We start from the raw sequence: 57,671 nt of genomic DNA on the forward strand, positions 1-57,671 counted from the left end.
AACTGCAACCAGGGGATATTATTGGCATTGCTACTACTATTCCTGGTCTAGATGTCACCCACACTGGCTTAGTGTATCGTACTGCTGATGGGAATATCGGTTTTATTCATGCATCACCTGCCGGTAGAGTCACCATTGCCCGTGATTTACAACGGTATGCCAGACATGTTAGACATTCCCTTGGGATTGTAGTCGCTCGACCCGTTGATCCAGCAATTCCAAGCACTAGCAATATCCTCCAGTGACAGGGGTCAAGAGTGCCAGGACTTACCTAGTAAATCTAGATGTGGTGTGAGTTAATAAAGCACCCTACTACCTATAGGTTTCGATGCCCATTTTTGCGTAAGTCCTGGCGAATACACTCTCAGTCGTGATTACTGGTAGGAATGCCTTGCTGCTACCGATTGGGTCAAGCTCTTTGTGTTCTAGATTCAAGCTATGGTCTGTTTATTGAGCGGGAACCCTAACATCTCTCGTTGTTGCAAATAGAGTTGAGCCACTCGCCTTGCTAGATTGCGAATTCTACCGATATAACGAGTTCGCTCAGTCACTGAAATCACACCCCTAGCGTCCAGTAAGTTGAAAGTGTGAGAACACTTCAGAACGTAGTCTAGTGTAGGCATAACAAGTCCTCGCTGGGTTAGTTGTTCTGCCTCTTGCTCGTAAAGACCAAATAGCGTGAACAGTAAATCTGGGTTAGAGGATTCAAAATTATAAGTACATTGTTCAACTTCTCCCTGAAGGTGAACATCTCCATAGCTAATTTGGTCATTCCACTGGATTTTAGTAAAAGCCTCTACTTCCTGGAGATACATAGCTAATCGTTCCAAACCATAGGTGATCTCAATGGGTACAGGACGACAATCAATGCCACCACACTGTTGGAAGTAGGTAAATTGAGTAATTTCCATGCCATCTAACCAGACTTCCCAGCCAACTCCCCAAGCCCCTAGGGTAGGAGATTCCCAATTGTCTTCAACAAAGCGAATGTCATGGTCTTCAGGGCAAATACCTAAAGCTTTGAGGGAATCTAGGTAAATATCTTGAATATTATTCAGTGACGGCTTGATCAGTACTTGGTATTGGTAGTAGTGCTGGTAGCGATTCGGGTTTTCGCCGTAGCGTCCATCGGTAGGTCTTCGGCATGGTTCAACATAAGCAACTGACCAGGGTTCTGGACCAATAGCTCTCAAGAATGTATGAGGACTCATCGTCCCTGCTCCTTTCTCGGTATCGTAGGACTGGGCAATCAAGCAACCATGTTTTGCCCAGAATTGATTCAATGTTGCAATCACTGATTGAAAATTCACTGACACCTCCAGTGTTTGGTAACGGTAACTTATGGCCAAGACATTTCTTGATGCAAAGGGCGAGTGGGGAGGGGCTGTGTGGGTCACGCCGTGATTCTCCTTTCTCCTTTGGAGACGCTGCACGAACAGAGACACTAAGTAAACGCACCTTGTAAGCCCCGTGGAAACCAGGCCAGTTGCTAATGGGTTAAACCCTGTAATAAAGCCATTTTCTCCCCAAGACCACCCTGCATACCTATTTATTCTGGCGCAAATGCCTTGTCAGAGCTAGGTTAGTAAGTTGTTCAACAATGGATTTCATGGTGCCAGTGCAAAGGGCTCTTCACTAATCTTGCCTCTGATGAATCCTGGACAATTACCGTAAATCCAGGTGAATTTCCCATTTCACTCGCGAGCATCGCAGCAGTCCCAATCCGCACTTACAGGCAGGATCGACAGACACGCCCGTCACCAGGTATGTATCTAAGATATACAAGAATTCCCAAAATAATGCTGCCGACTCCCGACTCCCGAACCAAATCTAAAGAAGCTACCCCTGTGACCTGAGAGCTTCCCCCTCTTCCCCTGGTCAGACCTCCGAAATGGATTCAAAAAAAAATTTAAAAATTCTAAAACCCTTGCCATACCTATGCTTCAAGGATTTATCAAGAAAAAAGTTTCGGTTTTAGGTTGACAAACGCTTTTTTACCCTGTAAATTAGTAAATGGCGATGAGGAAAGCCAAGCGCACCGCACCGCCCCGAACCAAGAAAAATCTATAGTTTGAGAGCCAATATACGGTCGCTACTCGTCAAGAAATTTTCAGGTTAATCTGACCTAATTATAGGACAGATTGGCCAAAACTAAAACCTAAAATTCCGAACTGGTTCGAAGTTAACAGTTATTATTACTGTTTACTAAGAGTCAGGGAAAGAAAAAAAACAACTTGAGTACCATGGAGAGTTTGATCCTGGCTCAGGATGAACGCTGGCGGTATGCTTAACACATGCAAGTCGAACGCCCCTTCGGGGGAGTGGCGGACGGGTGAGTAACGCGTGAGAATCTGCCTTCGGGNCTATTTGCCGAAATCTGGGAAGATAGTCCATCTCTGTCTAAACTGCGCAAAGACTTGGAAAGGCAGATTGCGATAGTTGTTGACAAGGTCAAGTGGGAACAAGCAGACATGGAGCTGCTCAAACAACACCACGATAATCTTAAGTCTATAGACTCCCAACTTGCTGCTGCCGTCAATGCTCAAATTATCGCCTTAGAACGACAGCACTGGTTTCTGATTGGGTTTAAGATTTGGCTAATCCATCTCAGTGGCTGGTTGTTTGTGATCATCATTTATCCTCGTTCTTCCCAAGTCCAAGCTCTAATCTGGGACTGGAAATTCCGCACCATTGTGGGCTTAGGCTATATCAGCGTGGCTCTGACCTGGATTCCCTGGTTGCGCTACCGATTACTGGCTCCCTTCCGGGAGGTGCTGGTGGCCGATGCTAGCTTAGATAGCTTCGATCCCCAGGCTTACTTTCCCAACTCTTACGTTAAAATTAGACGAGCCACCCATACCCAACCGATTCAAACCGCCATTGCCCAACTCCAGTCTCCCATCGTTCTGGAAGGGGAATCGGGACTGGGCAAATCCATGTTTCTCCGGAATTTAGTCAAAACCTCTGGGCGGCTGTCGGTGTATCTGCCTGCCAGCCAATGTGCCGGTGGTGTGGTGGAAGGGATTCAAGCTAAATTGCCCATCGCTGCCCATGACCCATTATTCCTACAAAGCCTGATTAACTACAATACCCTAGATATCTGCATTGACGGACTCAATGAAGTCAGCCCAGACACCAGGGCTACTATTAATACCTTTGTGGAGCATCACGTCCATGGGCATATTATCCTCACTACCCAACCCTTGGAATGGACACCCCCAGCCACGGCTAAAACCTACGTGCTGCAACCCCTGAAGCGCCAGCAAATCGCTGAGTTCCTCACCTCTCGTCAAGGGATTTTGCCGGAGGATGCCCCGGTATCCGGTGTGGCCTACGAGCAAGCCTGTGACGACTATCTGGCCAGCCAACTCCACCAAAACCAATCAAAACAGGAGTTAGCGGCAGTACATCGGTTTCTGTCCAATCCCATGGATTTGACCTTGGTGGCGCAACTGTTGGCCCAGGGCAAAGACCCGGATTTGCTCAACTTGCAACAGCAGCAGTATGAGATCATGGCAGAGGACTATCAACAGATTCACCTTTATCCGTTTCCCCTGGCTGAATTTGCTGAAACCGTTTACCAGATGCGCCTCCATGATCAAATTACCATCCCAGAAAACCACTGCTTGGATGAGTTGCAGTGCATGGAACGCTATAAAATGGTATTGACTCGTCAGCAGAAGGATGGGTTTGGTCGTACCCATCGAGAATGGTACTTTCGCCACGATAAAATCCAGGAATACTTTATCGTCCAGACCTTCCTCAAAACCGAGAATCGAGAACGTCAGCACGAGCATCTGACTGACCCCCGATTTCGCGGTGTCTACCTGCTGCTGGCCACCCTGTTGGAAGTTGACAAAGCTCTAGTATTACGGGAAGTTCTGATTCAATCGGCTGCCGAAACCAAAGACCATGTCGTCAGTGACCAGTTCATCCAGCGGTTTAATTCTCGGCAAGAGCTCACCCAAACCACCAACAAGGATGGCGTGCTTGCCCTTTACCAGAAGCATTACCAAGACCTGATCGAAATTGCTAGACTACAAGCAAGCCGACTTATCACTGTTGAAAACAACGCCATGAGTGACTCAACGTCAGACTCCAATCACTCCAATTATCACTCCAAGTATCAGTTTCAATACGATCAATCTCAGTATCAAAATAGCTTTGTCGATACCGCTCAAAGTGGCAGTCAACAAGAATTTAAACCGATTCAAAATAATAATTATGCCCCGGAGCAAAAGCAAACTCTAAGTGAAGCCGCAGCCGAAATTCAACAATTATTAAAACAATTAGAGCAAAGTAATCCCAACGCCACGGATTTAGAAAAGACAGCCTTTGTAAATATCGCCATTCCAGCAAGTACTAAACAACGGTTGCTTAGTGCCTTAGAAAGTGGTGGCAAAGAAGCCCTTAGAGAATTATTAGATAATCCCTATGTGAATGTGGGCATGGCGATTGTGGAAGGATGGCAGAATCCATAGTAGGGAGTAGGGAATATGTAAGCATTCAGCAGTGAGCGGTCAGCGGTCAGCTTATTTTATTCAAAAGCTGAATGCTGAATGCTGAATGCTGATAGCTGAATGCTGATAGCTGATAGCTAATAGCTGAATGCTTACAAATAGTCTAATGCCGAGAGGATATGGCCAAACTTTTGATTTAGAGTATCTATAGTTTCAGGTTTAAGATTATTTCTGAAATCTCCAGGAGTGATTTTACGTATGTGAGTATTGGGCTTGGCATTTTTGGGATCTACTTGATCAGATAATTGCTTAGACAAGCCGTTTATATCTTCTGAAGAAAGTTGAAACGGTTGAACAAACGAGGTGAACCAACTATCAAAGTTATCTACCATATCTTCATACTTGAGTAGATTAACACCAGGATGACCAATGAAGTGATTTAGATATTTTTCATATCTCTCAAAGTAATCATCACTGAAGGAAATCACAAACTTGTCTATTCCCCAAGAAAGCCACTCGTCTCGAATCGATTTCTTTATGCCTCCGTGAGTTTTTGTCCAAGAAAAGAACATTGAATTCAGACCATCTCTGGGATCTCGTAGGTGTAGGTTTACAAAACAGCTATCTAAGTCTATCTCTAGGGGACGACGTATAGGGCCAATACACCCTGTATCTATATAATTAAAGTCAGCAAGAGCTGACTGGCAACAATTTACTTTAAAGTCTTGAAAATATAATAAACTATCACTTAACTCTTTATTATTGGGAGAATAGTATTTCAGTTGAGCCAAAGCACAAGCTTCTAAAGTTATTCTGTGCAATAACATTGAACCTGCTTTATGTACTGTAAAAACAGCTATTTTGGTGACTGGTTTCATAATATAATTTAAGTATAGCGGTTTTTAATTAGGTGAGGTACATTTTTTTATGGAACAGGGAATCGGGAATCGGGAATCGGGAATCGGGAATCGGGAATCGGGAAGAAGGTAAAAATTTTTTGTACCTCATTAGGCTAAAAACCGCTAGATTAATTAAATCATAATCTCGGCTATATATTGCATAATTCTGGATGTTGTAGACTGCCAACACCATTGTGGGTGCATCTCAATGCATCCACAAACACTCTTCGGCAATAGAAGTATAATATCATGTTATGACATTACCCTTAATATAGCGGTTTTCAATTAGGTGAGGTACAAATTCTTGGGTTTTAGGGAGCAGGTAAGAGGCAAGAGGCAAGAGGCAAGAGGCAATAGGCAATAGTCCCCATCTCCCCATCTCCCCATCTCCCCATCTCCCCATCTCCCCCTCATCAGGGTAGGTTTTTTACAAAGACCTCAGGTGTGGGGTGTGGGGGATAAGACAATGTACTTAATTTGTCGTTCAAAATCATCGCTTCTTCAGGTGCGACCCGTGGCGAATTTAATTCGCCAAGGTCAAGCGCACCTAAGTTGTTTTCCTTTTCCTCTCCCTCTGGGTCGCCCCATGTTTTACCCTAATTTAAAAAACCTACCCCTGTGAGCCACCCTCCCCACACTTCCCACACTTCCCACACTTCCCACCCTCCCGACTCCCTACTCCCGATTCCCTACTCCCCACTCCCAATCAAACTCAGAAGATAACCTCCACTACCAAGTCGTCATAGTCTAAGTCACCACCACCAAAGGTATCCTCGAAGCTAAACTGATTGTCCCCTAGTAAGCGGACGTGATCAAATTGATCAGGGTTAGCAGGCAAGAAACTAAAGTAGGCATTCAGACCGGAACCCTGCTGATTCGTTGGATTCTGAGTCAGGAACTCCTCAACAGTGCCATTAGCAATTAGGAACGGAGCTAACAGTACCCCACCGGATAGCCCACTGGCTAAATCTACCTGATTGGAGACTGCAAGCTCTGCATAACCGGCATCACCGGGGTTGAGATTACCAATTTTACCACTAGCATCATCAACCTGATAAAAGCCAAAGCTATTCTCAAACACTGCTTGACTACTAACCACAAACTCAGGTGTTACTGTTCCAGTCACATCGGTTAAATCCAACAGCTCCACTTGCCCTTGAATCTGGGGACTCCCTATCCCTACAGTAGGAGTTAAAGCCGAAGCGTCTTGAACCGTTACCACTAAATCATCAAAGTCTTGGTCATCAGCATCTTCAAAGTTTAACGTCAAGACACCGTCGCTATTGGTCTCGGTTTGGATATGGTCTAAACCATCGCTATTGAAAGCAGCATCACCGAAGAATACAGAAACATTTTCTCCTGCTAGCACGGCCTCTCTGGTGCTATTTTGTACTAGGTAAAATCCTAATTGATCCCCTACATCAAAATTATTAATTAGACGACTAGTTTGACCACTATCTTCCGGATTTAGCAGCACAGAGAAAATAGTCTGAGCATTAGATAGAGCCGCTTCCACATAGCCTTCCTGACCAGGAGCAATACCATTAACTGTACCTTGGTCATTATCCGTGACAAACACCCCAATTTCATTGACATTAGTAGCGTTTCGACTAATAAAGGTGAATAGGAGTTGAGCGTTGCCAGTGGTGTCACTAGTGATAGTAAAAGTATTGTTAGGGTTCTGAGTCAGAGTCGAAGGAACAAAGGTAGGGATCGAGTTAACAGTAATATCAACAGTCGCTGTATCAAGGCCGCCGTTGCCATCAGATACCTGATCGATCAAGCTATCATTCCCACTGAAATCTGGATCAGGAGTATCAGTAATAACGTCATCATTAGTATTATCCAAGGTACCGTTATTGTTAACCACAGCAGTACCATCTGGTGCATCATTTACAGGAGTAACAGTAATGTTAACGGTAGCGGTGTCAGCAGGGTTAACCCCATCGTTTAACTGATAAGTAAAACTATCCGGTCCATTGTAGTCGGGATTCGGAGTGTAAGTAATAACGTCATCGGTTAGATCATCAGGAGTACCATTGTCATCTACTACTGCACTACCATTACTGGGATCACTAATAACCGTTAGAGTGCTATCTCCCTCAGTATCGGTGTCATTATCTAAGACGTTAATGTTAACGGTTGTATCTTCAGTAGTCGTGGCCGTATCATCTACAGCTATCGGGAGTTCGTTGGTCAGGTTGAATTCAATATAGTCAAATCGGATGAATTCATCACCATCAGCGGTACCTTTAACCTCGATCAGGTCTCCATTACGGATAAACGTGCTAGAGCTAATCTGCAAAGGGACGAAAGTGGAGGCTTCGGGGATACCGCTAGCAGTAGAGGCAGGATTATTAAGAGTGATTGTGGGAAAGACGGTACTGCCAATCCTGACATCGATTGTGCTTTCTCCATCTATTTCGTCAAAGATGCCAATGATTACTTCATAGCTACCAGTGGGCTGATTAAAGCTTGTGCTAGCAGTACCAGGGGGGAAAGCAGTATTATTAACAGCATCAAATAGACTGATTAGTGCGCCCCCGGAGGCATCAGGATTAGGAGTAGTTACAAAGTTAGTTATACTAGATAAATTTTCGGCTTCAATTCTCGTCATAGTGTTGTAGTCTCCAACCTTTATCTGTGTTTCAAGCTCTGGTAATTTTATTTGGTAATTTTATTTTGGCAGCAAGTAATACCCTAGCAAGTTTATATCCACTCAATCCCCAGGATATGGATACCCTTTACAGAAGACATCTCCAAAAATTAACCTCAAACCCTTGCAATGCCTGGGTCAAAACCGAGTTTCTGGAGATGTCTAGAGTCATGGGAAAGAGTATAATACTATGCTAAACCTTCACAAAAGCACCGATTATTACAGCTAATCAAAAATCTGATAAATCGGCCGCTGTATTAGTTACATGGTTTTGATTTTCCGTGTTTCAAAACCTATCTAAATTCCGTAGATGCTCCACCAAAATTCTTTTGCTGACATAGTCTCATAACTATACTATAGTCTTCCCCCAAGAGCTTGAGTTTTTGCGGTCAAACAATTCCTTTATTCATTCATGACATGAATTGGATATTATGTCACCATGGAATGTAGTAATTTTATCAAAACTTTATCCTATTGTTACGGATATGAGAATTGGTCAATATTTTCGATGACTAGAGAATAATTAATGCGATCGCTCTTAGCGGAAGCTTCGCTTCATCGCGCTGCAGGTAGGGAATAGGAAACAGGGAATAGGGAACTTCTGATCAGGGAAAGAGAGGGAGGTGTGGGAAGTGTGGGGAGATGGGGAGATGGGGAGATGGGGAGATGGGGAGATGGGGATTGATATCAGCAACTGGCTGCCCAAAACGGCGCTGCATTCTTTCGTCCCTTGAATTTGTAAACACCATTACACGCATTTTTAATAATTATACGGGTATAAACAATACCCAAAATCTACTTTATATATACTTTATATAACTATTATGATTTTTTTTATAGCGTTTCTCATAGTCATGATGTACAGAGTTTTTTTCCTATTCCCTATTCCCGATTCCCTATTCCCTATTACCTATTACCTATTCCCGATTCCCTATTCCCTATTCCCGATTCCCTATTACCTATTCCCGATTCCCGATTCCCGATTCCCGATTCCCGATTCCCGATTCCCGATTCCCTATTCCCAGAGCCGCTGTTACCTATTCCCAGAGCCGCTGTTACCTGTTACCGAAAATCCCAAAATTATGTACCTCACCTAATTAAAAAATGCTAGATATCACAACATACATATAACTATCCATAAAATAACTAATATAAAAATATTGAGTTTATCTTTCATCGAAAACTAATCCATTAGGTAATCGAACCATAGGTTTTATTATAAACATGGCTTAGGCAGTAATTATACTGGTAAGGTGCCTTAATAACGTAACCTACTACTTATGGCATTTGGAGTGATAGCCTTTAGAGTGATAGGGTTTCGAGTCCAGTTTTGGGTAAGTCCTAAGCAAAAATGATTATTTTATAAATCTTGAACTTTTATAAATCTTGAAAATTGATAGCTATATAGCCTTTATATTTGAGTTGTGAACATACTCCCAAAGGCCAAGAGGCAAGAGGCAAGAGGCATCCATGCTAGAGGGGAAACAGCTCCGGAGTTTTATTGTCCAATAAAAAAAAGACCATACAGGTTTACATCTCATTTGTAAACGCTATATAACGTCTCTACATGTAAGCAATCAGCTAACGCACCAAGGGCTTTAGCTGATTGCCCTTGGCTAAATACTTAGGTAATTGAAATTACGTATTTAAACATAACTTTGCCAACTGGGATCAGTTACTGGCTCAAGCCTCTCCAGGCGATCGAACCCATTAGCATTCATCAGCCAGACACTATTTTGTCCATCGTCGAGATTGCGCCAGAGGATATCATCGACACCATTATCATCGATGTCGAGGGTACCATGGATTACCTCCTGACCACTACTGATTGGTGAGGAGATCAACACTGATTCAATGTACTGAGTCCCTTCCATCCTCCAATAGTAAATAGTTTGCTCTTGAGTATTGCGCCAGATAATATCCCCATCACCATCTCCATCCAAGTCTCCCGCTGCCCTCATTTCCCAAATACTAGTGACTGGTTCCGATTGAATGAACACCTCCTGAGCCACAGTAGTGCCATTCATGAGCCAGACTTTATTTTCCCCAGTGGAAGTATTGCGCCAGAGAATATCCTCTTGATTATCACTGTTAAAATCTTCGGTGCCACGAATTTCCCAGTCCAGGTCTGGAGTTGGGGTGATGGACACTGCATTCTGAAACACCGATCCTGCCATCAACCAGATGCCAGTTTCACCAGTAGAGGTATTACGCCAGAGAAGATCCTGTTGTTGATCAGCGTTGAAATCCCCTGCACCCTGCATTTGCCAAGGACTGTCCGCTGCTTCTGTTGGTGAATGAATTGTTACGGCTTGAGCTAAGTCGAGACCATCCATCAGCCAAGCACCATTGACTCCGGTCTCGTCATTACGCCAGAAAATAGTCACACTCTCGCTGATAGTGGATTGGTCATTGTCGGTAATGGTGAAAGTGGCACTGGGAGTCTCACCTAATTGATAGTCGGGACTATTCTCAAGGGTAATAATGACAGTTTCTTCCCCTTCTGCTATACCATCGGCAATTGGGGTAAGCTTGAGATCTACTGACTCCTGACCTTCTGGAATAGTAACGGTACCAGTTAGGATGGGCTTGTAATCTGAGGGGCTAGCGGTGCCACTGACCGTGTAAGTTACCTCTAGGCTTTGACTAATGTCTCCGGTACGGGTGATGGTAATACCACCACTTTTTGGCACAGTTTCGGCTAATGTGCCATCAGTAGGGGTAATGGTAAGTTCAGGAAAAGTAATAACTGGGCCAGCTTCCACTGCTGGTGTTATTTCAATAACGTCGATCCGCGCTAGTTCATCGGTTTGATTCCCCAAACTATCCGCCACGGCAGAGATTTCAATCTGATCCCCTGGAGTCAGTGCTACGTCTTCAAAGATGGGATTAGGATTGGATAAACCATCAAATATAGAACCAGTCAACCCGATATAATTACCAGAATTGGGTGTGTCTATGGGTGGATTGCCCTTTTCTCCTGGGTTTTTATTGAAAATATATCTACTAATTGGGATACTGTTGACACGAAGTGTCAGGGTAGCTCTGCCATCTGATTCATCAAAATGGGCAATATTAAAATTATAGTTACCAGCAGGACCGTCAGCTTCTGTCCAGGTTAAACGAATGAATGCTGGTTCACTAGTATTGGTTTTGGGAATCTCGATAGCTTGGCCACCGGAAGCAATGTCACTATCAAAAACTATGTAGTTCTCTAGACTCAGCCTAGTTGTGTCTTCTGCCTCAAATGTTGGCATAATTACTATTATCCTCTCCTTTTTAGGGAATAGGGAACAGGGAATAGGGAATAGTAGGAAAGAGCTCCGAGTAGTTTTTGGTGTTATGATAAATCCCTATTGGAGTACATGAAATATTTTCAAAAGTTATATAATAACGATTGCTAGATTGGATATGAAACTTTTTTAAATCGAAATATTTTTAACTTTTACTTAACTAAATAATGGCTGATTATTGGATAATAGCTAAAAGTATGTATTCCTACTCGCTATAGTATAGCAAGGGAAGTATAGTTTAGGACATCGTCTTTTAGTTGAAAGGGACTTCGGAGCAGGGAGCAGAAGATGTCTTAAGCTTTACTTCGACTGCTATAATGGGAATTTTTTTATCAATTACCATTACTATAGATGACATAATTATGATTCGATGTCACTAAAAAATCACTTACTTCATCAAATCTTTACAGTTTTTTTTCCGGATTAATTTCTAGTCTTCACGTTTATACAGCGGTTTGCAATTCAAGGTACAAACTTCTCGGTTTTTAGGGACTTCGGAGCAGGGAGCAGGGACTGAGGCCGTGGGCCACGCGGGGCGCGTTCGGAAGAGGGAAGAGGGAAGAGGGAAGAGGGAAGAGGGGAAAAAATCCTGTGTACCTGATAGTTATGCAAACCGCCGTATCTCTGGTTTACATCTCTATTTGTTGGTGAGAAGCGACGGAAAACGGCCAACAGACAGAGTTCAGGGAGGGAGGAATAAAATAGAGACTTTGGGGCAGTATTCAATCGGGTTTGTGATCAATCCCAGGGTACCGGAATTGATATCATCAGGTGATGTAAGCTATCAGCTGATACGCGACACGCTGATAGCTGAGGTTGTTTACTTGAGGTCTGATCAACAGACGTTTGTTGTGGGCTTCTTAAAGGATAATGTGCTACTTCTGAGTAATGGGCTGCTGGACACAGTTGAGCATACGCAGAGTAGCAGCAGCGGCATAGTTCCGGCGTGCTTGAGAATCGGGCAAGAAAGCGTTACCCCTTTCGTTGAGGGGAGATGCCACTTGGCAGTAGGCAGACATTTCAGAAATCAGAGCAACAGCCCAGTGACCTTCGGTGTCGGAAAATTGTGTGACTGACTCAGTAGAAACGAGTACCCCTGGCTGCCCTTGCAGGCTTTTGGCAAATTCAGCAGCTTTTTTTTGTACTGCCATCAATTCGGCGCGAGTTACGGACTTATTTGGTCGGAAGGTGCCATCAGGATAGCCACTAACAATGTTGTTGTCCCTCGCCCATTGAATTTTGGCAGCACTCCAGCGCCCAGCCTCAACATCCCGATAGGGCCGTCCTGATGCTTGAGTGGGGACAGTAATAGTAGCACCTGGCAGTTTACCTAAGCCTTCAATCACCATAGACACGAGTTGTTCTCTGGTGAGAAACCCTTGGGGTCTGAAGGTATTGTCCTGAAATCCAGCAATAAATCCCATTGCTACAGCTTTTTCAATTTCTGAGCCATAGACATCATTAGCAATATCCCGAAATTTAGAGGTTTCCCGTGGCGGAAGTGGGGGAAGCTTGGATGGATCAGTACTTCCTGTGTTACCTAGGGGTGTATTAGTAGCAAGGTAGACGTGACCTAGCTCTTTGCCATTGAACATTCTCTTGGCAAATTCCCAACCGGGCTGGAGAAAAATTTTCATAAAGCCCTGGCTAATACCACCAGTTCTGCCGATGATTACTTCAGGAGCTTTACGATCAAGGCGGTGCTTACCCACTAGCAACAGTTCACCATTACGCTCAACAATGCTGAGGATGTAATCGAGTCCTAAGTCTTCACCCGCCATGCGCATGGAATAGCCATTGCTATCAGTACTACGTCCGCAAATGCCAGTAAAGTCAAAGTTCAACAGCAGTGGGTCTACGATCACTGGGTTAGTACCACTCTCGCTCCAACAGGCTCGCTTGTTGGATTTTTGCTCTATGATCAGCAGTTGATGGGAATTTGCACCAAAGGGTTGAGCTACAGCAATAAACTTGCCTTGTTCAACTTGTTTTTGCTCGAAGGTAGCGGCGGAGGTCTGGTTGCCAAGACTGATTGTTGAGAAGGCAGTGGCTAGGGCAACGGTGGCGAAGGTGGCTAGTTTTTGTGGTAATTTTTGTCTTAAAGAATTTTTCATCGAATTTTCGCGCCTCCTTTTAGTAGTTGACAAGTAAGCCCGTGGAGCGTTTGAGTAATCGGACTTTCCGGGCTGAGAATTGTCCGATTCTTTTCCAGTTGCTATTGCTCACTGAAACTTGTGTTGCCGTATCGCCACTGATCCACCCTCGGTAGGTCTGACCCGCTTTTACAGCTTCCACGTAGTCGCCTTTACGGAAACCGTGGCGAGTGGTGGTTCCTCCGTACTTTCGGCGTTTACCGCCCTTGGAAAATTGGAGTAGGTGGAGTTGACGACGGCTAATTGGCGGTCGGGAAACCACGGCGAAAGGTGCAAGGGTGACCACAGCCACGGTGGGGGTCACGACTTTACCGTTGCGGTAGTACTGGGTCTTGACCTTTCGGAAGGGGAAGGATGCCAAGGCTATACCGTCGTTGGCGTGAGTCTCAGCCGTCTGACGACTCTTATCGGTCTTGTCTTTGGTTAACCCCAACCCTTTTCGTGCCATTGAGGTCTCCCATCCCATCTTTTGGGTGACGGGGACCGTGAATGTTGCCTCAAGGCGTTGGATGGATTGGTATTGCCCCACCATCACTGGAGAGAAAGCTTTTGTCCCTTTGGCTTTGACCACTTCATAGACGATCTGGCTAATGGGATAAAGCTCGAATAACTCACTGACCACACGAAACTCTAAATCACGGTTGGCTTTGATGGATGGGGGAAGCTTTTTGGCTAGCCGATTCTCAAAGCGCTTCTGTCTGTGAGCGCGTTGGTCGTAGGGAATTTTGTGGTTAATCCGACGGCTACGGCGAGTTCGCCGCATCATGCCTCGGGTATCGATCCGGTCTCTGACCTTGGGATAGGGTAGTACCAGATGACCCGTCCAGAGGGTGGCTTGGGCTGACTGGACAGCCAAGCCAGTGAACATTTTGCCGGGGTCAATCCCCACAGCAATCGACTGAGTTTCCTCCCCTGATGGTTCAGCTACTAGTTGAATCGCAAAGATGTCGAGGGCGTTAGGGTAGATGATGGCTTTACCTTCTTTAACCCAACGTCTCGCTCTAGAGGCTTTTGTCGGCATTAAGGGTTGTCCATTTGGTGAAATTACTGGGACTCGTAACATGGAGATAATCCTCACGAGTAAAGTGTTTGGGGGTTACCCGTCCCTTCGGTCACCTCATTCAAGATGTCCTTTCAGCAAGCGACTGACAACACAGTCTTACAGTGGTACGGACTGGGGAAGTATCCGTACGTGCGTACCAGAATGAGGCTCGATGACCTAGTCAAACCTGGGAGAGTTAGTTGTCTCTCCAAGCCCCAACCTGGCCGTAGGCCACGCTACGCGAACAACGCAGTAGGTTGGGGTTATTGACACTACTTACCTGTGTATTTCAGCATCTGTACTGAGCTTTTAGGATTTGTCAATTTTAAGACAACTGCTTCAAGCTATAATGATTAACTTTCAGATTAAATGTTTCTGGTTCTAATGGTTTAAGTTTTATTTTTGATTAATAAAATTTGAGCAAAAGTAGCTAAGGACACTAATATCAGTGTGAAGCTGGCGAAACTATCACAAGGTTTTCGAGCCTGAGGGTTATCTCTAAGCATGATGGGATCAAGGCTGAAAATCCGTCGGAGGTCGCTAGAATGTTATTTAATATTGCTGGTGTAGGGACTGGGTTAGGAATTCTAACCCTATTGGTATTTGGGCTGTTGCAATGGTTGCACATCAGTACTGGTCATTTCCTGGATTGGGTGATTGGTGTGGCTAGCTTTTGGTGGCTGTTGGTGATTGTGACAGTGCCATGGAATGTCCACTTGGAAGCTAGGGAAGTTTTAGCAGAGGGGTCGGCTTCCAGGGAAAATGAGATTGCGGTTGACCCGAAGCAATTAGACTATGTGAAAATGATAGCTAAGCGATCGCTAACCGTAGCAATCGCCCTTCACGTGTTATCTGCTGTGGGTCTTTACATGCTTGCTGCTACTGGGATTAGTGCTGTGGGCTACGTCAGTTCGGGAGCAGCTTTGCTTTTAACTGCTTTGCGTCCAGCGGTACGTTTTTACCAGTATTTAGCAGCTCGATTAAGGATGATCCGGCAAGAGTTTACCTATCCTCGCCGAGATGTAATGGAACTACAGAATCGTTTTGAAGCTCTCGAAAGAAGTGTCAAAGGTCTACAAGAGCAACTAGACCCACAAGAACCTTACTCTTGGGTGGCAACCCATCAGCGTTACTGGGAAGAGACTCGTAAAGGCTTAGCCCAACTTGAAGCATCCATGGCACAACTGGAAGCTAATAACAATGCGGAACACCAACGTTTAGCTCGGGATTCTGAAAATGCGATCGCACAATTAACTACAGATAGTCAATTTCTGGATAATGTCCGAGAAATTATTCGGTTTTTCAAGACAGCTTAGCAGTTATAGCGCTACGGGCAGGGAATCGGGAATCGGGAATCGGTAATCGGGAATCGGGATTAAACCAAGTTAGATGCTTCATATAAACGCCTGACAACGGCGATAATTCGCTTACCGTAATCTAAATCAGCTGACCAGCGTCCACTGAGCTGCCCAACTAAGGGAGCAATCCCTCGGGTAACGAAGCGAAACCGGGGATCGACCAAGGGTTGGACTAGGGGTTCCTGACTGGCGTAGGCTTTCAAGTGTTGGATATGGGCACGTACTCCAATTCTAGCGCTAGGAAAAGTCGCTTCTTCATCACTAGTCACTGCTCCCAAACCACCAAAATTATTCTGCTCAGGTCTAAGGCGATCGCTAAAGCGTAGGAAGTTAGTTTCTACACAAGCTTGGGAAAAGGCAATGTCATAGTTGACTCCCTCTACGGAGGCTTCTTCTCGATAGAGCCTAGGTAGGTCAGGAAACTCAGTCAGGGCGTTCTGATTATTGTTTTTAAGAAATATCTGTAACTGGACTTCGGAGGTGCTACCATGACCCATGATCCGGTCAATCAGACCTGGACAGATTTTCTGGGAAATTGAGCGCAAAATCACAGTGCGGGTGGCAGTATCCCAACCGACAAAGATGTCATAATCCCTTAGTTCAATGGCCTTAACATAAACGACTCCCCGATATTGCACACGACGGACATTCTCGGCGGTGGTCAAATCCACTCCTAGGCGATCGGCTAGGTCAATGGGAATGTAAGAATTGCTATTGATTAGAACACCTCGATCATCGTAAGTCTGATTATTGATTTTAATATCAATGATGGGATAAACGGGATTGAATTCATCGGGTGGTTGTTCACCAGAAATCAAACTACTCCATTGGGCAAGTCCATCAGCTATGCCTCTGGCCATGTCACGACGTCGATTCTGGAGCAGAGCACGGTCTTGGGGATTAGTCAAAAAGCCAACTTCGAGCAGTAGGGAGGGAAGGATAACATCACGGCAAAAGGCAAGACGGCCAACACCTGAGTCCGTATCAGGCTTTGCTCCTCGATTCGGCAGTTCAGGAAGGCGTGTGATCAAATAGCGCAGCATTAGTTCAGCATGCTTCTTGCGCTCAGTGTTATTGAAAATGTAGAAGGCAGAGGCACCTCGGATGTTAGGATTGGAAAAGGCGTCAGCATGAATCTCTAACGCTACATCACCAAAACGAGCACGGTCATTAATCCATTGAATTGTCTGCTTTAAACTCAATTCATCAGGAACAGATAATACTTCAAACCGACGCGATCGCAATTCTGGCACCACCAGATCTCGCAGCCGAATCATTTCTTCGGCTTCCGTTGTCCCACCGGCAATCGCCCCTGGGTCACGACCACCACGTTCCATGCCACCGTGACCTGCTGAAATAAATATACGTCCCATGTCTTGCTTTTTGCCCTTAGCCCTTAATTGAGCACTTGCTCTCTCCAGGATAAGGATTTAGTTTCCCTATGGCTAGGGGAAGTTGGACTGGACAAATCATCCCACCAATAGGCAATAGCAAGCAATAACCACAGCAAAATGGATGGATGAATAATAGTAAGCATTCAGGCATCAGCGTGTCGCGTATCAGCTATTAGCCAAAAGCCTGTGGGCACAGTGATTGATGCTTTTGAATAAAATAAGCTGACGGCTGACAGCTGACGGCTGAGTGCTTACGAATAATAAACAATGAATAGTATGATTGCTTAGCTTGAGCAACACCCGGAAAATCATAGCTTTTAGCAAACTATATATCAATGGCGAATCAAACCTTTGGACTAGACAACCAGCTTTACGACTACTTGAAATGTGTTTCTGTAAGAGAGCCAGAAGTTTTGACCCAGCTTAGGCTGGAAACAGCACAGCATTCTATGGCTAGGATGCAAATAGCTCCTGAACAGGGGCAGTTTATGGCCTTACTCGTGCAGTTGATGGGAGCCAAGAAAACTCTAGAGGTGGGGGTATTTACAGGCTATAGTGCTTTAGCTGTAGCCTTAGCTTTGCCACCAGAGGGCCTGGTGGTTGCTTGTGATATCAGTGAGGAGTATACTGCGATCGCACGTCGCTACTGGCAACAAGCTGGAGTAGCTGACAAAATTGACCTGCGAATTGCGCCAGCACTGGACACTCTGGATAGGTTGCTGAAAGAGGGACAGGCAGGTACATTTGATTTTGCCTTCATTGATGCCGATAAACGGAACTACGAAAACTATTACGAGCAGGCACTGAAACTGGTGCGTAATGGTGGACTAATTGCTGTGGATAATGTTTTATGGTCGGGGCGAGTAGCGGATCCTGAGGTAGTCGATAACATAACTAAGGCAATTCGAGCATTTAATCAAAAGCTCTATCAAGACCAACGGGTAAACCTTAGTTTGGTACCAATTGCTGATGGATTGACCCTAGCACTAAAGAATTGACACTCCCCGTCCTGTAAGAACGGGGATTCTTGGATCAACGACTCGTCTTGCGTGGGCCAGGTCGTAACCAGGAACAGTAGAGGACAAATCTCCCCGAGCGTTTAGATCATTTCATATCCAGGTTCCGGTGTGCCGGAGACGAAACCTTAGAAGAGTGGAGCCTTAATCATAAAGTTTTAACCCTTTTATGCATAGCCGACTAACCTTAAAGGCTCCACTCTTCTTACGGTAACTTCTAACCCCACCGTACCTTTTTTTTATATTAGATAGATAGGTACTTTTTTTATCTAAATTTTTCATAGACGTTTAAGTCGTTAGACCAAATTACGCAATATGTATCTGATACATATTTTTTACGTTGTCTACTTATTGTTAGATAGTATCTATCTAGTCTTCTACTTTATTGTTTATATTTTTCTTATAGCACACCTATCACAAATTGTCAAGATAAAGTTTAAAGAAAAGCCGTCCTATAAGGACGGGGCTTTAAACCCAAAATTTTTGGTAAGAAGCTATCAGCGTGTCGCGTATCAGCTATCAGTTATCAGTTATCAGCGTGTCGCGTATCAGCTAATGCGCTAGGCGCAGGCTAGTTGAGGTGCTTTTTAATCAAACAGGTAAGCATTGGTTTAATCTTAGTTACTTCAGCTGACCGCTGACCGCTGACCGCTGACCGCTGATGCTTAAGCTTCCTTGATGAGATCATCAAAACAGTGAGGGCAACAAATACCTTTGATATATTTAGGGGAATTGAGATCAGCTTGGGAAATTGGATTTCCACAACCGTAGCACATATGGTGGGTTCCAGCTTCCAAGCTGTGCTTGAGAGCAATCCGTTGATCGAAGACAAAGCACTCCCCCTCCCATAAACTTTCGTCTTCTGGGACTTGTTCTAAATACTTGAGAATGCCACCTTTGAGATGATAGACCTGTTTAAAACCCTGACTCAACATAAAGGATGAGGCTTTTTCACAGCGAATACCCCCTGTACAAAACAGGGCTACTTTTTTGTCTTTGGTGGAATCGAGGTGGTGGCGAACATAATCAGGGAATTGTCGGAATGAGTCAGTATGGGGATTTTGGGCACCTTTGAAGGTTCCGATATTTACTTCATAGGTATTGCGAGTGTCAATCAGGACTACGTCTGGATCTGAAATTAGAGCATTCCAGTCTTGGGGATTAACATAAGTACCTACCTTCTGATTGGGGTCAACCTCTGGCAAACCGATGGTGACAATTTCTTTCTTTAACCGGACTTTGAGGCGGTTGAATGGGGGGGAGTCAGTGTAGGATTCTTTATGCTCTAGGTCGGCCAGACGGGGATCGGAACGGAGAAAGGCTAGGACTGAATCAATGGCTTGACGGGAGCCTGCGATTGTGCTATTTATGCCTTCTGCTGCGAGGAGAATCGTTCCTGTGATGCCTTGAGCTTGACAATGGGCTAGTAAGGAGGGTCGTTTATCGGCAAAGTCTGGCAATCTGACAAATTTGTAAAATGTTGCAACTACCTGGGTCATGATCCGGTTAAGGGGTGAAAAGAGTGCTGAGTTTTGAGTCCTGAGTCGTAAAGTGCCTCACTATTTACTATATTGGCGTATGGTAAGACCCCGCACTAACCTGCTATGGTCAGATTACTGTTGTGGTTTACTGTTGCGGTCACTGGTGATAGCCCATCACCCGATTACTCTATGACCTGATTACCTGAACTGACAGTTGTAAATGGTGCTTTGATCTGAATGGATGGCAGAAATGCTCGATTGCGATTGCGCTACGCCCACGCTACGCGATCGCTAAATCTAAAATCTTGATTGGATCAGGGTTTTAGCCATTACCCCCCTGACAATCATGCCAGATAAATCGTGCTATGGGAAAATTTTTTGGCTATCTTGCTTGACTTTCCACTTGGATGTTGTATAATAACAAAAGTGCGATTGATAAACTAAGCTTGATTTAGCTTAAGTTGTATTTACCTGGGGGTATAGCTCAGTTGGTAGAGCGCCTGCTTTGCAAGCAGGATGTCAGCGGTTCGAGTCCGCTTACCTCCACTAAATGTATCTATTGGTAGATTGGTGGCTAGGGTAGGCTTTAGAGTAGAAACAAAATAAAGGCTAATGGCTGATAGCTGATAGCTGATAGCTGATAGCTTAATGCTTACCATAACTAATCACTAATTACCACTAACTCTGATTCCATTGAGAAATTGATTTCTAAAAAATAGACGATATAGTTCGCAACTAGCTGTGGCTCGATTCCCGCGAATTTTGATCAAACCCAAGCTTTCCAATTTATAGGCAGTGAGCGCTTCTAATTCCACACTTTCTGTCGCCATGACTACTTCCTTAAAGGCAGCGACTAGGTCAGGATGGGGTAACAAAGCGGCTAGATAGTAACGCAAATAGTTACTATAAATTCCAGTTTGAGTTGGGGCTTCCTCTAGTAATTGTTCTAAGCTAACATCCTGTTTGGTGAGATGATACAGGGCAAGACGAATTAAACTAGGACAACGACCTACCATAGTCACTAAAGGATCAAGACGTTTCACAGCTTCGTCACCTTTTGCCCAATCCAAACCATGACGCTGGGCTAACTCTAGCACTTGCTCATTGGTAAATTCTGGGAGTTTAATGGCTAGGCCAACATTAAAGGGAGACTGATTAAGTTTTAGTGGCACATATACATCTGTAGCATGAGCTATCACCCATCTTACGTTTTGCCAAATTTCCAGTTCCCTAGCATCCTCATACCAAGAGCGTAGCAAAGACAGAAAATCCCTAGAAAGTTCTGGATACTCAAAAATTTGATTGACTTCATCTAAAGCAATAACGATTGGCCTATCGACTTGCTCTAGCAAATAGTCTTCAAAGTAAGTGGTGCAACTGACCTTAGAGCCAATCTCAGAATCCCAATAGTGATCGAGTTGGAGGGATAAACCCAATTGCCGACTGACGTTGGCACAAAACCAACGTAAGAACTTATCTAGGTTGGTGAAAACTTGGGAATCAGCTCGGTGTAAACTTAAAGTAACAGTACGAAAGCCCTGTTTTTTAGCATAAGCTACAATCCTTCGCACTAGGGAAGTCTTTCCTTTCTGTCTGGGGCCTTTAATATGAATCAGGCTACCTGGTTTCCTAACTTCTGCGTAGGTGAGTGCTTCAATAGGAGGACGTTCGATGTATAAATTGGAGTTTAGTGGTACCGGACCACTGGGAAAGTCTAGCTCTGGTACCAGAGCAGGGTATAGGGAATTCCCGAAGCTGGTTTTGATCCTGTCGTGATAGCTATAAATCCCTAGAGAGGATAGCTGAGCTCGGGAGTACCGCCTCAAAACTGAGCGGACATTACTTTTGGTAACTTTTTGTTTGAGAGCCACAGAGAGACGTTGCCAAAGTTTGAATCCTACATCTCTAATGTAACTATGCTCATACCCGCAGCTTTCCGCAATCTCAGCGTAAGTCTTCCCTTCCCAAACTTCACAGAAGACGGTCTCTTGAAGGTTACTGAAGGAGTAATCGGGCAAAATTGTGTCCAAAACAGCTAGGGCTTCGTCTGCCATCATTGACTAGGTTGAAAGCCAACACACCAAACACTAGCTTTACTTTGACATAGAATTGCCAAAATTTCCGTGCAATCAAGCAATTTTTTCCAATTTTTTACGACTCTGACCAGCAGATGGCCCACTCCAATCTAGGTCAAATTCCCGATTTTTTCAGGCAGACAATTTCGATAGGTCTTCTTTAAAATCAACTCAACGTTCTTTAAGTCTGGTATCCCAAGACGATTGAGTGATGAAAAAACAAGTTTTCGGAGCAGTTTCAGCCCTAGCATTCGCCGCATCTGTGCTGCCTATGGCCATTCCTAGTCTGGTACCAGTGGCTCAGGCTCAAGCCGGTTTTGTGCCGAATGCTCCCTATGTTGCCAGCGCTGGAATTGCTGGAGCTGCAGGGGATAGGCATTTTATTACCGTTGGTGTGGCTGTGTTTCCAATAAATGCTGTTGTGATTGAATGTACCAATCTCGCTGGTGTTCGTAAAGCAACGGTTACTAATCAGTTTGGTGAGAGAGTGGCAGCAACCACAGCAGTTTCTAAGAGTCCTGAAGGTGGTACCGCTCTGACGGTTACCTTGAATGAACCTGTTAAACCAGGCAATGTGCTGCGCATTGTGATGGATGGGGTAGAACAAAATCGAGAAGGGGGAGCGATGCTTTATCGAGTGTCTGCTCTGACCGAAAATATATCCTATCCCTTTCCTGTGGGTACGGCAATGTTGCTGGAGCCGGTCTTGAATGACTAGAGTCAATAGGGTTGTTCGCGTAGCGTGGCCAATAGGCCAAGGTTGAAGGTTGAAGGTTGAAGGTTGTTTGGTTGAAAGTTGAAGGTTTTTTTGTTAAAGGTTGTTTGGTTAGACCTTGCACCATTAGTATTTTTATGATATTGCTTGCGTCAATTATTCTGACCTATTCCCTGTTCCTTTAACCCAAGTTCCTTGATCCAAAGTCCCCGAATTTCTGTGTCTTTCGATATCTGACCCAAGTACTTGAGGATGTTGTCAAAGGAGTTGAGATTTAGTCGTTAAATTATTGACAATACTAGACAAACTTCTACATACTTGTCTAGTATTATGCATTACAGACCTCACCAATTTGCCAAAATCGCTGGTGTCTCGGTTAGAACCCTTCAACGATGGGATGCATCGGGAAAATTGGTTGCAGACAGGACACTAGGAAACCACCGAGTTTACACCCAGAAACATATCAACGAATTGAAAGGGTTGTTACCCGATTATATGAAACGGTCTATTGTCGTTTACTGCCGGGTATCATCTCCTTCTCAAAGACCAGACCTGGAAAACCAAGTTAAAGCTATGGATACCTTCTGTAATGCCTCTGGTCTCAAAATCGATCAAGTCATCCCAGAAATTGGTGGGAGTATGAACTTCAAACGTAAGAAATTCCTCAATCTACTATTCCGTATGCTTTCCGGGCAGGTCTCTACCATCATCGTCGCTCACAAAGACCGATTATGTAGGTTTGCGTTTGACCTGATTCTTCAGTTAGCCAAGTACTCCGATGGCGAGATGATCGTGACCAACAATGAATTCCTTAGTCCCCAGCAGGAGATGCTGGAAGACCTCATGGCTATCATCCACTGCTTCTGTTGTCGGCTGTACGGTTTGCGTCGGTATCTCCAAGCGATTCAAGAAAAAATCAACAAAAACCTTGATAGTCCCGACGATTGTGCGAAAGTAGAAATGGAAGTACAAGTTTAGGTCGAAACTCCCATGTTTGGAATCAAGCGCGAACTCAAAGTCAACAACTCCGAAGCCAACTGGCTATCTCAATGTGCGGGGTTCTCTCGGTTCGTTTATAACTACGGACTGGGAATTATGAAATCATCATGGGAGTTTGAAGACATCAGAGCTTCCGATTCCAAGAGGTTGAACACAATTAAGAAGGTGTTCACCAATGTGACTAAGAAGAATCCTGATTTTGCTTGGTGCAATAAGTATCCAGCTCGGATTTACCAAAATGCGTTTCGGAATCTAGCTAAAGCCTTTAGTTGGTGGCGTGACCCAAAGATTAAAGCTCAAATGCCTACATTCAAGAAGAAACGCCATCAGTGCAGTTTTACCGTTGATGATTCAAACGGAAAACGGCTGGTAAAAGCTGGGAAGACCATCAACATCCCAACAATGGGGACGTTCAGATTAAAGGAGGCTATTCCTTACGATTGCATTTCCCAAACATTTACCATTTCAAGAGAAGCAGATAACTGGTTCGTATCGTTCTTTGTCGATGCTTGCCCAATGCCAGCGATGAAACACACTCAGCAAAAAGTCGGAATTGACCTAGGTGTTAAGTGTTTTGCGACTTTGTCCGATCGCACCAAGATTGAAATGCCCAAATCGATCAAGAAAGCGAAAATCAAGCAATCGTTGCTACAGTGGCGCAATCGTAAAAAGGTGTTAGGCAACGGTCAGACCAAGACCCAACCCAGTCAGAATGCTCAGAAATACTATCAAAGACTGAGGAAGCAACACAAACACATTGGGAACATCAGAGAGGACTTTTTGCAAAAGGAAACCACCAGGTTAGCGCAGACCTATCAAGAAATCAAGATTGAGGACTTGAACCTGTCTGGGATGCTGGCTAATCACAAGTTAGCTGAAGCCATCGCCTTACTGGGATTCTATCGGTTCTCAGAGTTGCTGACCTACAAGCAAGAATTCCACGGGTTCAAACTAACCCTGGTAGACAGGTGGTTTCCCAGTTCAAAAACATGCCACAAGTGTGACCACATACAGGATATGCCGTTGAGGGAACGAGTTTATGTGTGTGGCAGTTGTGGAAACATTGAAGACCGGGATTTGAACGCAGCGATTAACATAGAGCGTTGGGAACCCGGTAACAGAACACTGTCGATGGCAATCGATCAAACGCCTGTGGACTAGAAGTAGCCGACTACCTAGGATGAAACAGGAATTGAACATCAGACCAAATGTCTAGGTTTGTGTAAGATTCATGATGCAGTTAAGCTAGCATCAACCACATGGACAACTTAAAGGAGAAGTTTTATATGGTAAGCGAAGGTAATCTGATCGATGCAGCTTGGCAAGCGCTGGAAGATTCGATTATCGATTATCAAGGTCATCCCGTGGGCACAGTAGCGTCGAAAGACTCGGATATGGAAGCCCTGAATTATGACCAGTGCTTTACGCGGGATTTCGCGGTGTCGGCTATGGCATTGCTGATGAGGGGCAAAGGAGAAATTGTGCGCAATTTCCTGATCGAAACCCTAGGGCTTCAAAGCCGTGAAAAGCATATGGATTGCTTTAAGGCGGGTCTTGGATTGATGCCAGCTAGCTTTAAAGTGATACATAAGAAGGAACAGGAGTATTTAGGGGCGGATTTTGGGGAACATGCGATCGCACGAGTTGCTCCAGTAGATTCTGGCTTGTGGTGGCTGCTGGTGTTAAGGGCTTATGTTAAGGCAACTGGTGATCAAGCCCTTGCCCACCAGACAAGGTTCCAACGGGGAATCAAATTAGTTCTAGATCTGTGTCTGACTAAGCGATTTGATCTGTTTCCCACGATGTTGGTTCCCGATGGTGCCTTCATGATTGACCGACGCATGGGAGTTGATGGCTATCCGTTGGATATTCAAGCCCTATTCTACACTGCCTTGCAGGCGGCCAGTGAGTTGTTGTTGCCAGAGGATGATTATGTTCCTGTGGTCAAGGAGCGCTTGGGTCATCTAACTTATCATATTCGGAATTACTATTGGTTGAATTTAGACCGCCTCAAGGAAATCTATCGCTACAATGTGGAAGAGTTCGGTGAATCGGCAATCAATAAGTTTAATATCTATGCTGATACTATTCCTGATTGGCTAATGCAATGGTTGCCAGATTCAGGGGGATATTTTGTTGGTAACCTTGGACCAGGACGGATGGATTTTCGCTTTTTTGCCCAAGGTAATTTAATGGCAATTATTACGTCCCTAGCTACTGAAGAACAATCCCAAGCCATTATGAACTTGATCGAGCAACAGTGGCAGGATTTAGTGGGAGAAATGCCCATGAAAGTTTGTTTTCCGGCTTTGGAAGGTCGCGATTGGCAAATTATCACAGGTTGTGATCCCAAAAATACTCCTTGGTCTTACCATAATGGGGGGAGTTGGCCCTTCTTGTTGTGGGAATTGGCAGCAGCAGCACAAAAAACTGGGAAATCTGAACTGGCCCGTCAAGCATTAACAATTGCTTCCCAATGCCTGCTTCAGGATAACTGGCCAGAGTACTATGATGGTAAAGATGGTCGCCTGATTGGCAAGAAAGCTAGGAAATTTCAAACCTGGACAATTGCTGGCTTTTTAGCAGCACAACAGTTGATAGATAATCCGGATCATCTTAACTTAGTCAGTTTTGAGGACACTGCTGTGATGATTTGCTCTATGGATATTGCGGAAATTGTTGCCATGAACAAATAACTTTAAATTAATTTAAACTAATTTAAATTCACTTAAACTAAGTTAAAATTGGTACTTACCAAGTACCAATTTTAACTTAGAGGTTGTCTGAGAAGTCTCATTTGCTACATCCAAGCCCCCGTTGGTCCCCCAATTTTGGGGGACTTTTAGAAGCAAATTGACTCTTGTTCCCCCCAAAGTTGGGGGGCTAGGGGGGCAAAATTCAGTATCAAAAAACTTGGGAGATATCCTCTTAACAATTCCCAAAATTACCAAGGTAAGCATTCAGCGGTCAGCGGTCAGCGGTCAGCCTTGGCCAAAAGGCCACGCTACGCGAATGGTTCACGCTACTTGAGGGTAAGCATTCAGCGGTCAGCGGTCAGCCGTGGGCTTTTGGCCCACGCTGCGCGAACAGCTTTCCGTAAAAGAGATTAAGCGAATGCTTACCAGTTGTCTTGATGCAATAGCGAGTGGGGTTTTCCCCGAAGACCTTGGTGCATCACTTATTCAAAAGTTCCGTAGCTTGCCCATAGCCCATAAGCTGATACGCGACACGCTGATAGCTGAATGCTTACACTTGAGGTGCCGTCAGCTTATTTTATTCAAAATCACCATTAGTAGCGTACGCTATGGGCATAAACTTTTCCCGTAGCGTGGCCACAAGCCTTTACTTCTAGCTGATAGCTGATACGCGACACGCTGATAGCTGAATGCTTACTTACCAAGTACCAATGACCAATGACTAATGAGTAATGACTTGGGACGAGAAATTTGCGGTAATCTACCCACAGGAGAATCACGGGAATGGCTAGTTACCAATGGAATTGGAGGCTACGCATCAGGGACGATAGCTGGTCTAGTTACCCGACGTTATCATGGATTGCTGATTGCTGCTCTCAAGCTCCCCTTGAATCGTAATCGTGGATTAAGCGATCGCGAAGATCATCTCCATGTCGCAACCTTTGAGACCCAACTTAAAGTTGGGGAATCCCTGACTCTGGTGGTCAGCACTGAAGAACATCCTGAACTTGATGGCAACACAGCCTTAGACGCTCATTATCAATACCAGCAGCAGTTAATCAACCGTTGGGATGCTGCCCACAATCTCAAAACTACCCCCAGTTGGATCCGGCAATTAGTATGGGCGGCTGACCAATTTATTGTCAACCGCCCTTTAGCAGATGCACCTGATGATAAAACGATTATCGCAGGCTACCCTTGGTTTGGGGATTGGGGGCCAGATACCATGATTAGTTTGCCAGGATTGACCAAAAAAAATGGGTTTCAAGCCCCGTCCTTCCTTCGACGGCTTTTAAGTAGAGTGTGATAGAATAAACATGTAGCCTAGTACAGGCAGGAAAAGTCGGTACTGCCAATTTAAAAACAACGAGCGTTTTGCGATACTAGTACACGAGGAGCGAAAAACCTCGCCAAAACCCATGGGTCTTAACAGACACCGAAAACCAGTAAAGTACAAATTTAAAGTATATAACGTACCGTGGGGCACACGGGAACGGGCAATCCCAACGCTTAGGGAGACAAGCCCACTGGGGTTAGTTAAATTAGGCTCAATATTTGGTTCTTCTGGACGAATATTTGGCTTAAGTAAGGCATTTCAGGATAACTAATTTTAAGGCATGTCGTAGAACTAAGAATCCCCGCTCTTATAGGGCGGGGAGTGTCAAAAGAATGCTGTCAATCCTAGCAAAGTCGGCACAAAAGTGGCTCCTCATTACCGATTTACTATTGGTGCTGGGGAGACTCGGGTGATTAAGCTGTGGCTGAGTGATGCTCCCAATATCCCCCAACCCTTTGGCAGTGAGTTTTCACGGATTATTGCCACCCGTCGCTCAGAAGCGGATCAGTTTTACCATGCGATCGCACCACCCGGAATTAATGATGATCAGCGTAATATTCAGCGTCAAGCCTTCGCAGGACTGTTGTGGAGTAAACAGTATTATTACTACAACGTAGAAACCTGGCTCAAGGGTGACCCCAATCAACCGCCACCTCCACCAGAACGTCTCAAAGTCAGGAATCAGCAATGGAATCATCTCAACAATGCAGATATTATTTCGATGCCCGATAAATGGGAATATCCCTGGTTTGCAGCCTGGGATTTGGCATTCCACTGCATCCCCTTAGCAATGATTGATCCAGATTTTGCTAAGAATCAACTTGACTTAATGACGCGGGAGTGGTATATGCATCCCAATGGGCAAATTCCCGCCTATGAATGGAACTTTTCAGATGTTAATCCTCCCGTGCATGGGTGGGCAACCTGGCAAGTTTATAAGCTGGAAAAACAGTTCCATGGCACAGGCGATCGCCAGTTTTTAGAACGGGTCTTTCAAAAACTTCTGCTGAACTTTACTTGGTGGGTTAACCGCAAAGATTTCGACGGCAACAATGTATTTGAAGGGGGATTTTTAGGCTTAGACAATATTGGAGTATTTGACCGTAGTTCAGATCTTCCAAACGGCTGAATGCTTACCTATTACCTATTACCCAAAAAACCTTCGACTATAAAACTACCGCGCACCACTGGACATGATATGATTCATTGAAACTTTGCTATTGTCAACGTCTATGTCAAGTTTCATTGCTAAAACAACAGATTGGTTGAATCGGATTCCAGGGCGTGGTTACTTATTGATCGCTATCCTGATTTTTGCAGCAGCGAATTCGGTCATTCGTAAGCTCACTGACCTGGGTGCAGATAATTTAATTGATGGTAGAAATCCTATTTCCTTCTGTAATGTGTTGTTTGTTGGCAATCTCTGCGCGTTGCTAGCGTTGATTGCTATTTATGGACGACAGTGGAATTTTCGAGCCCTCAGACAACTCTCTGGAACAGATTGGTTAGGGTTACTAGGTGTTGCAGTTTTGTCAGGAGCACTGGCACCATCTCTGATATTTATCGCTCTTGAGCGCACTGCTGTTAATAATGTAGTGCTGATTGGACGCATTGAGCCTCCTCTTGCTTTGGCTTTGTCGGTTTTACTTCTCAAAGAACGGGTAAATCGTTGGGTGATAGCTGGTGCGATTATTTCATTTATTGGTGTAATCCTGACTATTGTGCTTCAGCCTCCCCAGGAAAACATGATTAATATGGGTGGAGGCTTTAGGATTGGTGTCGGTGAATTGATGGCAGCAGCAGGAGCGATCGCATTAGCAATTTCTACCATTATTAGTAAAGTCAAGCTGCGCCAAATCCCTCTGGGAATCTTTACCGTGTTCAGAACTGCTACAGGTACGGTCATTTTCTTGGTTGCGGTGATTAAGTTATTTGGAGTAGGTCATTTTATGGATGCTTTATCACCATTTGTCTGGCAATGGATGCTGCTCTATGGGGCTGTGATTGTAGTAGGAGGTCAACTCTGTTGGTTTAAGGGTTTGAAGACTACTACTGCATCCGATGTTTCTCTGGCGAGTTCCTTTAGTCCGGTAGCGGGCATTTTAGCAGCTTACTTGATTCTATCAGAAGTACCAACAATAGCTCAGTATATTGGTGGTGCTGTAATTATTGGCGGCATTGTCCTGAATCAAATTGGTATTTCTCGCAAACTTCCTAAAACTGATACTATCATTGTGGCAGAATCGATGAAAGAAATGGAATTTGGGTTTAAAGGAGTATGAATGTAAGCATTCAGCTAATGCTTACCTAGTAACATAAGGATGTTACTAGTTCTAGAGATGTCAGTATGGAGATGTTAGCCAAATTTGCTGAAAGAGTTACCGAGCGCTTGATGGCTGGGATATTAACGTTTCCTGATGGTCAAGCTTGGGTAATTGTAGTTATCTTAATCGTGATTTATGGTTTAATTGCTTTACCGATTGGTTTCCGGAACGGCTTTCTAAAACTAGATCAGAACTTACTTACTATTGATAATCCCCCATTATCTCCTTTATTCAGGAAAACTGATGTAAGTGCTGTTAATGTCAAAACCTCTTGGTATTTAGTGGGAAAGATTATGATAACTGCTCTGTTTACCCCAGCAATACTTGAAGAAATATTTTTCCGGGTTTTATTATTACCTCATCCCTCAGAAAACCCTTCCTTAATTTCACTATCCGCTTGGTCTACAGTCAGTTTAGTCATTTTTGTTATCTATCATCCACTGAATGCTATCACCTTCTATCCGGCGGCAATGGAAACATTTTTTAAACCTATTTTTCTATTCCTAGCTACACTTTTGGGAATTATTTGTACTATTGCTTATCTTCAAAGTGGCTCCATCTGGACAGCTGTAGTCATTCACTGGTTGTTTGTTGTGATCTGGCTGATTGGCTTGGGTGGCAAAAGCAGACTTTTGTAACTTAAGCATTCAGCTATCAGCATTCAGCTATCAGCTATCAGCATTCAGCTATCAGCATTCAGCTATCAGCATTCAGCTATCAGCATTCAGCTATCAGCATTCAGCTATCAGCATTCAGCTATCAGCTATCAGCTATCAGCTATCAGCTATCAGTACTTTTCATAACTATCAGGTACACAGAATTTTTTTCCTATTCCCTGTTCCCTGTTCCCTGTTCCCTGTTCCCTTTGGTATAGCACTGACACACTCAGGATTTAGATAAATTCCATGAACACTGAACTATTTGCGATTATTGCTCTATTTATCCTCGGCTTTGGTTTAATTTCTGGGCGCATTGAGAAAAGTGTGATTACGCCACCGATGGCTTTTGTGATATTTGGAGTTTTATTGAGTCCGCAATTGTTGGGTTTATTGAATCTGGAGGTAGAGCATGAGCTTGTTCGGATAATTGCTGAATTTACGTTGATTCTGGTTTTGTTCACTGATGCTTCTCGGATTAATCTTAAACTGTTGCGTCGAGACTACAATTTACCGGTACGTCTGTTAGGTATTGGTCTACCGCTGACAATTATCCTAGGAACAATTTTGGCAGTACTGTTGCTTGGAGGTAGCTTAGAATTCTGGGAAGCAGCAGGGTTGGCAACAATTCTGGCTCCCACTGATGCTGCTTTAGGACAAGCGGTGGTCAGCAGTCCTCGTGTGCCAATTTGTATTCGTCAATCCCTCAATGTTGAAAGTGGTTTGAATGATGGTATTTGTTTACCGATTCTATTAATTTTCCTTTCCTTAGCTGGAACAATGGAAGGGACGGGAACAGCAAGCTTTTGGTTTCGCTTTGCTGCTATGCAAGTGATTCTCGGGCCAATCGTTGGGGTAGCAGTTGGCTATATTGGCGGTTGGTTGGTGTCACAGAGTGTTCGCCGCAAGTGGATTACTCATAGTTTTGAAGATTTATCGGTATTAGGACTCTCGTTATGCGCTTATGCGATCGCAGAATTAGTGGGGGGAAATGGTTTTATTGCCGCGTTTTGTGCTGGCTTGACCCTAGGGAATACAGCTCCATCAATTTGTGATTGTTTGTATGAGTTTGGAGAAGCAGAGGGACAGTTGCTGGTGCTGCTGATTTTTATGATTTATGGCTCAATGATGGTATTTCCTGCTCTGGATGGGGTTAGTTGGCAGATGGGATTGTACGCCATTGCTACTCTGACCATTGCTCGGATGGTAGGGGTTGCTATTAGTGTGATTGGTATGAAGTTGCGTTGGTATACTATTTTATTTTTGGGCTGGTTTGGACCGAGGGGAGTGGCTTCAATATTGTATGGTTTACTAATTTTAGAGGGGGATGGAATTCAGGGTACTGAAGTGATGTTTAGTACTATGGTAGTAACTGTGTTGATTAGTGTGTTTGCTCATGGTTTAACGGCTTTTCCAGGAGCTAACTGGTATGGTAAGTGCATGGCAAGGTTTAAAGCTACCAATGAGATCCCAGAATTGATGCCACGCTCGGAAATGCCTGTTCGTTTGTCTTGGCGCAAATGATAGGTTTTAGGTTTTAGGGAGTAGGGAGTAGGGAGTCGGGAGTCGGGAGTCGGGAGTCGGGAGTCGGGAGTCGGGAGTCGGCAATAGTTTTGGAGTTTTGCAAGAGGTCTTTTGAGTAGACTACCAAATCGTAAGCATTCAGCCGTCAGCTGTCAACCGTCAGCTTCCCATAACTCAAGATTAAACGAATGCTTACCTCTTTTATTGAAAAGCAGCGATTGCGCTACGGGCACCCTTGGCCTGTGGCCACGCTGCTTGAGGTGGGAACAGTAGCGTGGCACAGGCTTCGACCCATCGGACCTAACCCATAAGCTGATACGCGACACGCGCTATAGCTGAATGCTAACACCAAATCTAACAGTAGCGGGATTTATTGTAGCCCTTGATAAGCACCGAAAATCAGCTCAAAAATCTTAAACATTATTTGGAACAGGATAAAGATTATTCAACCAAATAACCTTGGCCTTTGGCCACGCTACGCGAACAACCTCCTAACCTTCAACCTGCTAACCTTTAACCTTTAACCTTCAAGCAACTCACCTTCAACCTCCCAACCTTCAACCTCCCAACCTTCAACAAACTAACCTTCAACAAACTAACCTTCAACCTTTTATATCACAAAATTACTAGAATCATGTAGCTCAACAACATCAACATTTTCCAGAAGGAGAAATATCTGACTTCCATCTGAATTAGTATTTAAAAAAGGGAACGGAAATTCTTGTTTTAATTCCCTGAATACCCCTTGATAATTGCTGTCATCAGAGCCATCTTGGTCAAACAAAACAACAGCAAAATTATCCTGTAAAGCAAAACTCAGAAAGCCCCGATTAATCGCATCATCATAATTAGCAACTGTAATTCCGTTATTATTAAATAACTCAGTAAGAACAATTTTGTCACTTCCCACTTCAAAGTCGGTGATCTGATCGCCAGCATCTCGGTGTGAGGTGTAGACAAACTGATCATTACCACCACCACCAGTGAGCAAATCTCGAGCTTGGAAACCAGTGATAATGTCATTGTTATCAGTACCAGTCAGCTGATCACTACCTGCGGTGCCATTGATAATAGTTGGCTCAGGTAAGGTAAAGCGAGCTAAAATTGGGTCATGGTCGCTAGCTTGGTCAGCAAACTCACTGTTGACGTGGACAATGTCATACTCAGCACCAGCATCAACTAGGTGATCACTGACCAAAATATGGTCAAGTGCCTGAGAGTTCCCTTCAAAAATAAATGTGTAACGCTCATCCTCTGGTAACGTTTCCGTCAGATTGGTCAGCACTGAATTGTGATATCCTTTTAGAGTTTCCAGTGGTTCTTCAAAATCAAACGTATTGAAGTCTCCCAGCACTAGGACATTGGCATCAGGGTCATTAGTCAGAATGGTATCGACAAAATCGTTAACGATTTGAGCTTGCTGATTCCGTTTCTGCTCCTGACCGTTTTGTGGTGGTTGATTCTCACCAAAGAGAGGGTCACTACCACCCTTGGAAGAAAAGTGATTATTAATAACAGAGATGGTTTCACCGTTAAACTCAAACTCCGTCAACAAAGACTTGCGGGTATTATCGAAAGCCGTCTCACCAACACCAATACGTTGAGCAGAATCAGTGTTGATGGTAACTCGGTTAGGGTTGTAGAGGTAACCGACGCGGATATTACCACCAGGTTGACCCCCATCCTGACGGTCCACAGGGGGGATATCAAAGAAGGAGTACTGAGGTCCACCAGCAGCAACTATGGCATTAATCAGAGTTTCGTAGGTTTCCCTAGCATCCACATTACCATTGTCTATAGTTCCGTTATTGTCTTGAACCTCTTGCAGAGCAATGATATCGGGGGATTGGAGATTATTGATCAGTTGAAATGCGATCGCATTAAATTTACCATCACCGATATCATCATCCCCATCTTGACTATTGGGGTCGAGGTTTTCGACATTGAAGCTAGCAATGGTAAGTTGATTGGCACTACTGACTAAATTCGTTATCTCTGGCGTTAGGTTACCTGATGTAGCACTAATTGGTTCAGTAGACTGGAGTTCAAAGTTACCGAAACTGTAGCTAAGTACCCCTGTTACAGTACCGAGCTGGTCACCGACATTAACTGTAGGAGAAATGCCATTGAATAGAGTGTCATCAATCTGAATTCGCTCTGGATTGAAGTCACCGTCACTAATGGTAATGCCACCACGATTATTAACACCAGTAGGATTGACATCACCTGGAACCGTCCAAATTTCACCAAACCTATTAGTGGGAGCAACCGCTACAGCATTATTGATTTGCACCCGCATCCCTTCTAGGCTTTCGTAAAAGTCAATGCTATCAGTAGCTTCATTGAAGTCAGTTAAACCATCATCATCAATAATTTCTGTAGGTACTGTACGGTCTTCACCGATAACCACCGCAGTAGGTAAAGGGTTGTTCGATGATAAGACCCTAATATTAGTCAGGTTAGTAATTTCAGTCAGGGTTAAGTCATCGGAACGGTTACTACGCCGAAATTCTTGGACATCACCACTCACTTGCACCTTGTCACGGATTCTGACCGTAGGAGTAGAATTAGTAAATACAAAAATTCCATCTGAGGTAGCATTATTATTATCTCCATAAGGGTCTTGTAGGTAGAAGCCGTTGCTCGCTACCCCAGTCACAATACCTGTAGTTGTGACAGACTGACCAACAAATGGTGAGATATGACCTTTACCTTGGATGTCGTATATGGGACGTATGATTAGATTTGTCATATACCTACGTTTCTCTTTAAAAATAACTATAGTAATCGGCTCTCCTAGACTGATTATAGTAAATTAGTAGTTTAAATGAGCTTAACCCCTTAAATAGCAAGGGATTCAATCAACTAAAAATACATTTTCTTGATGGAATAGCGAGTGGTTTGAAGTTACCGTAAGACAGGGGAGCCTTAATCAATAAGTTTTAATCATGCATCTGCATAGCCTACCAACCATAAAGGCTCCCCTGTCTAAGGTTTCGTCTCCGGGGTAAACCCCCAAGACCGCTTAGGTGCCCTTACAGTCGTCGAATTAAATTCGCCACGGGTCGCACCTCTGCATCGCTTTTATTAAAATTGCATTTTTAAATTACTCAAGAGCTTACTAAGCAAAAACTATGGCGATTATTTTGTACTAATTTATCCTAGCCACTCTAGGAGAGCCTAGTAATCCTATCTTATTCGTGAAATAAATGGGCTGCTTTCAGGCAGTATGCAGAAGGCATAAGGCAGATTTTAATGGAGAATGAGCTAGTTTTTCAGAAGTCCAGTTATTTTTAAAATGATTTAGGATTGCTATAGTCATATCAGGGTTTTGTATTGGTTTTAAAACCAACGAATATTTAGCTATTAGCTATCAGCGGTCAGCGGTAACATCAGCATTCATAGAATGTATGCAATCCCTGATTAATAAACAGAGTAGAGACTTTATCTAGTCTTATATATTCTGTAGAGACGTTATTCATAACATCTCTACAGAGGCTTTTTTTTTCGTGACCAATGCTTGTGTTAATTACTTATATTGTGTCGTGGATAGCAATTATCATAGCTATGAGGTACACAATTTCGGGATTTTAGGTAATCGGTAATCGGTAATCGGTAATCGGTAATCGGTAATCGGTAATCGGTAATCGGTAATCGGTAATCGGTAATCGGTAATCGGTAATCGGTAATCGGTAATCGGTAATCGGTAATCGGTAATCGGGATGCGCTGCATCAAAACAGGGAATCAACGTCAAAAAATACTGTACCTCATAACTGCGATAAACGCTAGAAATAGTAAGGAGCCAAAAATATCTAAAAATAAAGTAAGTATCCACTTATAATGGTACTTTAATTTTGTTAATATTTTGTGAACAATTTGGGGATTTACTAGATTTTTATTGATCTAGCAAAACTTTTAAAAAAAATTAATTTAATCAGGAAGAAATAGCAGTTGACAAGTTACCTTTAAATGGTTAAACAGATACACTCTAGCTGTAATAATTCAGCGATCAGCTTCTGAGCAGTCAGCTTTTATAGCGCTACGCGCAAGGGCATTGGCACCCACCCCTAACCCCCTCACAGGGGTAGGTTTTTAACAAAGACCTCAGGTGTGGGGTGTGGGTTGACCGGGTGTGGGGTGTGGGGGATAAGAAAGCGATGCGCCAGTTGGCCAGAATCTCTAAGATGTTGCCTCTTGACACTCCCCGGTCTAAAGACGCGGGGATTCCTAGATCTACGACCGGCCTTAAACCTCCGTATCCTTGCGGCAATACCTAAACCAATATCCCGTCAAGACCAAGATTCTAGTTCAGTTTACGAAAGACCCAGCGGGCTGGTCTCGCGATAGCGTTTAGTTACTTTTTGAGAAGTGCCTTATAAAGTCCCTTGCTTCCCTGTTTCACTTGGTTTCGGCGTGCCCCGCCGTACCATTTTTTTTCAAAGTGTTATCTTTCTTGCTGGGTTCACACACCAATTGTTAGTTGATGGTTGGGTTTTTAAGGAGGACTTTCCCTACCCTCCGGGCATTACTACTTTAAGGTCAATAAGTTACGGGTTTCTCTCCCGGCTCAGCCTCGGTTTTTCAGCCTGTACCCTATGCTTGAATTATACTATAGCGCTAAAGTATTGTCAACTCGGCGACTAAAGTCGCTGCGAGTCTTCATCCCGGAGACGAAACCTTAGAATAGGGCAGCCTTAATTATAAAGTTTTAACCCTTTTGCTCATAGCCGACCAACCGTAAAGGCTGCCCTATTCTTGCGGTAACTTCTGACCCGGTTTAAAAACGCGGGGCTTTCGACTTGCGCGTCCCCTAGTAAAGGGTGTCCGACCGGTAGTGCTACCAACTCATTAATGGCTTGGGTTTGAGTGCGATTGCGCTACGCGCACGCTACGCGATCGCGTCCCAAAACTCTCAACCAGAGGGTTTCTTCTGTAACCGGTAGCTGGTTAATGGCCACCAGGGCTGTCTTGAACAACTCAGGCAAAAAATAGACTCCCTCAATCCAATTACCGGAATCATTAAGTTTGGCAGCAAAACCATTCAACAGCTTGGTTGAACAGTAAGGAGACAGAATCCATAAACAGGTCAAGTCGGTTTCACTGACAGAATTTTTCTTAGGTGCGCTTGACCTTGGCGAATTAAATTCGCCACGGGTCGCACCTCTCGTCGTGCCTGGCGCTGCAGCTCACCATACAGGGCAAACAACTTTAGCAGACAATTACGCACCGCCATGATCCCTGTGGCATTGCGGAACGGTTCCAATAAACAGGCAGTTGATGCCATCTGACCGAGCAATCCTAAAACCTGGGGTGGTGTGGATGTCGAAGGTGCTGGTAGAAACCAAATATCGACTTGACGAACTTCACTGGTTACTTCCCGGCTGATTTGCACCTGACCATGAGGTGTTAGCAACTCCGTGAGATACTGTTTCGCAAATTGGTCGTGTGGCTGTCGGGTCATTAATCCTAATTCTTTGGGGGTAGTGTTAGTAGCCTTTCACCGATCAACTGGCTAAAAACAGATCCCATGGATCTTGACTTTTTGACCAAGATCTGAAACAGCATCTTGTGTCAAGTCTTGCCCACAGTCGTCATACTGCAATGGCACTAAACCTCAGGCATGTTTTTTAGGGTTTGAGTATGGTGGGACAATAAAGAACACCCTGACCGATTGTAACCACGTAATCCAGCAATGAACATTCCACGGCTACACCCAAACACTATTGAAGCAGTTAAGGAACGGTCTGACATTGTGGATGTGATCTCGGAGCATGTGGTATTGCGTAAGCGTGGCAGAGACCATGTCGGTCTCTGTCCCTTCCATGAGGAAAAAACTCCCAGTTTCACTGTCAGTCCCTCTAAACAACTCTATTACTGCTTCGGCTGCCAAGCTGGAGGGAATGCGATTAAATTCCTGATGGAGATTGGCAAGCACTCCTTCTCGGATGTGGTGCTGGATTTGGCACAGCGCTACCAGGTGCCAGTCCAAACCCTGCAACCGGAACAGCGGGAGCAATTACAACGGCAACTTTCTCTACAAGAGCAACTCTACGAGATTCTGGCCTTAGCCACAGCTTTCTATCAACATGCCCTCAGACAACCCCAAGGACAGCAGGCCCTAGAGTACTTGCGCGGTCAAAGGGGTCTGAGTGAGGAAACCATCATTACTTTCGAGCTAGGGTATGCTCCAGCTAGTTGGCAAACCATCTACCGTTATCTGGTGGAACACAAACGGAAGCCAGTTAAGCTAGTTGAGCAAGCGGGATTGATTAAGCCTAGGGACAATGGTGGGTATTATGATCGCTTTCGCGATCGCATTATGATTCCGATCCACGACACCCAAGGTCGAGTAATTGGCTTTGGTGCTAGAAGTCTCGGGGATGAGCAACCGAAATACCTCAACTCTCCAGAAACTCCCCTGTTTGATAAAAGTAAAACCCTCTTTGCCCTAGATAAAGCTCGTAATTCCATTACCAAGCAAGACCAAGCTGTAGTGGTGGAAGGATATTTTGATGCGATCGCACTCCATGCTACAGGAATTACTAATATAGTCGCCTCCCTTGGTACCGCTTTTAGTTTAGATCAAGTCCGGCAACTATCGCGCTATACTGAATCGAAGCAAATTGTGCTCAACTTTGATGCGGATGCTGCTGGTACCACTGCTGCCCAAAGAGCTATTGGAGAAATTGCTAACCTAGCTTACCAAGGGCTTGTCCAGCTACGGGTACTCAACCTACCTGATGGCAAAGATGCCGATGAATTCCTAAAATCTGCTCCTGACGCTACGGAACAATACCGACAACTGTTGCTCAATGCTCCCTTGTGGCTGGATTGGCAGATTAATCAACTCCTGATTGGCAAAGACCTCCAACAAGCCGATCAATTTCAGCAAGTCGCCCAAGCTATGGTTAAGTTACTCAAGCAACTGGAGGACATTAATCAGCTCACTTATTATATTAACTACTGTGCTCAAATTCTCAGTCAAGGACAAGGGAAACTAGTATCTCTATACATCGAAAATTTCCAAACTCAACTCCAAAAACCCCTGAGAGCTGCCTTTAAGAAATCCCCACCTCGGTTAAAGAAAACCAAACAACAGGGTAATCAAGACTCAAACCTACCTGTTGGTAAAGAACGTACCCTTTTAGAACGAGCCGAAGCCTTACTATTACGGATTTATTTACATTGTCCGGAGTATCGACAAACAATTATTGATACTCTAGACCAGGGAGATTTACTGTTTAGTCTTTCTCATCATCGATTCTTGTGGCAACAAATTATTGAACTGCAAGGGATAGGGACACAATTTTACACTACCACCCCTGAACAGCTAATCTCCCGTTTACAAGACCGGAGTTTACAATTTCCTAGGGAAATGACTCAAGTCGCCCATCTATTTCATCTTGACGAAACCTGTACAGAAGATATTTTGCGAGCCCCGATGGTAATACAGGCAGCAGCAGCTTCTCTAGAAATAGTAGCCTTGGAAAAACATCGGCGCTATTGTTTAGAGCAATGGCAAAAAATTGACCTTAGTAATGATTGGCAACGTAAGCAATACTATTGGCAGGAATGTCAAGAAGCTAATCGCAGGCTGATCGAGTTAGAGAAGATACGTCAGGTTGGTATTTCAGAGCTATTAATTATGTAGCAGTTCTAAAACCCTATAAATTTCTATTACTTAATATCATGAAAGTGGCTATAATCAATAATTCTACTGCCGTCTGATTTCCTATGAAACATATCGACAAAACGCCTATCCCACAAAATTTCTGATGCGGTGTAGGAGTGACGAGCGTGAATAGTCTGGGAAACCGTTTCATCAATACCGACTAGGGTGATAATAAGTGTAGCTTCCATTTCAGCGAGAGACTCTGGTGTTTCCCCATATAACGGACTACTTTGATCAATCGGATGCATCACTGTCCAAGTTAGACCAAAGCTAGGGGTTTGGCTACGCAACAGTTTCATGTCGTAGAATCGACGCATGGATTCCCCTTCTAAGGTCACTTCATAGCGCAGCAAACTTACCCTGAGCTGAGCTTCCAGAATCCGATTATCCCGTTCATTGGCCGTGCGGAACATGAGAGTAGGTACTCCATTATGGGGCGTAATCACTGCCCTACGACTGAAGATGACTCTGGCAGTAGGGCGAGAGAAGCGGGCAAACATTAGTCCCGTTGCCATAGCTAGAGCCATCAAACCCACTAGAGCTTCTATGGTAACAATGATATTAGCATAGGAGGTCACGGGATACATGGCACCATAACCAATGGATGCCATGGTCTGAACGCTGAAGAAAAAGACATCGAAAAAAGAACCTGGACGGGCGTTTTCAATACAATTTCCTCCAGCTAGGTACAATAGGGCAAAGACGATGTTTATAGCTAAATAACAAACCGCAATTAGTCCGAAAAACATTGGCCAATTAACGGTCAGCATTATATGATAAGGGTCACGCCAATGGTTATGGGATGACCCTTTGATAATTACGTCTAATTGTCTAGGTCTAGTCCGTTTAGCGATGCGCATCTTAGTTAGTTTAAACTTGTTAATTGCAATTTAAATTGGTTATTTTACCGTAAGCTCTTAGCTATCAGCCTGTCGCGTATCAGCTATCAGCTATCAGCCTATGGTCACGCTAGGATAACAGCTTTTGAATAAAATCAGCTGACGGCTGAAGGCTGAAGGCTGAAGGCTGACCGCTGAGTGCTGACTGTTTACTATTTTTTAAAATATTTATCGATTGATTAGTGTTTTATTAGGGTCTAGTAGGGAGTAGCCTGGTGGTGCGTTACGGGACGGACTGTTCAAGGCGCAAAGAGGCGGAAAATCAGAGGCTTTCCGTCCCGATGCTGCTGGCGAAATATTTCGCGAACTTACCAAGAAGCCCGATCAGCCCTCACCCCCAGCCCCTCTCCCAACCTTGGGAGAGGGGAGCAGATTACGGCAGAATAAGGGTTTCACGAATTCGCCAGCAGCGTCCGTCCCTAACGCACCATCTGGTCAAACGGCAAAAATGAGATGCACCCAAAGCGTTCGCTTAGCGGCTCTTTAGAGCATCGCATTTTTCCTTTAGATTTCCCCATCTGATTTATTCAGTTACTTGACCACGAACTAATGCCCATCCTGTGGTGACCTGACCGTAAGCCCAAGTAGCGTAGGGAGCAATACATAACTTAATTAACCAGGGTATCACCATGATTGCGCTAAATATCATCAGCCCCAATACCTTGCTCCCGATTTTATGAATTCCGTTCACCAACTCCTGCACCCCTGCTACAATTTTTTGGGAATCTTCTCTAAGGGAATCGAGGTTAGGAATACCGCTGACAATAGTATTAAAAACCCTAAGTATTTCCAAATTATCCTTTAAAACTGCCTTGACCTGTTGCAAACCAACCACTGGTACTTCAAACCCAGGAATAGTAGGCATAGCCACTGAAACCTCTTTCATTTCGATATTCACCTTAGGCGGAAATCCACCCCCCAAGTTGACATCTGGTTTCACCGGAAGATTAACATCTGGTATGCCAAGATCAGGCAAACTCACTCCTGTAGGAATCTGTTCAACTATCTCGAATGCTTCTTGCACTTCTGCGTTTATTGTTTTGATCGGTTCTATGATAGAAGCAATTTCCTCTTTGGCTTTTTGAGTACTTTCCTTCACTTCCACTAGAGTGTTATTGATTTCCACTAAAGGGCCAGTAACCAGACTCTTGATGTCATTTAAAATTGTTAAAAAAGTAATCAAAAATACCACTACTATGATAATCGGGATTAAGGCATAGATAATCATGACTATACCATTAAGTCGTTGCCTTAAACCACTGCTTTGATCAACTCTCATCGTCTTACCTCTATTATAGCGTTTATCGCAGTTATGAGGTACGGTTTTAAACCTCAAAGTCCCCCTTATTAAGGGGGATTTAGGGGGATCACTTTGTACCTTATGGGATATATAATTGCTATATCTTACCTGCTCCGAAGCTCCCTATTGAGATACTCCCCTGATTAATTGCCATCCAGCAGTTAGCTGAGGGGAAGCCCACTTGATGTATTTCACAACCAACCAGGGTAATGAAAGTAGCACAGTCCCTGCCAACAGGATGATCATAACCAATAGATTACGGCAAATTTTTTGAATAATTACTAGTAACCCCTGCTCCCCAACAATTAGTCTTTGGTAATGGTCTCTAATCACTTCAATATTGGGAAGAATACCAATAACTTTATTTAAAGTGCCAATAATTTCAACATTCTGAGTTAAAAGGGCTTTCGTTTCTTTTAGTCCTGATACACTAACCTTCACCCCAGGAATATCAGGTAAAGCAACAGGTACCTTTTCAATCTCAACTCGCACCTTAGGAATCTTAAGAATAGGTTCTTTAGGAATCTTGGGAATATCAAATACGAACACAACTGGCTTGTTTAACTCCCTGCTGCTCAATTTAACTTTTGGTTTAATCGGCAGTTCAACATCAGGAATCGGAATAGTCGGAAGCTCTATTTCTTCAGGAATACTATCAATTGTTTCGACCGTTTTAGCCAGTTTTTTATCTAGATCACCAATCGGTGCTATGGCACTACCAATAACATTTCCCGTTTGCTCGAATTTGCCACTGATAGTCACCAGAGCGCTATCGATTTCTTGTACTGGTCCACCCACAAGACTGTTGATATCCAGCACAATCGTGGCTAAGGTTAGAATAACTACTAATAGGTAAATAACTGGTATCAGGGCTTGGATAATCAACCCTATACCTCGAATTCTAGCCATGGTGAAAGTTAGCAGTGATTACACTAACTTTCACTTTAGTACAGCTAGCTCAATAGTTGCCGAACCACAAGCTTAGCTAAGCATTCAGCGGTGAGCCGTCAGCCGTCAGCCGTCAGCCATTCGCGTAGCCTGGCCAAAGGCTGACGGCCTGTTGCTGTACAAAATCGTGGGTTTTAGGGAGCAGGGAGCAGGTAAGAGGAACCCACCCCTAGGGCGTGTCTTCAAACTCGGAGATCCCCCTAAATCCCCCTTAAAAAAGCAGGGCTAATTCATTGTGATCACAGAAAATTAGAGTAGCCAGAAACTAGTGTAAACTATCAAAGTGAACTCAATATGGAACTCTCGTTCCTCTCCCTGATGAAAACTAATCTGATCGAAGCGTTAGCCCAGCTCCCAGATTTTCGTGCTCCCAGAGGAAAACGCGGTTAATTTGGCTGTTGGTGATTATGGCAACGATGAGCGATTGCTATGGTTATCGAGCCTTGGAAGATTTTGCTCGTCGTCATCACCAAGCCTTGCTCGAAAACTTAGATTTACCACCAATGGGTTTTCCTATTACTCGACTTTTCGGAGAGTAATGATGAGTATTGATTTTACTCAATTAGCCCAAGTTTTGACCAACTGGATTAGGGATGGTGTGCCTACCCAAGAGGGTGATTGGTGCTTGAGTTGATGGCAAAAGTATCAAAGGGACAGTGAATAATTATGCTCAAGCTTATCAAGACTTCGTTTCGGTAGTTTCTGTTTTCAGTAGTCGCTGTGGAGTAGCCCTAGCCCTAGAACAATTTCGTAATAAAAAAAGTAGTGAAATTGACGTTGTGCCGTTGCTTTTAGCCAATTTAGGGATAGAAGGAGTAATATTGAGCTTTGAGGCTTTACACTGTCAAAAAAAACTGTCAAACTAATTGTCGAAAGTGGAAACGACTATGTAATGGCTGTGAAAGGTAATCCCAAAAATCTCTACAAACAAATCAAACTCAACACTCAAAAAACTCAACCCATAAGTGTTGACATAAGCCGGGAAAAAAGAAGTGACCGTCTCACCACATTAACTGTATCTGTTTTTGATGACATCATATGCATAAGTGACGAGTGGCAAGGTCTAGCTAGTCTTGTCAAACTAGAACGCATCGGTACAAGAGCAGGTAAGCCCTACCAACAACTCGCTTATTATATTAGTAGTAAATGTCTCGATGCCGCACAATTTGCCCAAGGCATTCGTGGTGATTGGGGAATTGAAAATCGTTTACATTGGGTTAAGGACGTGGTACTTGATCAGGATAGTTCCAGGATACAATTTGGTAATGCTCCTGGCAATCTCTCAATGTACCGTAGTTTAGTCATCGCTATCTTACGCTACCACGGTTATTCTTCTATCACCACGGCACTCCGGTCGATTGCTGATGATATAGAGAAGATTTTGCGGTTGATTGGAACCCAAAAGGTCGTGTCGTAGCCATTTGACGGTGTGCCAAAGCAATCGCTGTCTCACTCATAAGCTATGACTTATAGGTTCGCTCCCTAGAACCGGTGCAGGTTTTTAGCGATTGAGTGCTCACCAACCATTGACTGACAACGACATTTCCCAAATCCTGTTACCTAACCCCCCTGATCCGCATAACGTAGTGCAGAGGCAGTCACACCAGCCTTCTAAGCTGTGAACAAGTCGGCTTTGCTGAATCGCCCCCGCCGAATTCTGTCTGTGTAGTACAGCTTGTGTAGTACATACAACTATGGATATTACCCAACCCCATCACCCAAGTTTCAATGAGCAGGAGTTAGCCATTTGCCTGAGGGTGCTGGAGGCAGCGGGTAGGATGTCCAGTGACAATCCACAGCTGTTGACTATTGAACGGGCGGCCTCAGCACTGATGAAGCGACTCAAACAAAAGCGTCGCCACCAGCGCAAGCAGGCTCGCCGTCAGCATGACTTGGCTTTGCTCGCTCGCGCCCAGATTCATGGCGAAGCCTTGCCGGAACGATTACGCCAGCTGGCTGCAGGGGTATCCCTTGAGCATGATCAACTCTATACTCCCCAGCTATGCTACCTGTGCAAGCAGCCTTACAAACGTGTACATCACTTTTACCACCAGTTTTGTCCTAACTGTGCCCCGGAACACTATAGTCGGCGCTACGCCCGAACTGACTTACAGGGTCGGCGAGTGCTAGTCACGGGTGGACGGATTAAGATTGGGTATCACATTGCACTCAAAATGCTACGGGACGGTGCTCATGTGATTGTAACCACCCGATTCCCGAAAGATGCCGCCCGTCGATACCTGGCTGAGAAAGATTCACAGGTATGGGGTGAGCGATTGGAAATCTACGGGCTAGACTTTCGTGATCTGCGTGGGGTGATGGCATTTATCGATCAGTTGCTGGCATCTCCCCCACTCAATATTATTATCAATAATGCTGCCCAAACCATTCGCCGCCCACCTGCATACTTCAAAGCTCTTGTCCAAGGGGAGATGGAGAGTCTGGATCAACAAACCAGGCAATGGGTGAAAGCTGAATCAGAGGCTCTGGTAAAGAAGTCAGCACTTAACGCTTTTTACCAGCTCTGTCTGAGCAGCAAGGAGGATCCAAACTTTCCGGATGGAGTCCTTGACATTGAGGGTCAGCCCTTAGATTTGAGGCATGTTAATAGCTGGCGACTCTTACTTGACCAGGTTGAGCCGATCGAGATGGTTGAGGCTTGGTTGGTAACGACTATGGCACCTTACTTATTTAATTCCCGCTTGAAGCCGTCACTGATGGCATCTCCTTTCGAGGATCGTTATATTGTCAATGTCTCTGCTGTAGAAGGTCAATTCTCCTATGGTAATAAGACACCCTATCATCCCCACACTAATATGGCTAAAGCTGCACTGAACATGATGACCCGAACGGTGGGGATGGATTATGTTTGCGATCGCATTTATATGACCAGTGTTGACACGGGTTGGATTACGGACGAGAAGCCTCATCCTGTGCGTGAATACCTCCGTCAGCAAGGATTCCGTCCACCACTTGATGTGATTGATGGCGCTGCACGGGTTTATGATCCCATTGTGCGCGGGTTAGCAGGGGAGCGCCTCTATGGGGTGTTCCTGAAAGACTATAAACCATTTGATTGGTGAAGTAATATAGCGCTACGCGCAAGGCAAGAGGAATCCCCCCTAACCTCATAAGGGTAGGTTTTTTACAAAGACCTCAGGTGTGGGGTGTGGGGCGTGGGGTGTGGGGGATAAGAAAATGTACTTAATTTGTCCTTCAAAATCATCATTGTCTTGATGCAATAGCGAGTGGTTTGAAGTTACCGTAAGACAGGGGAGCCTTAATCAATGGAGGCGCGCTTTCCGCGTGAAGAATTAAATTACGGGGTCGCGCCTCAAGTTTTAACCATGCATCTGCATAGCCTACCAACCATAAAGGCTCCCCTGTCTTAGGTTTCGTCTCCGGGGGAAACCCCCTGTTCCGAAGCTGCATCGCTTCTTCAGGTGCGACCCGTGGCGAATTTAATTCTTAATAGGTCAAGCGCACCTAAGTTGTTTTCCTTTTCCTCTCCCTCTGGGTCGCCCCATGTTTTACCCTAATGTAAAAAACCTACCCCTGTGAGGGGCCCCAAACTCCCCACACTCCCGATCTTTTTTACAAATATGAGATGCACCCGATGCAACGCCGCTTTTTTAGTTTTTCACAGATACTTTGTCCAGATCACATTAATCAGACAACAGTGACAAATTGGGACTGACTACCCTAGCGAATTTTAAAACCGAATCGGAGCGGCGGGATTTGAACCCACGACCCCCACTACCCCAAAGTGGTGCGCTACCAAGCTGCGCTACGCCCCGGAAAACTTTATCTATTATACCACACTATTCGAGATTTGAACAACTAAACTAAAATACTTTTAGGGACTTAGCTGCTGCTAGCAACCCTGGAACCGCTGTTGCCACCCAGCTCCCCTCACAACAGCGTCCCTGATTCAAAATCAAGCGTAGGGTATAAGCGGAAGGATAGCCCTCTACCTCCATCCACAGCCAATCACTTTCTGCTTCACAAGTAATTTTCTCTTCGTCCATCAACTCACTTGCCATCTCACTCATAGTCTGAGCTAATTGCAGCAACAACCGACAAAAGTCGTTCAACTCCGACTCCGTTAGCTCAAATGCCCAGTCCTCGCCACCGACTAAACCTTTATAGTTAGGAGCCTCCGGATCCCAACCAATACGCCAGCCTTCTCCATGTTTAACAAGACGTTCCATTAACGTGATTCTGCCCAATTCACCAGACAAGTCAATTAGGTTTGAGTAACTGAGCATCTCCTGGTTTAGGTAAGGATAGTCCTCTTCTAGGATTGGAGGTTGTCGCAGGTGATGTAGGATTGGAGGTTGTGGCAGGTGATGGTGTCCCAGGTGATGGTTGTGTGCTCGACTCTGGTGCAACAGTTTCGGTGCGATTGGGATTGAATATGCTGACCAAAACGCTTACTAGTGCATCCCGTTCGGCACGAGTTAATTGTTCTATCGCTGCAATATCCCCTTTCATGGGATTTTCGGTTAAGGTATTCCCACTGGGATACTGGGATGCTACTAGGTAATCGTGTGCACCTAGATAGTCAGCCATGGTCAATTTCCAATCAAAACGGTAATTGGGCAACCGTTTTTTACCATAGACGTGATACCGAATTAAGCGGTTAACCAGGGTATTATTGGCAGCTAATTCACCGCTTTCTTTGCTAATGTATTGGTTCTCTTGTGGTAAATCCGGTAAACGCTGATATACTACCTTGCTAATCTCTGGGGGAATAAAAAACTGGGCGACAGCAGGCTGTGCTCCTAGGAGCTGGAAGACACCGGGGGCTTGGTCGTAGGATTCCCACAGCAATAGTAAACCACTGGTCAAAGTAGTAATAGTTAAACCTAGCGCTAGTTTAATTCTATTAGTCTTGTACATTGCTTAGAGACGACTATTGAACATTCCTGCACAACCTTGGGATAAAACTAGGTGAAAGAACTATTCTTGCCCCTGACCCTCTAACCCCCTGACTCACTCAGCACTATAGCTTAGTCCGCAATAATCTCTGGCTGCGTCAGTTCATCAGACATCTCAACAATTGCTCGCAGCACTGGCTTCATTGATGGCTCATCTAGACTTTCAAAATCTTCGAAGCGACGGCGCTTAGCACGGCTGGCCACTTGTACAGTTATCCGATAACGATTAGAAGCTGCACTTACTAGCTGCTCCGTCCGTTGCAGAATGTCCATTGAATCAAAGTTATAGATTTTGTGCAGCATAAGGTTTATGATGTGTTGCTTTCTGGTTAAAATCAGTATCGCCCCCTCTACCCTAGCATACTTCACTCCTAAACTAGGGGTTACCCCTGAGACAAGTCATAAAACTTTTCTTGAGGTTAATAATATACCATCAAAAAGTGAAAGAATTTGTGAAGTTGCGTGATTACTACTTACATTGCTTGGTATGTATGACAATAATAAGAAAGAACAGTCAATTTGTACTAACTATACCGAATCGACTAACTATACCGAAACTATATATCTAACCCAGGCTGGGAAGTTCTACCAAACTATCCCAGCCTACTTATATGTCAATAAGTATGTAAATAAGATGATGCGCATATGGGATTATGTTGTGTATATGGGAAGTGTATATGCGATCGCATCGATGGGCTACCTTAGGGGTCAGAGTACTTGGATTGACTCCTGTGGTAGATGTACCTTTTACATATACAAAAGATCATACCATTGCTAAGCTATCAAGAGTGTGTCGAGTTGTTAACAATTATCTGACTAAATAAATCTTGTCTATGCAAACACTTGCCGCTCCTAGCTTTGAGTCATTCCATCAGCGCCAAAGAACTCCCCTGAAATTCGTTGTCCTCGGAGATAGTCTGATCTATGGATTTGGAGACCCAGAAGGTGGCGGCTGGGTAGAGCGACTGCGACGTCAGTGGATGTTACCCGATAGTCCTGGTCATGTACTCTACAATTTAGGAGTTCGGGGTGATGGGGTTACCCAAGTCCACAAGCGACTAGAGCATGAATTTCGCAGTCGTGGTGAACTCAGAAACCGTGTACCTGATGCCATTATTTTATCAGTGGGCGTTAACGATTCAGCCCGTAAGGGACGTCCCGATGGCAAGAATTTTACTAATTTTGAGAGTTTCCAGGAAGAACTAGCCAATCTGCTTGAGCTAGCCCAGCAACTCTGTCCAGTGCTATTTGTGGGCATGGTACCAGTGGATGAAAGGAAAATGCCCTTTCTCGATTGTTTTTACTACACTCATGCTGACCAGTACTGCTACAAAGAAGCTACTCGCCTTGCTTGTCTGAGGCGTCAAATTCCCTATCTAGACGTTTTTGATTTATGGACGTCCCGTGGTTATGATTGGTGCTCTCAACACCTATCTCCAGATGGTCTCCATCCCAATGTGGCTGGTTATCAGGAATTATTACAAGACATCCTGCTCTGGAACCCCTTAGCCCAGCTCAACTCCTTCAGCCTAGCGACAGCCTAAACTATCCCGTGTGGAGATCCCAGTTACAGGATTTACCCCCGTAGCACGGCCACACATCAGTTTAGCCTGATAGCGGTCAATCAAGGCATCGGTAAAATCAGCACCAGTTATCTCGGCATCGTAAAACCTGGTGCTATTCATAATTGCATCGGTCAAAATAGCATTGGTCAAATTAGCTTGGTCTAAAATTACCCGATCTGCCAAAGAATCGGTCAGGTTTGCACCTTCGAGATTGGCTTTCAATAAATTTCCCTTGGTGAAGATAGATCCACTCAGGTCAGCACCTTGGAAGTTTGTGCCTCGCATTTCAGCGCCTGCAAATACGCCACGAACTAAATTGCCATGGGAAAAGTCACGATAACTCAAATCCGTAAGGGCATAATTTACTGTATTCTCCTGAGCATAGGCAGGAGTAGCCGATAAAAGCACCCATAGCCAAGCCATAACAAGAACTAAAATTAGTCCCAATAAGCGTCGCCAAATCACCCTAATCACTTGTGAACCTGACTCCTTAAAACTTAAAGCCTAAAACTCCCTCTCTAACCAATCTTCACCGACTCTAATCGTCAGCTCAGATTTGAGATGACCAGTAGAGGATGCTTCTACTCTACCTAGTCCCAGGACTTTTTTGACAATATCTGCTGTTTTTATGTCCCCTTGCTGAACAATAATCTCAGTCTGGGACAAGCGGTCAGGCCAATCTGAGACATAATAGACATTGTAGAAGTCATGTCTGGCTAAATAGCGGGCAACACGGCGACCAAGTTCTGGGTCATCGGTAGCATTTTGAACCGCAATTCTGACCCGATGGGGTGAACGGCGGCGCTTTAATGAACTCTTATATTTCGGTTCTTGCTCGAAATACTCACTCATCACTCGGTCTCGCCCTCGTGAATTCATCAGCCAGTAACTGGCAATGTATTCATCAGCCTTGCTAAATCGACCAGGCAAGAGTACCATTCTGATATTATCTTTACCAACCTCTAGACCAAAACCGACCAGTGCCAAGATTTCCTCTAAGCTGAGATTGGTATCAATATACTGCTGCATCACTCGCAGGATTTTGGGTAAACGAGGCAAGACACTGGGAGTAACTAAACGCTGGCGCAGGGCCTTGAGTAAGATCTGCTGCCGCTGTATCCGAGCAATATCACCATTGTCTTTTCGGAATCGAGCAAATTGTTCGGCTTGGTCTCCATTCAAAGTTTGCCACCCTGGTTCTAAATCAATTTCCAGTTTCTGAGTGACATCTACATATTCCATCCTCTCAGGCACAAACACTTCCAAGCCACCGACCAAGTCCACAAGTTCCCGAAATGCATCAGTGGTAATGCGCACATACCTATCAATTGGCACATCATTCAAGGTACGGCTAACCACTTCTGCGGTTAAGGTAGATCCACCTTTGACATTGGCATCGTTAATTTTAATTATCCCAACACCGGGAATTTCTATTCTGGTATCCCGTGGAATTGAAAGCATATTCACTGAGTGGTCTTTAGGGTCTAAGCGCAACAGCAACAGGGTATCACTGCGACCTCCAAAAACCTCTGGGGAACCTGGCAACGCATCTGGGACTCGGTCTATTCCCATCACCAGGATATTAACCGGTCGTGACAGGTTATAGGGAAAGCTTTTACGCCAAGACTTGTGCTCAGAAGCCGCTGGTTGATTCTGGGGGATTTTGGAGTTTTCCGGTTGAGAATGGGATTTAATCAGGGGCGACAATGGGGTAACTAGGGCTAAGGTGGCTCCCAAAGCCGCAGAAATAACTGCTGTCAGGACAAAAGCGCTACTCCAAAATACCCACCGCAAATAGGGGGCAAAGGTTAATCTTAATCCAGAGACAGAAGCGTCTAGGTCTGTAGTCAGGTCAAGCTGAGAGTAAGAGACTCCTGTATCACCCTCTTGGGGTGATGGTTGTGGTGTTGAAGCTGAGGCATTATTAATCACACCTGTATCCAAATCTACCTATGAATTGTGATGACTGTTGTTCGCGTAGCCTGGCCGAAAGGCCAAGCATTCAAGTTCCAAGCCTATAGTTGGCTATCCAATTAAACTGTAGCCTGTGGCTACAGTTTAAGATATTCTTCTTTGGTAAGCATTCAGCTATCAACTCTCAGCTCTCAGCTCTCAGCTCTCAGCTTTGAGCTTTTAAATAAAACAAGTAAGCATTCGTTTAATCTTTGTTACGTCAGCTGAATGCTGACGGCTGACGCCTGACGGCACCTCAAGTAGCGTGAGCTTTTAGCTGACGGCTGACGACTGAATGCTTACGTTATTTATTAGTCTATAAGTCTAGAAGTCAAAGCCAATAAACCATTGTGCCTACCTTCAAAGTGGCTTAATTGAAAAAAGCGCTTTGGCTACCCACGGCTAAAGCTCCTGGGGAAAGCGCTTTGAGGAACATCAATGAGTGATTAATCGTTTATGATCAATGCACAACAGGAATGCCTGAACAGGTATGAAGGAATTGGTGGACAAATGAGATTAGTCATGAGATTAGTCATGACTAATCTCATGGCTAAAGAAGTACTTTAACCATTTTTCATAATCTACAGCCTATACCAGCTGAATCAGGGAAAGTGAGGTTAGTATGTAGCAGAAAACTACAGTTAAGGCTACATGATGGATAACTCTCTCATACCTGTGATTCTTGCTGGTGGCAAAGGAGAACGGTTTTGGCCGTTGAGCCGTAAGCAACGACCCAAGCAGTTTTTATGTTTGGATGGTAGTGGCAAGAGTCTTTTGCAGGCAACGGCTGACCGATTGATTAAGCTGACGGTCGGGCCAGAACAGTTGTGGGTGATTACTTCTGCTATGTTAGCTGAGGGGGTGACTCAACAACTACCATCGTTACCCCAGAAGCATCTATTAGCTGAACCGGAAGGACGGGATACAGCACCAGCGGTGGCTTGGGCAACTCTAGAGATTGCTAAGGCTTACGGAGAAGATGCGGTAGTGGGCTTTTTCCCTGCTGACCACTGGATTGAAGATGAGCAAGGGTTTCAGCAAACTATCAAGGCGGCTGCTCAATTGGCTGCCGCTGAGTCATCGATTGTGACCTTAGGAATCACGCCCCAATACCCTTCCACAGGCTATGGTTACATTGAGCAAGGTGATAAGACTGGCACCTTTGAGGGATTGCCAGTGTATCAGGTCAGTCGGTTCACCGAAAAGCCTAACCAAGAGACCGCTGAGGAATTTTTGTCTACTGGTCGATTCAGCTGGAACAGTGGGATGTTCATTTTCCGGGCTGGGGTAGTTTTAGATGAATTGCGCACCCATGCACCAGAAATTATTGCCCCTTTAGAAGAAAAAGGTGTGGCGGCTTATGCTGAGCTAGATAAGAAAAGTATTGACTATGCTTTGATGGAAAAAACACAGCTAGCTTATGTTTTACCAGCCTCCTTTGGTTGGGATGATTTGGGAGATTGGAATGCCTTAGAACGCCTGCATAATGGCGATGCTAAAAATGTCGCAATCGCTAATCATGTAGAACTGGATACTCAAGGAGCAATTGTCTACTCCAGTAGTGAAGATGAGGTGATTGTTACTATTGGTTTAGACGATGTGGTGGTGGTACGCGATCGCAATGCTACCTTAATTGCAAAAAAAGACCGTACTCAGGACATAAAAAAAGTTATAAAACTTATACAAAATAATTCAATACTTCAAGATTTTTTGTGATTAATCGCTTTTCATTATTTCTTGGTTTAACTCCCTTATAATTATGATTAACCTCAGAGTGATTCAGAATATATAGCTCATGGTTTTATCATTATTTATGATTTATGAGTCAGTGGTGCTCTTAATTTACTGAATTAATTATATAATCTTAACTATCAAAAAATATAAAAAAAAATATAAAAACTTAGGCTATGGATCAAGTGTATAAACAGGGAACAGGGAACAGAGCACAGGAAAAAAAATATGTATGGATTTTTATTCACTAGTTAACAGGTTGTCATATAAATACCTAAGGCTAAATAAATAATACCCTGAAATTAATAAATACAAATAATTATTTAAAAGTCTGTTTATTTCTGGATTTTTGCTCCAGGGTTTACTAAATTTTATTGCTGCTTATTTTTGTAAAAAATTAGGTAATTTGACTGGCGTAAGGTCTATTGGTGGATTGCTAACGCCTTGCTATTGCCGGATTGCTAACGCCTTGTTTCAAGAAAGAACGTTATCCCACTGTTAATCCTTAGCCATAAACCTTAGGCAGACACAATTTGGTGAATTTGTGAATGCCGAATAGATAGTAAGCAAGAGAATGCGATGCTCGGTACGAGCCGCTACGCGATGAAGCGTTCGCAAAGCGTGGCCAAAGGCCTCAGCTTCCGCTAAAAGCGATGGCAAAACCCTTGGAACACAATTAACCCTGAGCATCAAGTAATCGTCACAAAAGGGATAAGGTTTTGGTAGTGTGGCAGACAGGAAAACCTGTTCTGCTGTTCAACCCCACCCCAATCTAACCTAAGGTCAAAAAAGAATAGTTTTATCGTAATTGAGGCCACTTACTGATACTAGAGCATCGGCTCAGTAATAGAATTTAACCCATCAACCCGATATCTGGATTGACAAAAAGTTGCTCGATTCCCATCTCTCCATCCTGGCATTTCCCTATCTTCCCATCCCTAGTCAACCCAGTTTTACGATCACAGCAAGCAGTCAGTTAATATGCATTTAAATTTCCACCTCAAGTAGCGTGACCTACGGTCAATCGCGACCCTTATGCAAAAGCGAGTCTACCATCTCCCCATCTCCCAGTCTCCATCTCCTGACAAGGGTAGGTTTTTTACTTTGGAGATAGGTAATAGGTAATAGGTAATAGGTAATAGGTAATAGGTAATAGGTAATGGGTAATGGCTAATCGGTAATGGGTAATCGGTAATGGCTAATGGGGAGATGGGTCGGTAATCGGTGGAAATTATTGTAGATTTTCCGACATATTTTGAGAAATTTATTCCCAATGCCAGTACGTACTCGCCCAAATGTAAAAAACCTACCCAAGTGAGGTCTCCATCTCCCCATCTCCCCATCTCCCGATGAAGCGTTCGCAAAGCGTGGCCAAAGGCCTCAGCTTCCGCTAAAAGCGATCAGCCCCTATTCACAATTGAAATGTGTGACAGATTATTCTAGGGGTTATGCGATGAAGCGTTCGCAAAGCGTGGCCAAAGGCCTCAGCTTCCGCTAAAAGCGAACGCATCTAGTCACTTTTCTCCCTGCAACAAAAAATTGCCAATATGAGGATACTGTGAAGCCATTGCCCACTATAATAAAGTCTTGTTAAAGAGCAACTCCTATAAAAAATGGCAATTTGAGGCTCAATCCTGATTTAGATATGCAAACCGGGAATATTCCTTTGCTAAACGCAATAGCAAGCCATTATCCTGCCATTGGTTGCTAAATTGAGCAAGAGAAGTAATTCTGCTAAGACTAAAAATCAACTGTAAAATCTATGCCAACTTTTCGTTATATATTAGCTGTAGGTGTGGGGACGGCAATTGCCTTGAGCGGCATGGAATCCGGAGCCTCAGAAGATTTACCATCAGTTACTAAGCCTCAGAATAACTCAGTAGCTACACCTAACCAAGAATCCTTAACAGAAGCAGCCCCAAACTCAGAGGTAGGGGAGCTAGTGGTAGAAGTCATCAATAACACTACCTCAGCTGCCAAGCAACCAGAGCAACAGGAGTCTATTCCCTCTGTAGATTCCTCACCTTCAGAAGCAGAATTAGTCCAAGAAGAATTAGTCCAAGAAATTATTGATCAAACCATCCTGCCTACTGACCAGCCAAAGCAGGAGGAGTCGATTCCTGCTGTGGCTGAACTCCTAGCAGCGCCAACTAATCAGCCAAACCAAGAGGAGTCGATTCCTGCTGTGGCTGAGCTAGCAGCGCCATCGGAATCTGTAGACGTTGGTGAGGATACGGTGGTTGAATCTGCCACAGAGGAAAACCCTGAGTTAATGTCACAAACTTCTGGAAGCTCACCAACCCCTGGAACCTCAGCGCCAGAGTTTCTTGATCCTGATCCCAATCCTTTATCATTTCCTACCCAAAGCCAGGAAGTCCAGATAGATATCACACAGCCCATTACCCTGCAACAAACCATAGAACTGGCAAAGCGTAATAATCAGGAATTACAGCAAGCGCAACTGACCTTGGAACGTAATCAGTTTGTTCTCCAAGAAGCCTTAACCGCTTGGTATCCCAGTTTGTCAACAAGTGCAGCCATTAACTATGCCGATAGTGCATCAGGCCAGGTAACAGACGAACTAAGGGCTCAGCAAGGATTACTTCCAATCAATGAGCCGTCAGGAAGTTTCACTGCAGCCCTACGGTTAGAATATAACCTATACACTGGTGGGCAACGACCAGCACAAGTCCGGGTAGCTGAGGAACAGCTAAAGTTGCAACAGCTAGAGGTAGAACGCCTCTCTGAAGAGATCCGACTTCAGGTCACCCTTGCCTATTACAATTTACAAGAAGCTGATGCTCGAGTTGAGATTTCCCAAGCGGCAGTCACCGAGTCCGCTCAGATTCTACGGGATACGGAGTTACTGGAACAAGCTGGTTTAGGAACCCGATTTGAGGTTTTGCAACAACAGGTTGAGCTAGCCAATGACTCTCAAGGGTTGACCAACGCTCTGAGTGACCAACGTATTGCTCGACGTCAGCTGGCGGAGTTATTAAACTTATCTCAATCCGCAGAAATTACTGCAGCAGATCCCATCGAAATTGCTGGAAGTTGGGATTTATCTCTAGAACAGAGCCTGATCCTGTCTTATAAAAACCGATCTGAGTTAGAACAGCAACTGGTCCAACGAAAGATCAACAAGGAACAGCGCACCATTGCTCTGGCTCCAGTAAGGCCCCAGTTGAGTGTGTTTGGTCAAATCGACCTAGCTGATAGCTTAAATGATACGTTGGGTTTTGGTGATGGTTACTCGGTAGGGGCACAATTCCAGTGGAATTTCTTTGATGGCGGAGCAGCGATGGCCAGAGCTAGGCAGGAAGATATTGATGTTGCCTTAGCTGAAAGCAGTTTTGCTAACCAACGGGATCAAATACGCTTTGAGATCGAACAAGCTTATTCTCAATTAAACTCCAATGAAGAGAGTATTGAAACGGCATCCTTTGCCCTAGAAGTAGCAGAAGAGAGTCTCCGGCTAGCTCGGTTACGATTTCAGGCAGGGGTTGGTACCCAAACCGACGTAATTAACCAGCAAACGGCTCTTACCCGGGCTAGGATTAACCAACTTACTGCAATTCTGGGCTACAACCGCGCTCTGGCCAACCTGCAACGGGCAGTGAGTAATTTACCAGATAGTAAAGTTAGCGATATTCCCTAGTATTCCATCAAAATTGAATGAAGGGGTAAACTAGACTTGTCCTAATTAGACCCCAGGTATTAGGCACTAGGTATTAGGCACTAGGTATTAGGCACTAGGTATTAGGCACTAGGTATTAGGCGTTAAAAACTAACCCCTAACATCTAATACCATTAACCTTGCCCTAACTCTCAAAACTAAATTGACAGAGTAACTCCTATGGTTTATGGTTAACGGTTTATGGCTAACTTAGCCATGAACCATTAACCAGGGATGCTTATTTTTTTAACATTCCTTAATAAAATAGTAATACTATCAGAAAATAAGATCAGACTTGGGACAAATCATGGCTAATATCAAATTTGTCAAGGAAGACCAAGAAGTCATTGCTGCCAATGGAGCGAACTTACGGGAGAAAATGCTGCAAAATCGCATAGATCTCTACACGTTTCGGGGCAAGCTGGTGAATTGTGGCGGTTATGGTCAATGTGGGACCTGTATTGTGGAAATTGTGGCAGGCATAGAAAATCTATCCCCTAGAACTGAGGTGGAAAATCGGAAACTCAAGAAAAAGCCAGATACTTACCGATTAGCCTGTCAAGTCTTGGTGAATGGACCGGTGAGTGTGAAAACTAAACCAACCCTTAAGAGCAAATCCCCATCTGCTGCCATCTAACCTACCAAGGGATTTTAAGGGCTAGCTGGCGAGGGATTGTCAGCTGAATACCGCTCGTTATATAGAGGTGTACATAGGGTTTGTAGGATTTATCAATTGGATGAGGTGCTTTCGTCCTGGGTTTGTTCGCGTAGCGTGGCCCAAAGGCCAGGGAGTAGGGAGTAGGGAGTAGGGAGTAGAGCTAAGATAATTGACTGTATCTCACCAGTATTATCAACGCGCTTATCTACCATTAGCCGGATTTCCTCCTGCCAGGCTTCGATTTCTATCTT

47 protein-coding genes, 2 tRNA genes and 4 pseudogenes (1 of these 53 only partly in view) are annotated in these 57,671 nt (G+C 44.4%); 28 read left to right on the forward strand and 25 right to left on the reverse strand.

Annotation, left to right across the window (positions count from 1 at the left end; all coding sequences use genetic code 11):
• On the forward strand, positions 1-245 hold the 3' portion of the coding sequence (locus tag F6K38_RS05950) for an N-acetylmuramoyl-L-alanine amidase-like domain-containing protein (protein WP_008185013.1). Its footprint begins 781 nt before the window's first position; only the last 245 of its 1,026 coding nucleotides appear in the window; its start codon lies beyond the left edge, outside the window; it ends in the stop codon at positions 243-245.
• A 186-nt stretch (positions 246-431) separates the two neighbouring features.
• Here F6K38_RS05950 and glyQ read toward each other — a convergent pair whose 3' ends face one another.
• The gene (gene glyQ, locus F6K38_RS05955; RefSeq protein WP_008185010.1) at positions 432-1,310 is read right to left on the reverse strand and encodes a glycine--tRNA ligase subunit alpha; all 879 of its coding nucleotides are present in this window, start codon (positions 1,308-1,310) and stop codon (positions 432-434) included.
• Between the two features lie 1,107 nt (positions 1,311-2,417).
• Between glyQ and F6K38_RS05960 the strand changes: the two genes are divergently transcribed.
• Positions 2,418-4,481, forward strand: a complete 2,064-nt coding sequence (locus tag F6K38_RS05960; RefSeq protein WP_287356275.1) for an NACHT domain-containing protein — start codon at positions 2,418-2,420, stop codon at positions 4,479-4,481.
• 131 nt (positions 4,482-4,612) lie between these two features.
• On the opposite strand, the gene F6K38_RS05965 is transcribed toward F6K38_RS05960, so the two are convergent.
• From F6K38_RS05965 to F6K38_RS05995, 7 genes and pseudogenes are all read right to left on the reverse strand, one after another.
• A complete protein-coding gene (locus F6K38_RS05965; protein ID WP_287356277.1) occupies positions 4,613-5,287 on the reverse strand; it encodes a hypothetical protein in 675 nt (224 codons plus the stop codon).
• 319 nt (positions 5,288-5,606) lie between these two features.
• Entirely contained in the window at positions 5,607-5,762 is a 156-nt protein-coding gene (locus tag F6K38_RS05970; RefSeq protein ID WP_287356279.1) for a hypothetical protein, read from the reverse strand.
• Between the two features lie 309 nt (positions 5,763-6,071).
• Complete coding sequence (locus F6K38_RS05975; protein ID WP_008187159.1) at positions 6,072-7,976, reverse strand: DUF4114 domain-containing protein; 1,905 nt, start codon at positions 7,974-7,976, stop codon at positions 6,072-6,074.
• A gap of 850 nt (positions 7,977-8,826) precedes the next feature.
• Positions 8,827-9,062 (reverse strand): annotated as a pseudogene (locus F6K38_RS44070) (hypothetical protein).
• Between the two features lie 599 nt (positions 9,063-9,661).
• A complete protein-coding gene (locus F6K38_RS05985) occupies positions 9,662-11,272 on the reverse strand; it encodes an FG-GAP-like repeat-containing protein (RefSeq protein ID WP_008187157.1) in 1,611 nt (536 codons plus the stop codon).
• Between the two features lie 911 nt (positions 11,273-12,183).
• Positions 12,184-13,422 carry a DUF3747 domain-containing protein gene (locus F6K38_RS05990; RefSeq protein WP_008187156.1) on the reverse strand — a complete coding sequence of 413 codons (1,239 nt, stop codon included), beginning with the start codon at positions 13,420-13,422 and terminating at the stop codon, positions 12,184-12,186.
• 19 nt (positions 13,423-13,441) lie between these two features.
• Positions 13,442-14,524 carry an RRXRR domain-containing protein gene (locus F6K38_RS05995; protein ID WP_008187154.1) on the reverse strand — a complete coding sequence of 361 codons (1,083 nt, stop codon included), beginning with the start codon at positions 14,522-14,524 and terminating at the stop codon, positions 13,442-13,444.
• Positions 14,525-15,048: 524 nt separating this feature from the next.
• Between F6K38_RS05995 and F6K38_RS06000 the strand changes: the two genes are divergently transcribed.
• Entirely contained in the window at positions 15,049-15,819 is a 771-nt protein-coding gene (locus F6K38_RS06000) for a hypothetical protein (protein WP_008187150.1), read from the forward strand.
• A 59-nt stretch (positions 15,820-15,878) separates the two neighbouring features.
• Here F6K38_RS06000 and tftA read toward each other — a convergent pair whose 3' ends face one another.
• On the reverse strand, positions 15,879-17,234 hold the full coding sequence (gene tftA / locus F6K38_RS06005; RefSeq protein WP_008187147.1) for a hormogonium tapered terminus morphoprotein TftA: 1,356 nt from the start codon (positions 17,232-17,234) through the stop codon (positions 15,879-15,881).
• Between the two features lie 356 nt (positions 17,235-17,590).
• On the opposite strand from tftA, the gene F6K38_RS06010 reads away from it, so the two are divergent.
• Positions 17,591-18,253, forward strand: a complete 663-nt coding sequence (locus tag F6K38_RS06010; protein WP_008187144.1) for a class I SAM-dependent methyltransferase — start codon at positions 17,591-17,593, stop codon at positions 18,251-18,253.
• 683 nt (positions 18,254-18,936) lie between these two features.
• On the opposite strand, the gene trhO is transcribed toward F6K38_RS06010, so the two are convergent.
• Positions 18,937-19,770, reverse strand: a complete 834-nt coding sequence (trhO, locus tag F6K38_RS06015; protein WP_287310652.1) for an oxygen-dependent tRNA uridine(34) hydroxylase TrhO — start codon at positions 19,768-19,770, stop codon at positions 18,937-18,939.
• Positions 19,771-20,225: 455 nt separating this feature from the next.
• Here trhO and F6K38_RS06020 point away from each other — a divergent pair.
• Positions 20,226-20,298, forward strand: a tRNA-Ala gene (locus F6K38_RS06020).
• Between the two features lie 122 nt (positions 20,299-20,420).
• Here the strand turns inward: F6K38_RS06020 and F6K38_RS06025 are convergent.
• The gene (locus tag F6K38_RS06025) at positions 20,421-21,809 is read right to left on the reverse strand and encodes an AAA-like domain-containing protein (RefSeq protein ID WP_287356281.1); all 1,389 of its coding nucleotides are present in this window, start codon (positions 21,807-21,809) and stop codon (positions 20,421-20,423) included.
• A 229-nt stretch (positions 21,810-22,038) separates the two neighbouring features.
• Here F6K38_RS06025 and F6K38_RS06030 point away from each other — a divergent pair, with 229 nt between their 5' ends.
• From F6K38_RS06030 to F6K38_RS06085, 12 genes and pseudogenes are all read left to right on the forward strand, one after another.
• Complete coding sequence (locus tag F6K38_RS06030; RefSeq protein ID WP_287257081.1) at positions 22,039-22,545, forward strand: hypothetical protein; 507 nt, start codon at positions 22,039-22,041, stop codon at positions 22,543-22,545.
• A gap of 327 nt (positions 22,546-22,872) precedes the next feature.
• Positions 22,873-23,520, forward strand: coding sequence for an IS607 family transposase (locus F6K38_RS06035; protein ID WP_008187139.1), 648 nt, complete (start codon positions 22,873-22,875; stop codon positions 23,518-23,520).
• 12 nt (positions 23,521-23,532) lie between these two features.
• Positions 23,533-24,702, forward strand: a complete 1,170-nt coding sequence (locus F6K38_RS06040) for an RNA-guided endonuclease InsQ/TnpB family protein (RefSeq protein WP_008187137.1) — start codon at positions 23,533-23,535, stop codon at positions 24,700-24,702.
• A gap of 125 nt (positions 24,703-24,827) precedes the next feature.
• Positions 24,828-26,237: a glycoside hydrolase 100 family protein gene (locus F6K38_RS06045; protein ID WP_193374711.1), complete on the forward strand. Its 1,410-nt coding sequence runs from the start codon at positions 24,828-24,830 to the stop codon at positions 26,235-26,237.
• Positions 26,238-26,394: 157 nt separating this feature from the next.
• Positions 26,395-26,571: a hypothetical protein gene (locus F6K38_RS06050; protein ID WP_154659862.1), complete on the forward strand. Its 177-nt coding sequence runs from the start codon at positions 26,395-26,397 to the stop codon at positions 26,569-26,571.
• Between the two features lie 390 nt (positions 26,572-26,961).
• Positions 26,962-27,507, forward strand: a pseudogene (locus F6K38_RS06055) (glycogen debranching enzyme N-terminal domain-containing protein); the annotation flags it as partial.
• A gap of 391 nt (positions 27,508-27,898) precedes the next feature.
• Positions 27,899-28,699: pseudogene (locus F6K38_RS06060) on the forward strand (MGH1-like glycoside hydrolase domain-containing protein); the annotation flags it as partial.
• Positions 28,700-28,805: 106 nt separating this feature from the next.
• The gene (locus F6K38_RS06065; protein ID WP_008187127.1) at positions 28,806-29,855 is read left to right on the forward strand and encodes a DMT family transporter; all 1,050 of its coding nucleotides are present in this window, start codon (positions 28,806-28,808) and stop codon (positions 29,853-29,855) included.
• Positions 29,856-29,926: 71 nt separating this feature from the next.
• On the forward strand, positions 29,927-30,535 hold the full coding sequence (locus F6K38_RS06070) for a CPBP family glutamic-type intramembrane protease (RefSeq protein ID WP_165691843.1): 609 nt from the start codon (positions 29,927-29,929) through the stop codon (positions 30,533-30,535).
• Positions 30,513-30,797, forward strand: a complete 285-nt coding sequence (locus F6K38_RS06075; protein ID WP_287356283.1) for a hypothetical protein — start codon at positions 30,513-30,515, stop codon at positions 30,795-30,797. The genes F6K38_RS06070 and F6K38_RS06075 overlap by 23 nt, the downstream gene beginning before the upstream one ends.
• 5 nt (positions 30,798-30,802) lie before the next feature.
• Positions 30,803-32,077 (forward strand): cation:proton antiporter, encoded by a 1,275-nt coding sequence (locus F6K38_RS06080; protein WP_008187121.1) that lies wholly within the window; start codon positions 30,803-30,805, stop codon positions 32,075-32,077.
• A 188-nt stretch (positions 32,078-32,265) separates the two neighbouring features.
• Positions 32,266-32,388: a hypothetical protein gene (locus tag F6K38_RS06085; RefSeq protein WP_287252835.1), complete on the forward strand. Its 123-nt coding sequence runs from the start codon at positions 32,266-32,268 to the stop codon at positions 32,386-32,388.
• A 299-nt stretch (positions 32,389-32,687) separates the two neighbouring features.
• Here the strand turns inward: F6K38_RS06085 and F6K38_RS06090 are convergent, their stop codons facing one another.
• The 3 genes and pseudogenes from F6K38_RS06090 to F6K38_RS44075 all read right to left on the reverse strand — a co-directional run.
• The gene (locus F6K38_RS06090) at positions 32,688-34,829 is read right to left on the reverse strand and encodes a DUF8508 domain-containing protein (RefSeq protein ID WP_008187120.1); all 2,142 of its coding nucleotides are present in this window, start codon (positions 34,827-34,829) and stop codon (positions 32,688-32,690) included.
• Between the two features lie 838 nt (positions 34,830-35,667).
• Entirely contained in the window at positions 35,668-35,913 is a 246-nt protein-coding gene (locus F6K38_RS06095; RefSeq protein WP_287263036.1) for a hypothetical protein, read from the reverse strand.
• Positions 35,914-36,895: 982 nt separating this feature from the next.
• A pseudogene (locus F6K38_RS44075) lies at positions 36,896-37,539 on the reverse strand (hypothetical protein); the annotation flags it as partial.
• Between the two features lie 231 nt (positions 37,540-37,770).
• On the opposite strand from F6K38_RS44075, the gene dnaG reads away from it, so the two are divergent.
• Positions 37,771-39,729: a DNA primase gene (gene dnaG / locus F6K38_RS06110; RefSeq protein WP_287314666.1), complete on the forward strand. Its 1,959-nt coding sequence runs from the start codon at positions 37,771-37,773 to the stop codon at positions 39,727-39,729.
• A 26-nt stretch (positions 39,730-39,755) separates the two neighbouring features.
• On the opposite strand, the gene F6K38_RS06115 is transcribed toward dnaG, so the two are convergent.
• Positions 39,756-40,610: an ion channel gene (locus F6K38_RS06115; protein WP_044494030.1), complete on the reverse strand. Its 855-nt coding sequence runs from the start codon at positions 40,608-40,610 to the stop codon at positions 39,756-39,758.
• Between the two features lie 257 nt (positions 40,611-40,867).
• Here F6K38_RS06115 and F6K38_RS06120 point away from each other — a divergent pair, with 257 nt between their 5' ends.
• Positions 40,868-41,101: a hypothetical protein gene (locus F6K38_RS06120; protein ID WP_287263039.1), complete on the forward strand. Its 234-nt coding sequence runs from the start codon at positions 40,868-40,870 to the stop codon at positions 41,099-41,101.
• 71 nt (positions 41,102-41,172) lie between these two features.
• On the opposite strand, the gene F6K38_RS06125 is transcribed toward F6K38_RS06120, so the two are convergent.
• Positions 41,173-41,928 carry a hypothetical protein gene (locus F6K38_RS06125; RefSeq protein WP_287254454.1) on the reverse strand — a complete coding sequence of 252 codons (756 nt, stop codon included), beginning with the start codon at positions 41,926-41,928 and terminating at the stop codon, positions 41,173-41,175.
• A gap of 144 nt (positions 41,929-42,072) precedes the next feature.
• Positions 42,073-42,858: a hypothetical protein gene (locus F6K38_RS06130; RefSeq protein ID WP_287254452.1), complete on the reverse strand. Its 786-nt coding sequence runs from the start codon at positions 42,856-42,858 to the stop codon at positions 42,073-42,075.
• A 446-nt stretch (positions 42,859-43,304) separates the two neighbouring features.
• Here F6K38_RS06130 and F6K38_RS06135 point away from each other — a divergent pair, with 446 nt between their 5' ends.
• From F6K38_RS06135 to F6K38_RS06150, 4 genes are all read left to right on the forward strand, one after another.
• Positions 43,305-43,436 carry a transposase family protein gene (locus F6K38_RS06135; RefSeq protein WP_143764225.1) on the forward strand — a complete coding sequence of 44 codons (132 nt, stop codon included), beginning with the start codon at positions 43,305-43,307 and terminating at the stop codon, positions 43,434-43,436.
• A gap of 117 nt (positions 43,437-43,553) precedes the next feature.
• Complete coding sequence (locus F6K38_RS06140; protein ID WP_008187105.1) at positions 43,554-43,763, forward strand: hypothetical protein; 210 nt, start codon at positions 43,554-43,556, stop codon at positions 43,761-43,763.
• A gap of 26 nt (positions 43,764-43,789) precedes the next feature.
• Positions 43,790-44,314 carry an ISAs1 family transposase gene (locus F6K38_RS06145; protein ID WP_008187103.1) on the forward strand — a complete coding sequence of 175 codons (525 nt, stop codon included), beginning with the start codon at positions 43,790-43,792 and terminating at the stop codon, positions 44,312-44,314.
• Between the two features lie 277 nt (positions 44,315-44,591).
• On the forward strand, positions 44,592-45,980 hold the full coding sequence (locus F6K38_RS06150; RefSeq protein ID WP_287248262.1) for an SDR family NAD(P)-dependent oxidoreductase: 1,389 nt from the start codon (positions 44,592-44,594) through the stop codon (positions 45,978-45,980).
• Positions 45,981-46,620: 640 nt separating this feature from the next.
• Here F6K38_RS06150 and F6K38_RS06155 read toward each other — a convergent pair.
• The 4 genes from F6K38_RS06155 to F6K38_RS06170 form a co-directional block, all read right to left on the reverse strand.
• Positions 46,621-46,694, reverse strand: a tRNA-Pro gene (locus F6K38_RS06155).
• Positions 46,695-46,742: 48 nt separating this feature from the next.
• On the reverse strand, positions 46,743-47,108 hold the full coding sequence (locus tag F6K38_RS06160) for a DUF1818 family protein (protein WP_070393104.1): 366 nt from the start codon (positions 47,106-47,108) through the stop codon (positions 46,743-46,745).
• A gap of 31 nt (positions 47,109-47,139) precedes the next feature.
• On the reverse strand, positions 47,140-47,799 hold the full coding sequence (locus F6K38_RS06165; protein ID WP_287356284.1) for a hypothetical protein: 660 nt from the start codon (positions 47,797-47,799) through the stop codon (positions 47,140-47,142).
• Between the two features lie 110 nt (positions 47,800-47,909).
• A complete protein-coding gene (locus F6K38_RS06170; RefSeq protein WP_008191578.1) occupies positions 47,910-48,140 on the reverse strand; it encodes a DNA-directed RNA polymerase subunit omega in 231 nt (76 codons plus the stop codon).
• 350 nt (positions 48,141-48,490) lie between these two features.
• Between F6K38_RS06170 and F6K38_RS06175 the strand changes: the two genes are divergently transcribed.
• Together F6K38_RS06175 and F6K38_RS06180 are read left to right on the forward strand one after the other, a co-directional pair.
• Complete coding sequence (locus tag F6K38_RS06175; RefSeq protein ID WP_287264707.1) at positions 48,491-48,661, forward strand: hypothetical protein; 171 nt, start codon at positions 48,491-48,493, stop codon at positions 48,659-48,661.
• A gap of 9 nt (positions 48,662-48,670) precedes the next feature.
• Complete coding sequence (locus F6K38_RS06180) at positions 48,671-49,381, forward strand: GDSL-type esterase/lipase family protein (protein WP_287310593.1); 711 nt, start codon at positions 48,671-48,673, stop codon at positions 49,379-49,381.
• On the opposite strand, the gene F6K38_RS06185 is transcribed toward F6K38_RS06180, so the two are convergent.
• Positions 49,367-49,825, reverse strand: a complete 459-nt coding sequence (locus F6K38_RS06185) for a pentapeptide repeat-containing protein (RefSeq protein WP_081431989.1) — start codon at positions 49,823-49,825, stop codon at positions 49,367-49,369. The genes F6K38_RS06180 and F6K38_RS06185 overlap by 15 nt on opposite strands.
• A gap of 81 nt (positions 49,826-49,906) precedes the next feature.
• Positions 49,907-51,346, reverse strand: coding sequence for an LCP family protein (locus F6K38_RS06190; RefSeq protein WP_008191583.1), 1,440 nt, complete (start codon positions 51,344-51,346; stop codon positions 49,907-49,909).
• 663 nt (positions 51,347-52,009) lie between these two features.
• Between F6K38_RS06190 and F6K38_RS06195 the strand changes: the two genes are divergently transcribed.
• Positions 52,010-53,071, forward strand: a complete 1,062-nt coding sequence (locus F6K38_RS06195; protein WP_287356290.1) for a mannose-1-phosphate guanylyltransferase — start codon at positions 52,010-52,012, stop codon at positions 53,069-53,071.
• A 1,064-nt stretch (positions 53,072-54,135) separates the two neighbouring features.
• Here F6K38_RS06195 and F6K38_RS06200 read toward each other — a convergent pair.
• Positions 54,136-54,429, reverse strand: coding sequence for a hypothetical protein (locus tag F6K38_RS06200; RefSeq protein ID WP_287356286.1), 294 nt, complete (start codon positions 54,427-54,429; stop codon positions 54,136-54,138).
• Positions 54,430-54,848: 419 nt separating this feature from the next.
• Here F6K38_RS06200 and F6K38_RS06205 point away from each other — a divergent pair, with 419 nt between their 5' ends.
• Both F6K38_RS06205 and F6K38_RS06210 read left to right on the forward strand, forming a co-directional pair.
• On the forward strand, positions 54,849-56,744 hold the full coding sequence (locus F6K38_RS06205; RefSeq protein WP_287248271.1) for a TolC family protein: 1,896 nt from the start codon (positions 54,849-54,851) through the stop codon (positions 56,742-56,744).
• Between the two features lie 325 nt (positions 56,745-57,069).
• On the forward strand, positions 57,070-57,399 hold the full coding sequence (locus F6K38_RS06210) for a 2Fe-2S iron-sulfur cluster-binding protein (RefSeq protein ID WP_008191595.1): 330 nt from the start codon (positions 57,070-57,072) through the stop codon (positions 57,397-57,399).
• A gap of 92 nt (positions 57,400-57,491) precedes the next feature.
• Here the strand turns inward: F6K38_RS06210 and F6K38_RS06215 are convergent, their stop codons facing one another.
• Complete coding sequence (locus tag F6K38_RS06215; RefSeq protein WP_154659991.1) at positions 57,492-57,632, reverse strand: hypothetical protein; 141 nt, start codon at positions 57,630-57,632, stop codon at positions 57,492-57,494.
• Positions 57,633-57,671 lie beyond the last annotated feature (39 nt).

This window comes from Moorena sp. SIO3B2 (genome assembly GCF_010692525.1).
Taxonomy (GTDB): Bacteria; Cyanobacteriota; Cyanobacteriia; order Cyanobacteriales; family Coleofasciculaceae; genus Moorena; species Moorena producens.

Bases quoted from the DNA above. Each gene is read 5' to 3' on its own strand.
- F6K38_RS06175 (WP_287264707.1), top strand. From the start codon at position 48,491: ATGTTGTGTATATGGGAAGTGTATATGCGATCGCATCGATGGGCTACC.
- F6K38_RS06200 (WP_287356286.1), bottom strand. From the start codon at position 54,429: ATGGGGAGATGGGGAGATGGAGACCTCACTTGGGTAGGTTTTTTACAT.
- trhO (WP_287310652.1), bottom strand. From the start codon at position 19,770: ATGACCCAGGTAGTTGCAACATTTTACAAATTTGTCAGATTGCCAGAC.
- F6K38_RS06195 (WP_287356290.1), top strand. From the start codon at position 52,010: ATGGATAACTCTCTCATACCTGTGATTCTTGCTGGTGGCAAAGGAGAA.
- F6K38_RS06030 (WP_287257081.1), top strand. From the start codon at position 22,039: ATGAAAAAACAAGTTTTCGGAGCAGTTTCAGCCCTAGCATTCGCCGCA.
- F6K38_RS06205 (WP_287248271.1), top strand. From the start codon at position 54,849: ATGCCAACTTTTCGTTATATATTAGCTGTAGGTGTGGGGACGGCAATT.
- F6K38_RS06090 (WP_008187120.1), bottom strand. From the start codon at position 34,829: ATGACAAATCTAATCATACGTCCCATATACGACATCCAAGGTAAAGGT.
- F6K38_RS06000 (WP_008187150.1), top strand. From the start codon at position 15,049: ATGTTATTTAATATTGCTGGTGTAGGGACTGGGTTAGGAATTCTAACC.
- F6K38_RS06065 (WP_008187127.1), top strand. From the start codon at position 28,806: ATGTCAAGTTTCATTGCTAAAACAACAGATTGGTTGAATCGGATTCCA.
- F6K38_RS06080 (WP_008187121.1), top strand. From the start codon at position 30,803: ATGAACACTGAACTATTTGCGATTATTGCTCTATTTATCCTCGGCTTT.
- F6K38_RS06130 (WP_287254452.1), bottom strand. From the start codon at position 42,858: ATGGCTAGAATTCGAGGTATAGGGTTGATTATCCAAGCCCTGATACCA.
- F6K38_RS06125 (WP_287254454.1), bottom strand. From the start codon at position 41,928: ATGAGAGTTGATCAAAGCAGTGGTTTAAGGCAACGACTTAATGGTATA.
- F6K38_RS06025 (WP_287356281.1), bottom strand. From the start codon at position 21,809: ATGATGGCAGACGAAGCCCTAGCTGTTTTGGACACAATTTTGCCCGAT.
- F6K38_RS06040 (WP_008187137.1), top strand. From the start codon at position 23,533: ATGTTTGGAATCAAGCGCGAACTCAAAGTCAACAACTCCGAAGCCAAC.
- F6K38_RS06165 (WP_287356284.1), bottom strand. From the start codon at position 47,799: ATGTACAAGACTAATAGAATTAAACTAGCGCTAGGTTTAACTATTACT.
- dnaG (WP_287314666.1), top strand. From the start codon at position 37,771: ATGAACATTCCACGGCTACACCCAAACACTATTGAAGCAGTTAAGGAA.
- F6K38_RS06160 (WP_070393104.1), bottom strand. From the start codon at position 47,108: ATGGAACGTCTTGTTAAACATGGAGAAGGCTGGCGTATTGGTTGGGAT.
- F6K38_RS05965 (WP_287356277.1), bottom strand. From the start codon at position 5,287: ATGTTATTGCACAGAATAACTTTAGAAGCTTGTGCTTTGGCTCAACTG.
- F6K38_RS06085 (WP_287252835.1), top strand. From the start codon at position 32,266: ATGCTTACCTCTTTTATTGAAAAGCAGCGATTGCGCTACGGGCACCCT.
- F6K38_RS05990 (WP_008187156.1), bottom strand. From the start codon at position 13,422: ATGAAAAATTCTTTAAGACAAAAATTACCACAAAAACTAGCCACCTTC.
- F6K38_RS06145 (WP_008187103.1), top strand. From the start codon at position 43,790: ATGGCTGTGAAAGGTAATCCCAAAAATCTCTACAAACAAATCAAACTC.
- F6K38_RS06170 (WP_008191578.1), bottom strand. From the start codon at position 48,140: ATGCTGCACAAAATCTATAACTTTGATTCAATGGACATTCTGCAACGG.
- F6K38_RS06115 (WP_044494030.1), bottom strand. From the start codon at position 40,610: ATGCGCATCGCTAAACGGACTAGACCTAGACAATTAGACGTAATTATC.
- F6K38_RS06180 (WP_287310593.1), top strand. From the start codon at position 48,671: ATGCAAACACTTGCCGCTCCTAGCTTTGAGTCATTCCATCAGCGCCAA.
- F6K38_RS05975 (WP_008187159.1), bottom strand. From the start codon at position 7,976: ATGACGAGAATTGAAGCCGAAAATTTATCTAGTATAACTAACTTTGTA.
- F6K38_RS06150 (WP_287248262.1), top strand. From the start codon at position 44,592: ATGGATATTACCCAACCCCATCACCCAAGTTTCAATGAGCAGGAGTTA.
- F6K38_RS05970 (WP_287356279.1), bottom strand. From the start codon at position 5,762: ATGGGGAGATGGGGAGATGGGGAGATGGGGAGATGGGGACTATTGCCT.
- F6K38_RS06070 (WP_165691843.1), top strand. From the start codon at position 29,927: ATGTTAGCCAAATTTGCTGAAAGAGTTACCGAGCGCTTGATGGCTGGG.
- tftA (WP_008187147.1), bottom strand. From the start codon at position 17,234: ATGGGACGTATATTTATTTCAGCAGGTCACGGTGGCATGGAACGTGGT.
- F6K38_RS05995 (WP_008187154.1), bottom strand. From the start codon at position 14,524: ATGTTACGAGTCCCAGTAATTTCACCAAATGGACAACCCTTAATGCCG.
- F6K38_RS06010 (WP_008187144.1), top strand. From the start codon at position 17,591: ATGGCGAATCAAACCTTTGGACTAGACAACCAGCTTTACGACTACTTG.
- F6K38_RS06215 (WP_154659991.1), bottom strand. From the start codon at position 57,632: ATGGTAGATAAGCGCGTTGATAATACTGGTGAGATACAGTCAATTATC.
- F6K38_RS06035 (WP_008187139.1), top strand. From the start codon at position 22,873: ATGCATTACAGACCTCACCAATTTGCCAAAATCGCTGGTGTCTCGGTT.
- F6K38_RS05985 (WP_008187157.1), bottom strand. From the start codon at position 11,272: ATGCCAACATTTGAGGCAGAAGACACAACTAGGCTGAGTCTAGAGAAC.
- F6K38_RS06210 (WP_008191595.1), top strand. From the start codon at position 57,070: ATGGCTAATATCAAATTTGTCAAGGAAGACCAAGAAGTCATTGCTGCC.
- F6K38_RS06185 (WP_081431989.1), bottom strand. From the start codon at position 49,825: ATGGCTTGGCTATGGGTGCTTTTATCGGCTACTCCTGCCTATGCTCAG.
- F6K38_RS06135 (WP_143764225.1), top strand. From the start codon at position 43,305: ATGGCAACGATGAGCGATTGCTATGGTTATCGAGCCTTGGAAGATTTT.
- F6K38_RS06045 (WP_193374711.1), top strand. From the start codon at position 24,828: ATGGTAAGCGAAGGTAATCTGATCGATGCAGCTTGGCAAGCGCTGGAA.